Annotated in this window: 51 protein-coding genes and 1 pseudogene; 35 read left to right on the top strand and 17 right to left on the bottom strand. The window is 68.0% G+C overall.

Annotated features, from left to right (window positions below; translation table 11 throughout):
* Window positions 1–49: 49 nt before the first annotated feature.
* Genes ACLARN_RS29895 through ACLARN_RS29880 form a run of 4 tightly spaced genes read left to right on the top strand, consistent with a single transcriptional unit; the run spans window position 50 to window position 3,724 of the window.
* On the top strand, window positions 50–850 hold the full coding sequence (locus ACLARN_RS29895; protein WP_409494808.1) for a TIGR03084 family metal-binding protein: 801 nt from the start codon (window positions 50–52) through the stop codon (window positions 848–850).
* Entirely contained in the window at window positions 847–1,893 is a 1,047-nt protein-coding gene (locus ACLARN_RS29890; RefSeq protein WP_409494807.1) for a carboxymuconolactone decarboxylase family protein, read from the top strand. The genes ACLARN_RS29895 and ACLARN_RS29890 overlap by 4 nt, the downstream gene beginning before the upstream one ends.
* Complete coding sequence (locus ACLARN_RS29885; RefSeq protein ID WP_409494806.1) at window positions 1,883–3,328, top strand: DHA2 family efflux MFS transporter permease subunit; 1,446 nt, start codon at window positions 1,883–1,885, stop codon at window positions 3,326–3,328. The genes ACLARN_RS29890 and ACLARN_RS29885 overlap by 11 nt, the downstream gene beginning before the upstream one ends.
* A gap of 21 nt (window positions 3,329–3,349) precedes the next feature.
* Window positions 3,350–3,724: a TfoX/Sxy family protein gene (locus ACLARN_RS29880; RefSeq protein WP_409494805.1), complete on the top strand. Its 375-nt coding sequence runs from the start codon at window positions 3,350–3,352 to the stop codon at window positions 3,722–3,724.
* A 64-nt stretch (window positions 3,725–3,788) separates the two neighbouring features.
* Here the strand turns inward: ACLARN_RS29880 and ACLARN_RS29875 are convergent, their stop codons facing one another.
* The gene (locus ACLARN_RS29875; protein WP_409494804.1) at window positions 3,789–4,223 is read right to left on the bottom strand and encodes an SgcJ/EcaC family oxidoreductase; all 435 of its coding nucleotides are present in this window, start codon (window positions 4,221–4,223) and stop codon (window positions 3,789–3,791) included.
* Between the two features lie 32 nt (window positions 4,224–4,255).
* Window positions 4,256–5,434: an acyl-CoA dehydrogenase family protein gene (locus ACLARN_RS29870; RefSeq protein WP_409494803.1), complete on the bottom strand. Its 1,179-nt coding sequence runs from the start codon at window positions 5,432–5,434 to the stop codon at window positions 4,256–4,258.
* Between the two features lie 411 nt (window positions 5,435–5,845).
* Here ACLARN_RS29870 and ACLARN_RS29865 point away from each other — a divergent pair, with 411 nt between their 5' ends.
* The 3 genes from ACLARN_RS29865 to ACLARN_RS29855 all read left to right on the top strand — a co-directional run bounded on the left by ACLARN_RS29865 (window position 5,846) and on the right by ACLARN_RS29855 (window position 8,427).
* The gene (locus ACLARN_RS29865; RefSeq protein ID WP_409494802.1) at window positions 5,846–7,243 is read left to right on the top strand and encodes an FAD-dependent oxidoreductase; all 1,398 of its coding nucleotides are present in this window, start codon (window positions 5,846–5,848) and stop codon (window positions 7,241–7,243) included.
* Window positions 7,240–8,007, top strand: a complete 768-nt coding sequence (locus tag ACLARN_RS29860) for an NAD(P)H-dependent oxidoreductase (RefSeq protein WP_409494801.1) — start codon at window positions 7,240–7,242, stop codon at window positions 8,005–8,007. Before ACLARN_RS29865 ends, ACLARN_RS29860 begins: the two co-directional genes overlap by 4 nt.
* Before the next feature lie 114 nt (window positions 8,008–8,121).
* Window positions 8,122–8,427, top strand: a complete 306-nt coding sequence (locus ACLARN_RS29855) for a hypothetical protein (RefSeq protein ID WP_409494800.1) — start codon at window positions 8,122–8,124, stop codon at window positions 8,425–8,427.
* A 122-nt stretch (window positions 8,428–8,549) separates the two neighbouring features.
* On the opposite strand, the gene ACLARN_RS29850 is transcribed toward ACLARN_RS29855, so the two are convergent.
* Window positions 8,550–10,130 (bottom strand): fibronectin type III domain-containing protein, encoded by a 1,581-nt coding sequence (locus ACLARN_RS29850; protein ID WP_409494799.1) that lies wholly within the window; start codon window positions 10,128–10,130, stop codon window positions 8,550–8,552.
* 282 nt (window positions 10,131–10,412) lie between these two features.
* Complete coding sequence (locus ACLARN_RS29845; RefSeq protein ID WP_409494798.1) at window positions 10,413–11,090, bottom strand: winged helix-turn-helix transcriptional regulator; 678 nt, start codon at window positions 11,088–11,090, stop codon at window positions 10,413–10,415.
* A 90-nt stretch (window positions 11,091–11,180) separates the two neighbouring features.
* Between ACLARN_RS29845 and ACLARN_RS29840 the strand changes: the two genes are divergently transcribed.
* A complete protein-coding gene (locus tag ACLARN_RS29840; RefSeq protein ID WP_409494797.1) occupies window positions 11,181–12,641 on the top strand; it encodes an MFS transporter in 1,461 nt (486 codons plus the stop codon).
* A 49-nt stretch (window positions 12,642–12,690) separates the two neighbouring features.
* Window positions 12,691–13,059: a nuclear transport factor 2 family protein gene (locus ACLARN_RS29835; RefSeq protein WP_409494796.1), complete on the top strand. Its 369-nt coding sequence runs from the start codon at window positions 12,691–12,693 to the stop codon at window positions 13,057–13,059.
* Between the two features lie 88 nt (window positions 13,060–13,147).
* On the opposite strand, the gene ACLARN_RS29830 is transcribed toward ACLARN_RS29835, so the two are convergent.
* A complete protein-coding gene (locus ACLARN_RS29830; protein WP_409494795.1) occupies window positions 13,148–14,305 on the bottom strand; it encodes an epoxide hydrolase family protein in 1,158 nt (385 codons plus the stop codon).
* A gap of 264 nt (window positions 14,306–14,569) precedes the next feature.
* Between ACLARN_RS29830 and ACLARN_RS29825 the strand changes: the two genes are divergently transcribed.
* Window positions 14,570–14,872 carry a hypothetical protein gene (locus ACLARN_RS29825; protein WP_409494794.1) on the top strand — a complete coding sequence of 101 codons (303 nt, stop codon included), beginning with the start codon at window positions 14,570–14,572 and terminating at the stop codon, window positions 14,870–14,872.
* 216 nt (window positions 14,873–15,088) lie between these two features.
* Here the strand turns inward: ACLARN_RS29825 and ACLARN_RS29820 are convergent, their stop codons facing one another.
* On the bottom strand, window positions 15,089–15,739 hold the full coding sequence (locus ACLARN_RS29820) for a dihydrofolate reductase family protein (protein ID WP_409494885.1): 651 nt from the start codon (window positions 15,737–15,739) through the stop codon (window positions 15,089–15,091).
* A 240-nt stretch (window positions 15,740–15,979) separates the two neighbouring features.
* On the opposite strand from ACLARN_RS29820, the gene ACLARN_RS29815 reads away from it, so the two are divergent.
* The gene (locus ACLARN_RS29815) at window positions 15,980–16,252 is read left to right on the top strand and encodes an ArsR/SmtB family transcription factor (protein ID WP_409494793.1); all 273 of its coding nucleotides are present in this window, start codon (window positions 15,980–15,982) and stop codon (window positions 16,250–16,252) included.
* A 788-nt stretch (window positions 16,253–17,040) separates the two neighbouring features.
* Complete coding sequence (locus tag ACLARN_RS29810) at window positions 17,041–17,721, top strand: hypothetical protein (RefSeq protein WP_409494792.1); 681 nt, start codon at window positions 17,041–17,043, stop codon at window positions 17,719–17,721.
* Here ACLARN_RS29810 and ACLARN_RS29805 read toward each other — a convergent pair.
* Window positions 17,708–18,331 (bottom strand): LysE family translocator, encoded by a 624-nt coding sequence (locus ACLARN_RS29805; RefSeq protein ID WP_409494791.1) that lies wholly within the window; start codon window positions 18,329–18,331, stop codon window positions 17,708–17,710. The genes ACLARN_RS29810 and ACLARN_RS29805 overlap by 14 nt on opposite strands.
* A 226-nt stretch (window positions 18,332–18,557) precedes the next feature.
* On the opposite strand from ACLARN_RS29805, the gene ACLARN_RS29800 reads away from it, so the two are divergent.
* From ACLARN_RS29800 to ACLARN_RS29765, 8 genes are read left to right on the top strand one after another with little or no spacing between them, the layout of a single operon-like run.
* Window positions 18,558–19,439 carry a phenylalanine 4-monooxygenase gene (locus ACLARN_RS29800; RefSeq protein WP_409494790.1) on the top strand — a complete coding sequence of 294 codons (882 nt, stop codon included), beginning with the start codon at window positions 18,558–18,560 and terminating at the stop codon, window positions 19,437–19,439.
* Window positions 19,440–19,466: 27 nt separating this feature from the next.
* Window positions 19,467–20,588 carry a chorismate mutase gene (locus ACLARN_RS29795; protein WP_409494789.1) on the top strand — a complete coding sequence of 374 codons (1,122 nt, stop codon included), beginning with the start codon at window positions 19,467–19,469 and terminating at the stop codon, window positions 20,586–20,588.
* Window positions 20,585–20,929 (top strand): Dabb family protein, encoded by a 345-nt coding sequence (locus ACLARN_RS29790; RefSeq protein WP_409494788.1) that lies wholly within the window; start codon window positions 20,585–20,587, stop codon window positions 20,927–20,929. The genes ACLARN_RS29795 and ACLARN_RS29790 overlap by 4 nt, the downstream gene beginning before the upstream one ends.
* Before the next feature lie 15 nt (window positions 20,930–20,944).
* On the top strand, window positions 20,945–22,363 hold the full coding sequence (locus ACLARN_RS29785) for a phenylacetate--CoA ligase family protein (protein WP_409494787.1): 1,419 nt from the start codon (window positions 20,945–20,947) through the stop codon (window positions 22,361–22,363).
* Between the two features lies 1 nt (window position 22,364).
* Entirely contained in the window at window positions 22,365–23,339 is a 975-nt protein-coding gene (locus tag ACLARN_RS29780) for a branched-chain amino acid transaminase (protein WP_409494786.1), read from the top strand.
* Window positions 23,340–23,358: 19 nt separating this feature from the next.
* On the top strand, window positions 23,359–23,967 hold the full coding sequence (locus ACLARN_RS29775) for a prephenate dehydratase domain-containing protein (protein WP_409494785.1): 609 nt from the start codon (window positions 23,359–23,361) through the stop codon (window positions 23,965–23,967).
* A gap of 10 nt (window positions 23,968–23,977) precedes the next feature.
* Window positions 23,978–24,940, top strand: a complete 963-nt coding sequence (locus ACLARN_RS29770) for an ornithine cyclodeaminase family protein (RefSeq protein WP_409494784.1) — start codon at window positions 23,978–23,980, stop codon at window positions 24,938–24,940.
* Window positions 24,937–25,998, top strand: coding sequence for a histidinol-phosphate transaminase (locus tag ACLARN_RS29765; RefSeq protein WP_409494783.1), 1,062 nt, complete (start codon window positions 24,937–24,939; stop codon window positions 25,996–25,998). Before ACLARN_RS29770 ends, ACLARN_RS29765 begins: the two co-directional genes overlap by 4 nt.
* Window positions 25,999–26,210: 212 nt before the next feature.
* Here ACLARN_RS29765 and ACLARN_RS29760 read toward each other — a convergent pair whose 3' ends face one another.
* On the bottom strand, window positions 26,211–26,630 hold the full coding sequence (locus tag ACLARN_RS29760) for a DUF2000 domain-containing protein (protein ID WP_409494782.1): 420 nt from the start codon (window positions 26,628–26,630) through the stop codon (window positions 26,211–26,213).
* 305 nt (window positions 26,631–26,935) lie between these two features.
* Here ACLARN_RS29760 and ACLARN_RS29755 point away from each other — a divergent pair, with 305 nt between their 5' ends.
* Entirely contained in the window at window positions 26,936–27,373 is a 438-nt protein-coding gene (locus tag ACLARN_RS29755; protein WP_409494781.1) for a histone-like nucleoid-structuring protein Lsr2, read from the top strand.
* Here ACLARN_RS29755 and ACLARN_RS29750 read toward each other — a convergent pair.
* From ACLARN_RS29750 to ACLARN_RS29740, 3 genes are all read right to left on the bottom strand, one after another.
* The gene (locus ACLARN_RS29750; protein ID WP_409494780.1) at window positions 27,364–28,236 is read right to left on the bottom strand and encodes a hypothetical protein; all 873 of its coding nucleotides are present in this window, start codon (window positions 28,234–28,236) and stop codon (window positions 27,364–27,366) included. The genes ACLARN_RS29755 and ACLARN_RS29750 overlap by 10 nt on opposite strands.
* 178 nt (window positions 28,237–28,414) lie before the next feature.
* Window positions 28,415–29,155: a hypothetical protein gene (locus tag ACLARN_RS29745; RefSeq protein ID WP_409494779.1), complete on the bottom strand. Its 741-nt coding sequence runs from the start codon at window positions 29,153–29,155 to the stop codon at window positions 28,415–28,417.
* 607 nt (window positions 29,156–29,762) lie between these two features.
* A complete protein-coding gene (locus tag ACLARN_RS29740; protein WP_409494778.1) occupies window positions 29,763–30,734 on the bottom strand; it encodes a helix-turn-helix transcriptional regulator in 972 nt (323 codons plus the stop codon).
* A 76-nt stretch (window positions 30,735–30,810) separates the two neighbouring features.
* On the opposite strand from ACLARN_RS29740, the gene ACLARN_RS29735 reads away from it, so the two are divergent.
* Window positions 30,811–31,149: a YybH family protein gene (locus tag ACLARN_RS29735; protein ID WP_409494884.1), complete on the top strand. Its 339-nt coding sequence runs from the start codon at window positions 30,811–30,813 to the stop codon at window positions 31,147–31,149.
* 167 nt (window positions 31,150–31,316) lie between these two features.
* On the top strand, window positions 31,317–31,805 hold the full coding sequence (locus ACLARN_RS29730; RefSeq protein ID WP_409494777.1) for a DUF488 family protein: 489 nt from the start codon (window positions 31,317–31,319) through the stop codon (window positions 31,803–31,805).
* A gap of 55 nt (window positions 31,806–31,860) precedes the next feature.
* On the opposite strand, the gene ACLARN_RS29725 is transcribed toward ACLARN_RS29730, so the two are convergent.
* Both ACLARN_RS29725 and ACLARN_RS29720 read right to left on the bottom strand, forming a co-directional pair.
* Window positions 31,861–32,778 (bottom strand): hypothetical protein, encoded by a 918-nt coding sequence (locus tag ACLARN_RS29725; protein WP_409494776.1) that lies wholly within the window; start codon window positions 32,776–32,778, stop codon window positions 31,861–31,863.
* 166 nt (window positions 32,779–32,944) lie between these two features.
* On the bottom strand, window positions 32,945–34,342 hold the full coding sequence (locus ACLARN_RS29720; protein ID WP_409494883.1) for an amino acid permease: 1,398 nt from the start codon (window positions 34,340–34,342) through the stop codon (window positions 32,945–32,947).
* 129 nt (window positions 34,343–34,471) lie between these two features.
* Here ACLARN_RS29720 and ACLARN_RS29715 point away from each other — a divergent pair, with 129 nt between their 5' ends.
* On the top strand, window positions 34,472–35,083 hold the full coding sequence (locus tag ACLARN_RS29715) for a sigma-70 family RNA polymerase sigma factor (protein ID WP_409494775.1): 612 nt from the start codon (window positions 34,472–34,474) through the stop codon (window positions 35,081–35,083).
* A 9-nt stretch (window positions 35,084–35,092) separates the two neighbouring features.
* On the opposite strand, the gene ACLARN_RS29710 is transcribed toward ACLARN_RS29715, so the two are convergent.
* Window positions 35,093–37,522: an ATP-binding protein gene (locus ACLARN_RS29710; RefSeq protein ID WP_409494774.1), complete on the bottom strand. Its 2,430-nt coding sequence runs from the start codon at window positions 37,520–37,522 to the stop codon at window positions 35,093–35,095.
* Between the two features lie 52 nt (window positions 37,523–37,574).
* Complete coding sequence (locus ACLARN_RS29705) at window positions 37,575–40,874, bottom strand: right-handed parallel beta-helix repeat-containing protein (RefSeq protein WP_409494773.1); 3,300 nt, start codon at window positions 40,872–40,874, stop codon at window positions 37,575–37,577.
* Window positions 40,875–41,006: 132 nt separating this feature from the next.
* On the opposite strand from ACLARN_RS29705, the gene ACLARN_RS29700 reads away from it, so the two are divergent.
* The gene (locus ACLARN_RS29700; protein WP_409494772.1) at window positions 41,007–42,143 is read left to right on the top strand and encodes a S8 family serine peptidase; all 1,137 of its coding nucleotides are present in this window, start codon (window positions 41,007–41,009) and stop codon (window positions 42,141–42,143) included.
* Window positions 42,144–42,426: 283 nt separating this feature from the next.
* On the opposite strand, the gene eccCa is transcribed toward ACLARN_RS29700, so the two are convergent.
* A complete protein-coding gene (gene eccCa / locus ACLARN_RS29695; RefSeq protein WP_409494771.1) occupies window positions 42,427–46,401 on the bottom strand; it encodes a type VII secretion protein EccCa in 3,975 nt (1,324 codons plus the stop codon).
* Between the two features lie 122 nt (window positions 46,402–46,523).
* Between eccCa and eccD the strand changes: the two genes are divergently transcribed.
* The 10 genes from eccD to ACLARN_RS29645 all read left to right on the top strand — a co-directional run bounded on the left by eccD (window position 46,524) and on the right by ACLARN_RS29645 (window position 56,613).
* The gene (gene eccD / locus ACLARN_RS29690) at window positions 46,524–47,897 is read left to right on the top strand and encodes a type VII secretion integral membrane protein EccD (protein ID WP_409494770.1); all 1,374 of its coding nucleotides are present in this window, start codon (window positions 46,524–46,526) and stop codon (window positions 47,895–47,897) included.
* Between the two features lie 2 nt (window positions 47,898–47,899).
* Complete coding sequence (gene eccB, locus ACLARN_RS29685) at window positions 47,900–49,306, top strand: type VII secretion protein EccB (protein WP_409494769.1); 1,407 nt, start codon at window positions 47,900–47,902, stop codon at window positions 49,304–49,306.
* 104 nt (window positions 49,307–49,410) lie between these two features.
* On the top strand, window positions 49,411–49,752 hold the full coding sequence (locus ACLARN_RS29680; RefSeq protein WP_409494768.1) for a WXG100 family type VII secretion target: 342 nt from the start codon (window positions 49,411–49,413) through the stop codon (window positions 49,750–49,752).
* A 34-nt stretch (window positions 49,753–49,786) separates the two neighbouring features.
* On the top strand, window positions 49,787–50,086 hold the full coding sequence (locus tag ACLARN_RS29675) for a WXG100 family type VII secretion target (RefSeq protein ID WP_409494767.1): 300 nt from the start codon (window positions 49,787–49,789) through the stop codon (window positions 50,084–50,086).
* 33 nt (window positions 50,087–50,119) lie between these two features.
* Window positions 50,120–50,590: a hypothetical protein gene (locus ACLARN_RS29670; protein ID WP_409494766.1), complete on the top strand. Its 471-nt coding sequence runs from the start codon at window positions 50,120–50,122 to the stop codon at window positions 50,588–50,590.
* Window positions 50,591–50,683: 93 nt separating this feature from the next.
* Window positions 50,684–52,750, top strand: a complete 2,067-nt coding sequence (locus tag ACLARN_RS29665; RefSeq protein WP_409494765.1) for a hypothetical protein — start codon at window positions 50,684–50,686, stop codon at window positions 52,748–52,750.
* Window positions 52,725–53,099: a YbaB/EbfC family nucleoid-associated protein gene (locus ACLARN_RS29660; protein ID WP_409494764.1), complete on the top strand. Its 375-nt coding sequence runs from the start codon at window positions 52,725–52,727 to the stop codon at window positions 53,097–53,099. The genes ACLARN_RS29665 and ACLARN_RS29660 overlap by 26 nt, the downstream gene beginning before the upstream one ends.
* A complete protein-coding gene (locus tag ACLARN_RS29655; RefSeq protein ID WP_409494763.1) occupies window positions 53,092–55,119 on the top strand; it encodes a hypothetical protein in 2,028 nt (675 codons plus the stop codon). Before ACLARN_RS29660 ends, ACLARN_RS29655 begins: the two co-directional genes overlap by 8 nt.
* 12 nt (window positions 55,120–55,131) lie before the next feature.
* Window positions 55,132–55,452, top strand: coding sequence for a hypothetical protein (locus tag ACLARN_RS29650; protein ID WP_409494762.1), 321 nt, complete (start codon window positions 55,132–55,134; stop codon window positions 55,450–55,452).
* 66 nt (window positions 55,453–55,518) lie between these two features.
* Complete coding sequence (locus tag ACLARN_RS29645; protein ID WP_409494761.1) at window positions 55,519–56,613, top strand: hypothetical protein; 1,095 nt, start codon at window positions 55,519–55,521, stop codon at window positions 56,611–56,613.
* Window positions 56,614–57,070: 457 nt separating this feature from the next.
* Here ACLARN_RS29645 and ACLARN_RS29640 read toward each other — a convergent pair.
* A pseudogene (locus ACLARN_RS29640) lies at window positions 57,071–57,193 on the bottom strand (IS630 family transposase); the annotation flags it as partial.

Below are 57,193 nucleotides of genomic sequence, written 5' to 3'. Positions count from 1 at the left end.
TACGAATTCGAATGCAAGTCTTTGGCGATTCGCGGGAAAGGTGACCGGCGTGGCCGATTTACGGGAAGTCATATCCGACCTGGACGCCGACGGTGATGAGCTCGACGCGATGCTCGCGACTCTCACGCCAGAGCAGTGGGCCACGCCCACACCGGCGTCGGGGTGGACGATCGCGCATCAGGTGGCGCATCTCGCCGCGACATTCCGGATGGCGGGTCTGGCCGCGGCCGATCCCGAGGCGTTCAAGAACCTCGCCGGCAGGCTCGGGCCGGATTTCGACGCGAATGTCCACGCCGCACTGTCGGAGTTCCTGTCCGATCCTCCCGCCGTACTGTTCGACCGCTGGAAGTCCGAACGGATCGCGGCCTCGAAATCGCTGGCCGCCGTCGATCCCGCCGGTTTCGTTCCGTGGCTGGTGAATCCGTTGCCCCCGGCCATTCTCGCGAGTGCCGGAATGATGGAGATGTTCGCGCACGGCCAGGACATCGCGGACGCGCTCGGCGTGCGCCGGACCCGGACGGAGCGCATCGGCCATCTGGTCGCGTTCGCGGTGCGGACCTGGGACTTCGGTTATCTGGCCAGGGGGCTCAAGGCGCCCGCCGAGCAGTTCCGGTTCGATCTGGTGTCGCCGGCGGGTTCGTCCTGGGGCTTCGGGCCGGAGGACGCCAGTCAGCGCGTCGAGGGCCCAGCGGAGGATTTCTGCCTGCTGGTCACCCGGCGCCGCCATCACGCCGATCTTGCCCTGGTGGCCACCGGCGAGCACGCGACACGGTGGCTGGAGATCGCCCAGGCCTATCGCGGGCCCGCGGGTGAAGGCCGCGAGGCGGGGCAGTTCAGCCAGGGATCATGACCTCCAGGCTGCTGCGAACCGCGTTGCGCCGATCGCTCAGGCAGATCCGGTATGTGACTCCGGTCGGGTCGCGGCATGCGACGGGGTTGGTGGCGCAGGTATACCGCCAGGTCGAGCGCGACTTCGGCATGCTGGCACCACCGATCGCGCTGCATGCCGCCGCCCCGCTGTCGCTCGCCGGTAGCTGGGTGATGTTACGGGAGACGCTGGTCGCGCCCGGGTCGGTCGATCGCCGGACCAGGGAACGCGTCGCCACCGCGGTGTCGCTGTCGAACAACTGCCCGTACTGCGTGACGGTGCATGGCGCGACGGTGCGTGGGATCAACGGTGAATCCTCGGCAGACCTGTCGGCGGAACCGCTGACCGATCCGGCGATCGCGGACATCGTCGGCTGGGCGCCGCTATCCGGGTCGACGGGCGCTCGACCGTTCCCCGCCGAGCACACCGCGGAACTGGTCGGGGTCGCGGTGTGCTTCCACTACCTGAACCGCATGGTGAACGTGTTCCTCGACGATTCGCCGCTGCCGGACGAGATCCCGGCGGCGGCTCGCGGCGCGGCGGACGCGTTCTTCAGCAGGTTCTTGGGTGCGGTGGCGGCCAAGTCAGCCGAGCCGGGCACCTCGCTCGCGCTGTTGCCGCCGGAGCCGCTGCCGTCGGACCTGCGGTGGTCGGCGGGCAACACCGTCATCGCGTCCGCGTTCGCCCGCGCCGCCGCGGCGATCGACGCCGCGGCCCTGGACAGTGTCCCCGAGGGGGTCGTCGCACTGGTCGATTCCCGTCTGTCCACATGGGACGGTCAGCCGACCGGGCCGAGCCGGGCCTGGGCCGAGGAGGCGATCATCGGGTTGCCCGCGTCCGAACGCGCGGCCGGGCGCCTCGCCCTGTTGACCGCGATGGCCTCCTATCAGGTCGACGACGCGGTCGTGGCGGAGTTCCAGCGCGTCCATCGGGAGGACAAGACCCTGATCGAAGTAGCGTCGTGGGCGAGTATGGCGGCGGCGCGAAGGATCGGCGTACTGAAAACCGGCCAGGATGCACGGTGACCTGACGCGAGCCGGTACGCGGCCCAATCCCTGGCTCGCGCTCGGCGTGTTGTGCCTCGCCAACTTCCTGATCCTGCTCGACACGACGATCGTGAACACCGCGGCGCCGGTGATCATGCGCGTGCTCGAGGCCGGAATCGATGAGATCCTGTGGATTCTCAATGGGTATCTGCTGGCCTTCGCGGCGCTGCTGATCGTCTTCGGCCACCTCGGCGACCTGCTCGGCCCGCGCGCGGTCTTCCTCGCCGGGCTGGCCGGATTCACCGTCACATCTGTCCTGTGTGGACTGTCCGGGACGCCGGAGCTGCTGATCGTCTTCCGCGTCCTTCAGGGGGTCAGCGCGGCGGCGCTGGTACCCCAGGCGCTCGTGTTGATCTCGGGGATCTTCCCGGCACGACGTCGTGGCGCCGCGTTCGGGGTCTTCACCGCGGTGGCGGGGCTGGCGTCGGTGAGCGGGCCGACGCTCGGCGGTCTGCTCGTCACCGAGTTCGGCTGGCAATCGATCTTCTTCCTCAACCTGCCGGTCGGCCTGATCGCGATCGTCGCGACCCTGCGGCTGGTGCCCGACCTGCGCACCGGCCGCGGGCACCGGTTCGACCTGGTCGGCGTGCTGCTGGCCACCACCGGGCTGACCGCGCTGGTGTTCGGGCTGATCGAAGGGGAGCCGCACGACTGGGGCACGGTGGCGGGACCGGTCACCATTCCGGCGATCTTCCTCGCGTCGGCGGCGTTGCTCGTGGCGTTCGTGCTGTGGGAGCGGCGCCGTCCGGAACCGCTGTTGCCGCTCGCCTTGTTCCGGAACCGGAACTTCGGCATCGCCACCACGATCACGCTGATCACGTCGTTCGCGCTTTACGGTCTGCTGCTGGTGTTCGTGCTCGAGACGCAACTGCTGCTCGGCATGAGCCCCGTCGCGTCCGGTCTGAGCGCCCTGCCCTGGACGCTGGCGCTGAGCGCGGTCGCTCCGGTCGCCGGCAGGCTGACCGACCGGATAGGTGGCAAGTTCCTGCTCGTTTCCGGACTCGCGCTGTTCGCGCTCGGCGTGCTCGGAGTCGGGGTTCTGCCGGACTCCTCCTCGACCGCCGCGACGTTCATCCTCCCGCTGATCGCGGTCGGGGTCGGTCAAGGGCTGACCCTGGCGCCCGCGACCACCGAAGCCATGCGCGATATCGCGCCCGGGGATTCCGGTGCCGCGTCCGGGGTAGTGAACACGGTCCGGCAAGTCGGTGGCGCGCTCGGGGCGGCCGTGGTCGGCGCGATTCTGCAGAACCGAGTTACCTCGGAACTGCTTTCCGCCGCTCGCACGGCCCTCGTCGTGCTGGCCGGTGTACTCGTGGCCGGCGCGGCGCTCGGGGCGACCATGTCGGGAAGGGCGGCATCGACGCGCTCGGGCGGTTCCGGTACAAGTGATGACACGCGCCAGGTCATCGAATGACACCCATAGGAGGGTATTTCAATGCCAGGTAAGGGTGAGAAGTGGCTGAAGCCCACACCGGAGATGATCGACCTGTTCGACGAGGTGTTGCCGCCGGATCCCCATGTGGCGAGGCAGAAGATGTTCGGTTTCCCGGCCGCGTTCGTCAACGGCAACATGTTCGCCTGGATCCACCAGAATCACATAACAGTGCGCTTGCCGCAGAAAGACCGGGAAGAGCTCGTCGCCGAGGAGAAGGCCACGCCGGTCGATCCGACGGGGAAACGGATGCGCGAATACGTATCCCTCGGCGACAAGCCGGTCGTGGATCAGGACGAGGTCGTCGAGCTGGTGCACCAGGCGTTCGCCTATGTCTCGTCGCTTCCGCCCAAGGTGAAGAAGCCGAAGAAGAAGTAGACGTGAATGCGCCCGAACGCCGCCCTTCGACTGGACGTTCGGGCGCAAGACCAGCGTGGCGCGGTCAGCTCACCGAAGTGCTTCCGGGTGCCGGAAGGCTGGTGGTGGCCGGGCTGTTCTGGTAGGCGGCGAGCTTCCACTCGCCGCTCTGCTTCACCACGAACCAAGCCGCGCGGATGGCCTGCGAGTCGGAGACCTCCGACTCGCCGGGGGCGAGTACGCCACCCTGGGTCAGCAGCAGGCCGGCCTCACTCGAGAAGAACCGGATATCGACCGGCTTGCCGGTCACCTGGGTGCCCTTGTACGGGCCGGCGAACGCGTTCTTGAGATAGGTACGGATCTCCTCGCGGCCCTTTTTGTAAAGGCCCGGCAGGATCATCGTGCCGTCCTCGGTGAAGACGTCGGCAAAGGCATCGGCATCGTTGTACGCCCATGCCGAGATTACTTTTTGCGTGAGTGCGGCGACCGCCGCCTGCTCTGCCTTGTTCGTGGAGTCCACGGTTTCCTCTTCCCTGTTCAGGATTTCCGCGTTCAGAAGTACAGCGTGTTGGGCTCGAGGCCGCAGAGCACGCGGCCGTACAGTTCCGTGTTGGTGTCGGGGTGCATGAGCGCGTGCAGGTTGACGGCCTGCACGTCACGGTGAATTCGCTGAATGAGTACGTCCGTGTAAATCGACGACCCGCCACTCGCGGTGCTGAAGATGTCCACCGCCTCCTTGACCAGCGCGCAAACCGCACCCATGTCCGCGCGCGCCTGCGCACGCTCCTCCAGCTTCCACGTGGTGTCTTCCACACTCTTGGTGTCCACCAGGGAGGTCAGGCGGTTCGCGTGGAACTCGGCGGCATCCAGTTTCAACGAGGCGCTCGCGACCTGTAGGTGAGTCAGCGGTGCCTCCCGCTGGCTCTCGTACGCGGTATAGGTGATCTTCCGGTTGGGCAGGCGTTTGAGAAAGAACTCCTTGGCGGCGTTGCCCATGCCGAGGACGCTGCCGACCGACGAGGCGGACGCGACCGGGAGCAGCGGGGCCCGGTAGATCGGGGTGTCGGCGTTCCGGGTGCTCGCGTACTGGCCCTGCAGCATGGCGGGCAGCGGCAGCACACGTTCCTGTGGAACGAACACCTCTTTCGCCACCGTGCTGACACTTCCGGTGCCCTTGAGACCCGACGTATGCCAGTCGTCGACGATCAGCAGATCCGACATCGGCACCAGAGCCATGATCGGATAGGGCTCTCCCTCGCCGCCGACCAGTACGGCGATGACCTCCTGCCAGTGGGCGTGATGGGCACCGCTGATGAAGCCCCACTTACCGTTGATCACCACGCCACCGTCCGCGGGGGCGGCCATCGCGGTCGGACTGAGCGTGCCGCAGACGCGTACGTCGGGCGTCGAGAACACCTCGTCCTGTACCTCGTCCGGGAACTGGGACGCCATCCAGGTGGGAATCCAGTACACCGCCGCCGTCCATGCGGTGGATCCGTCCGCCATGCCCATTTCGGCCGCGACGTCGAGGAGTGTCGCGGTGTCCGCCTCGAATCCGCCGTACCGTTTCGGTGTTCGCAATTTGAAGACGCCGGCGTCCGCGAGGGCGTCGATTGTGTCATCGTGGAGCCGCCGGTTTTCCTCTGCCCAAGCGGCCTTGTCTCGGAGATTCGGACGCAGCTCGGAAATACGCCGCACCAGTTGCTCCCGAGTGGGAATTTCGGTGGACAAGACTGAAACCTCCTCGTGAAGGATCTTCAGCAACGTAGGACGCTCGCCGCGTGAAGGCTTGGACGGGTTTGACGCCGTCCTGTCAAACGCATTCACTGCCGTCAGTCCGCCCCGGTGACATGACGGTTTCACCGTGGATGGGCCGTCGCATCTTCGAGTGTGCCGCGTTACCAGCGGCGTTTGCCCCTGTGCGCGACAAGAGGTGCGTGACCAGCCTCGGCTCTGCTACGGTGGCTGGTTGCCCGATTCGGGTCGTGCCGCAATAAAGGATCATTTCCAGAACCTCGGCTACCGCGTCGCAATAGTGATACTCACCGGAATTGTCGATGTCGGCAGCATTCTCAAAGATGCAGTGCCGTTCTCCCGCTGACAGCATTGCCTGAGCTGATCACGAGAAAGGGGGTCTGCGCCGTGAGTAACGTGACCAGAAAACGTGCGATCGTACTGGGCGGCAGTATCGGCGGAACGCTGGCCGCGCGGGTGCTCTCCGAATTCTATCGCGAGGTGGTGGTCGTCGATCGCGACGAGATCGCCGGCGTCTACGAGGCACGCAAGGGGACCCCGCATACCCGGCACGCGCACGGCCTGCACGCGCGGGGCCAGCTGATCATCGAGGAGTTGTTCCCCGGCTTCACCGACGGGTTGCGCGCCCATGGCGTGCCGACCGGCGACCTCGGCGAGATGCGCTGGTTCTTCAACGCGCGGAAACTGCGGCCCGCGCGCACCGGATTGATCTCGGTGACGGCGCCGCGTCCCTTCCTGGAGGGTTACCTGCGCGCTCGCGTCGCCGAACTGCCGAACGTCAGGCTTCTCCAGAAGCACGACATTCTCGGCCTGGTGGCCACGCCGGATCGGGACCGCGTGATCGGGGCACGGGTTCGGTCGCGCGCCGAGGGCGCCGAGGAGGAGGCCATGGAGGCCGACCTCGTCGTGGACGCGACCGGGCGTGGCTCGCGCACTCCCGCCTGGCTGGAGGAACTCGGCTACGGGCGCCCGCGTGAAGACAAGGTCAAGGTCGGCCTCGCCTATACGACCCGGCACTACCGGACGCGGCCGGAGTGGTTCGATGGCGTGCAATCGATCAACCCGGTCGCCTCACCCGCTCATCCGAGGGGCGCGTTCTTCGGGCAGATCGGGGAGGACAAGTGCATCCTTTCGCTTACCGGCATCCTGGGTGATCACCCCCCGACAGAACCGGACGCGTTCCTCGAATTCGTCCGCTCGCTGCCGGTGCCGGACATCTACGACGCGGTCCGCGACGACGCGGGACTGGACGCGCCGGTCAGCTTCGGCTTCCCGGCCAGCGTCCGGCGGCGTTACGAGAAACTGTCCAGGTTCCCGGACGGCCTGCTGCTCATCGGCGACGCGCTGTGCAGCTTCAATCCGGTCTACGGCCAGGGTATGAGCGTCGCGTCCATCGAGGCGCTGACCCTGCGCGAGCACCTGCGGGAGGGCACGGTGCGGCCCGGACCGTACCTGTCCGACATGGCCAAGGTCATCAGTGTGCCCTGGGACATCTCGGCGGGAGGTGACCTCGACTTCCCCGAGGTGGAGGGCCGCCGCACGCTCAAGGTACGGATGGGTAACGCGTACATGGCCCGTCTCCAGTACGCCGCGACCAAGGACGCCAAGGTCACCGACGCCTTCATGCGTGTGGCGGGCTTGATGGACCCGCCGGAAGCCCTGATGCGGCCGGCCATGGTGACGCGCGTTCTGAAGCACGGTCTCGGCAGGCCGGCGCCGGGCCCGTCCCGATCCGCCGCACCCAAGCCCCTTGCTCCGCTCCACGATCGGGAGGAACTGTCATGAAGGTCCTGTGGGTCGTCGCTCATCCCGAGCAGCGGTCGCTGAACAGCGCACTGCGCGAGGAGGGCGTCCACGCGCTGACCGAGGCGGGGCACTCAGTCCAGGTTTCCGACCTGTACGCGATGAAGTGGAAGGCGGTCGTCGACCGCGACGACTTCACCGACGGGCTGGACGAACGGTTCGTCGTGCCCAACGCGCTGGTCGCCGCGTACAACGCGGGCACGGCGGCGCCGGACATCCTCGCCGAGCAGGAGAAGATCGCATGGGCGGACACCCTGGTCGTGCAGTTTCCGTTGTGGTGGCAGGGAATGCCCGCCATCCTCAAGGGCTGGTTCGACCGGGTGTTCGCCATGGGCTTCGTCATGGACACCCGGCCGCACCCTGGGGCGACGCCGCGGTATGGGCAGGGCGAACTGGAGGGCAAGCGAGCCCTCGCGGTGGTGACGACGGGACACGGCGCGGAGTCGTACGGGCCACGCGGCATCAACGGGCCTATCGACCAGATCCTTTTCCCGTTGCTTCACGGAACGCTGTGGTACGCGGGCATGTCCGTCCTGCCACCGGTCGTGGTGCACCGTGCCGGGTGGATGCCCGAGGAGAAGTACCCGGCCGCCGCGGCACTGGTGCGCGAGCGCGTGTTGGCGATCGAGGAGACCGCGCCGTTGCCGTTCCGGTACCAGAACCACGGCGACTACGACGACGATCTGGTGCTGCGTCCGGAAATCGACGCGGATGCGGGCGGACTGGGAGTCCACTACCTCGGCTGATCGCGCGAACCATGCTCGATGCGGTATAAAAGTCAGCGTCGTTGACGAACGTCGACGACGCTGTTTCCCTATCTGCGTATTTCCGACCCGAATTCCGCCGGTGAAGGAGAAGTCGTGGCCAAGGCTCAGTTCGTCCGTTATCAGACTCGTGACGACGCCGCCGATGAGAACAGACGTCTGATCGAAGCGATTTTCGAGGAACTCAATCGCGATGATCCCGGCGGGCTGCGCAATGCGACCTTCCAGCTCGAGGACGGCGTGAACTTTGTGCACGTCGCCGTTGTCGACGAGGGCTCCGAAACGCTGGCGAAGTCCCCGGCATTCGGGAAGTTCGTCGAAGGACTGGGTGACCGGGCCGTCGCCCCGCCCGCTCGGGAAGAGGCGACGCTCATCGGGTCTTATCGTTTCTTGGGCGACTAACGAGCGGGTGGCCGGCCGCGTTTCCTCTTCCGCCGAAGTCCGTGAAGGCCTCCTTGAGGGACCCAGAGTCCCTCAAGGAGGCCTTTACGGACTCGCCAACCGGCGCAACCTCGGGATCTTTGTTATTGCCCGGTCACGACATTGGACGGGACGGACTGGGGTCCCGCGCCCGAGGCGTTGATGGCGTTCACCGTGAACCGATGCTTGCCCGCGTAGGGCAGGGTCATGGTGAGGCTCCTGGCGGACGCGGGCTGGGTCGCGGACACGGTTCTGTCGATCACGGCGCCGTTCGCGTCGAGCCGCTCTGCGGTCACGCGGTACCCGCTGATCGGGGACGTGCCGTCCGCGCCGGGCGGCGCCCAGTGTGCGGTCGCGGTGATGGCTCCGCCCGCCGCGCCGCCGACGGCGGTCCGGATCTGCGCGGCGCTCGGTGCGGGCGCGGCGATCGATACACCCCGCGCCGCGGGCGGTCCGACACCTGAGGCGTTGACCGCGGCGACGGCGACGGCTTTCGCGTGCCAGGGCACCAGGGCCGGGAACGTGTACGACCTCGCCGTCGCCGGGACGGTCACGATCGGCCCGGTGCCAGTGCGCAGGTCCAGCAGCCCGACCGAGTAGCCCGCGATGGCCGATGTTCCGCCCATGGCGGGAAGGTCCCAGGTGATCGTCGTGGATTTCGCCGACTCGTCAGCGGTGACGTTGACGTTGAGCGGCGCGGACGGCGTTGGTACCGCGCCGACCCGGATCGCGATGGGGCCGCCGGTGATGCGCCGCGCGTCATTGAACGCGTCGTCTTCCGTGCTCACCCCGGCCAGATACGTCCGCCCGGCTTGCAGGATCACCGGCGCGTCACAACCGGGGCCGGACCTCGGCGCGAGCACGGGACCATGGGCCGTCATCTCCACCCAAGCGATGTTGAGCGGGAAGAACGGACGGAATGGGTTGATGTGTAAGGGTTCCACGCTCAACGGGACCGCACCCGTGGCGGTCGGGGTGTATTTCCACCACACGCTCGTGTGCTGGCGTGGCTTGGCCGTGGTCGGCGAGCAGTTCGGGTAGTCGAGGAGCAGTGGGCCGTCCGGAGTCGCATACGTGGTGTCGACGATCTCGGTGTGCGGCAGGGACGTGACGGGTTTGGCGTTGGCGAGCGCGTCGTTCGCGGGCACCGTGCCGGTGGTGGGGGAGGCGTACATCCGCACCGTCGCGTCGTGGCAGGTGCTCTCCGGCGGCAGGCACTTCGACATCTCCGCCGGGTCGGCGAAGTAGGCCACGAGCGACAGCGGGCGGTCCGGGGCGGCGTCGACCGGCGCGCTGCCGCAGCCGGCGACCGCGCCGGTGACCGTGTCGACCCAGGCGACTCCCGACTTGAAGATCCGCACTCCGCCGGTGCCGGGGTGTGACTCCGCCACCGGGGCCGCGATCATCTTGCCGACGCCGCTGGGCGGAAGGGTGAACCATTGCGGGTTGTGCAACCCGATCCCGCCGTTGCACTGCTTGCTCACCGCGTCGTTGACCGCCGGGGTGCCCGGCCCGCCACTGCCGTTGCCGGGCTCCACGCCCGCCACCATGAAGAACGGCAGCGACTTGATGGGTACGCCCGGAGCCGCGACCGCGGCGGTCGACGGCGAGGCGGTGACCAGTGCTCCGGCGATCACCAACGCCGCCACGAACCCCAGTCGTCGGCATAATCGTATCAATACCATCGAGGACTCCTCGCATGATTTGTTATTTCATCGACTCCCAAAGGGCATGCCAGAATCGCCGCATCGGTTCCAGGCCCCCGACTGAAACGGTATGCGCGGCTGATGTGGGGTGGGCAAGAGTCGCCCGACTCCCGTTTTGGAATTCCCCCTCAAGATGGACAGGGGTAGTGTACGGGTGATTCACCGGGCACGGAGGAATGTTTTCGGAATTGTCATAACGTGCCACGTTATGTGAGGAATTATTGGCAGAGTCGCCTGGGTATGCGAAAAACGTTCCGCGGGTCAGGCCGGAGCGGTGGCCGCTTGAGTGTCGGCGCCGAACAAATCGACGAATCGTTCGAATTCGGCGATCGACCCTTCGACCGTGAACAGACCGGACGCGATGGCTTCGGTGGCACTGATATCGCGGCTCAACAGAAGCTTCAGGCCGTCGAGTGCGTCGGTGCGCATCACCAGATCGGCGTCCGGGAGCGGGCCGTCGCCCGCGGTGAGCGCTCCGTCGTTCACGATCGCGTGCACGATCACCTCGGCGACTTGCAGCTGATGACGCGCGTTCGCGCCGCGGGCCGCGTCCTCCTTGAACGTCGCGCGGAGTGCGAGGACCTCCCCGTCGATGGTCACGATGTCCTCCGGCTTCGGATCGCCGAGCGACTTCGCGCCCCAGCGGCCGAGGTGGAGTACTACCTCCTCGAGCTCGCTGCCGTATGCGGTGAGTTCGTAAGCCACCGCGGCCGAGGGGCGCGGCATGGTGCGCCGGTGGACAACGCCGGCCGCCTCGAGTTCCTTGAGCCGTGCGGACAGCACGTTCGTCGGGATCCTGGGCAGACCGGTCCGCAGGTCGGTGAAGCGTTTCGGACCCAGGACCAGGTCACGGACGATCAGGAGCGCCCAGCGCTCTCCGATGATCTCCAGAGCCTGAGCGAGGCCACAATACTGTCCGTAACTTCGCAATCTGCTCATAGGCATCATCGTACGCCAGGTGCTTGACAGAGTGCACTACGCTTGCTTTTAACAAGTCACTGATGCATCGAAGCAAGTCGGGAGACGATTGTGACGCAGGTCGAGCCAGGCCGTCGCCGCTGGCAAGCGCTGGCCATGCTCTGCGCGGCGAACTTCATGGTGATCTTGGACGGCACCATCGTGTTCGTGGCGATGCCCTCGATCGGGAGGGAACTCGCACTGACCACGGGCACCGCGCAGTGGGTGATGACCGCTTACGGCCTGGTTTTCGGCGGTCTGCTGCTTCTGTGCGGCCGGGCCGCGGACCTGCTGGGGCGCAGGCGGCTGTTCATGGTCGGCTCGCTGATCTTCGTGATCGCCTCCCTTCTCTGCGGGCTCGCGTGGGCGCCTTGGGTGCTGATCGCCGCCAGGGCGCTGCAGGGCCTCTCCGCGGCGATCATGAGCCCGGCGGCGCTGTCGTTGGTCATGACCACGTTCACGAAGCCCGCCGAGCGCAACAAGGCGCTGGCGATCTGGGGCGCCGTCGGTGGTTTGGGCGGCACGGCGGCCTCGCTGGTCGGCGGCCCGCTGACCGATCTGTTCGGCTGGGAGTGGATCTTCTTCATCAATGTTCCGATCGGTATCGCGCTGGTCGCGTTGAGCCCGGTCCTCGTCGCGGAGAGCCGGGACGAGTCGAGCCGCCGCACTGTCGACGTCGCCGGCGCGGTAACGATCACGGTCGCGCTGGGGCTCGCGGTCTACGCGATCGTGAAAGGGCCCGAGGCGGGCTGGGCGAGCGGGCAGACCCTGGGGCTGCTCGCCGGCGCGATCGCGCTCATCGCGGTGTTCGTGGTGATCGAGTCGCGCACTCTCACTCCGATGATCCCGCTGCGGGTCTTCCGCTCGCGGAGCCTGCTCGCCGGGAACCTCACCTTGCTGACCATCGGTATTTGCGCGTACGGCATGGTCTTCACTCTCACCGCGTACGCGCAGGGGGTGCTGAACTATTCGGCCGTCCAGTTCGGCCTGATGACCGCGGTGATGGCGGGGACGGCCGCGGCGTCGTCCTTCATCGCCGAGGCTGTGGCCAACCGAAGAGGCCCGCGCCCGATCGCCATCGTCAGCCTGGTGTTCGTCGGCGTGGGCCTGGTACTGCTGAGCATGGTGTCCGCCGACGGGTCGTACTGGAACGACATCTTCTGGGGCTTGTTGATCTTCGGCCCGGGTCTCGGCGCCGGTTTCGTGGCGGGCACGATCGCATCCTTCGGTGGTGTGGAGGAGCGCGACGCGGGCCTTGCCGCCGGTCTGATCAATACCTCCTGGCAGATCGGTGGCTCGCTGGGTATCGCGATCCTGACCTCGGTCAGCCTCGCCCGGTCGGCTGGGTTCGCGGCGGAGTCCGGACAGCAGCCGAACACACCGGCTGCCCTGACCGAGGGATTCCAGTCCGCGTTCCTTGTCGCCGTCATCTTCGCTGTGGTGGGCTTGGTCGTCGTCACACTGTTGCTGCGCAAGCCGCGGCAAACCACCCTCGACGCGTCCGTTACCGCGCCCGCGGCAGCCAGCGACTGACCTCTCCATGGCATCCCGGTTTCCCGTAAAACACAAGGAGAATGAACGCATGACCCAGAACCCAGCCGAGATCGCCGTAGCCTTCGTCGAGGCCTTCGCACGGAAGGACATCGACACTCTGTCCGGTTACTTCGCGGCGGATGTCGTTTTCGAGAGCCCGAAGGTCCAGCTCGCTGGAGCCGAGGCCGTCACAGAGGCCATGGGACAGTTCGCGCAGGCGGTACTCAGCATCGACATCATCGCGGCCTTCGGCGACGATGAACACGCGATCGTCATGTACGACATGAAAACCGGCCCGTTCGGCACCCTGCGGGCGGCCGACCACTTCGTGATCAAGGACGGCAAGATCGTCTCGGATCAATTGGTGTTCGACACCCACGAGCTGCGCAAGTTCGAAGCGGCGCAGGCGGCCCAGTAACGCGGGATCGGCTCGCCAGAGGAACGTGATCGTGACGAAAGCAAAGGGCCGGGGGTGCCGGCAGGCACCCCCCGCGCTTTGCTTTGTGTCAGTTCTTCCGAATCGTCCGGCCGAACTCCCGTATGTCGTCCACGAACAGGTCGGGCTCTTCCATGGCGGCGAAATGACCGCCGCGGTCGTACTCCTTCCAGTGCACGATCGTCGGGAAGTCCCGGTCGGCGAACCGGCGAACGGGCCGGAACAGCGCCTTCGGGAACACCGCGACGCCAAGAGGCGCTTTGATCGGCTGGTGTCTCCCCGTGGCGACCGAGATCGGAAGCATGTCGACGGTCTCGTAGTACAGCTGGGCCGACGAACCGCCCGTCCCGGTCAGCCAGTAGACCATGACGTCGGTCAGGAAATGATCCCGGGCGACAGCGTCCTCCGGGACGACTTTGGAGTCTGTCCAGTCCTTGAATTTCTCCACGATCCAGGCGAGCTGGCCGACCGGCGAGTCGTTCAAGCTGTAGGCGATGGTGTGTGGCCGGGTAGCCTGGAGCTTCATCGACCCCGACAGCGTCGAGCGGAATCGCTCCGTCCATGCCAGCCGAGCCTGATCCTCCTCGCTGAGCCCGGTCAGTTCGCCGGGATCGCCACTGGGCGTTGTCACCAGGAGGTTGAGGTGCACCCCCGCGACATGATCCGGGTCGACAAGGCCGAGCACGAGCGATACGGCGGAGCCGAAGTCCGCTCCCTGCGGCACATACCAGTCGTAGCCGAGCTGTCGCATGAGCTCCGCCCATGCCGTCGCGACCCGCGGAATCGTCCAGCCGGCTTCCGCGGGACCGGAAAAGCCGTAACCTGGCATCGACGGGATGACGACATGGAAAGCATCGGCCGGGTCGCCGCCGTGGCTCCGCGGGTCGGTCAGCGGACCGATGACGTGGAGGAACTCGGCCACCGACCCAGGCCAGCCGTGAGTGATCAGCAGTGGTAGGGCATCGGGTTCGGGCGAACGGACGTGCAGGAAGTGCACGTTCGCCCCGTCGATTGTCGTCGTGTACTGGGGGAACGAGTTCAACCGCGCCTCTTCGGCGCGCCAGTCGTAGCTCGTACGCCAGTACTCGACCAACTCGCGCAGGTAATCCGTCGGGACTCCGCGCTCCCAGCCCACCTCAGGCAGACCTTCCGGCCAGCGAGTGTTGGCGAGCCGTGCGTGCAAGTCATCCAGGTCGTGTTGGGGAATGTCAACGCGGAAGGGCTGCATGCCTACTCCTGATTGAGGTGATCGGAACCTTAGGGGTCGGCGCCTTCATGATCCGCCTATCACAACGTATGAATGTCAGGCACCGGAATCGTGCCCTGACGGTTTCACCCAGCTGCGTACCACGCATCTTCGGATGTGCCATTGTCCTCCGGCACGCCGCACTTTCGAACAAGGGGCGAGTGTGCGAGGAGACGCACGATAGTGTGCGGACGATTCGGGTGCCTTCCTGTGCATCTTATGTGAACCAACCTGATGGAGGTTGCTATGGGTAACGCTGTAATGCGCTATCAGACCAAGCCTGAGGCCGCGGATCAGAACGAGCAGTTGGTGGCGAAGGTGTTCGCCGAGTTGGCGGAGAAAAAGCCGGCAGGTTTGCGATACGCGTCATTCCGACTCGCCGACGGAGTTACTTTCGTGCATATCGTGTCGACCGAGGGCGATGGCGATCCCTTGTCTGATATCGCTGCGTTCAAGGAATTTCGGCGCAACTTCAACGACCGGGTCGTCGGGGAGCCGGAGCGCAGTTCGGGTGAGCTGGTCGGTTCGTACGAATTCCTGACCCATTAGCTCTGACGTCTCCGTGGCCACACGGCCACGGAGACGTCTCTCCGGCTGGCGAACCATGTTTCTTTCGTTGTCCAGGCGGTTCAATGGCGGCCAGTTGGGGCGGCACACCCCTCATCCGACGCCACGTCCCGAAACCGGACACCCCCGCCAGGTACATGAAGGCCCCCTTCCTTGCGCTAGGCGCAAGGAAGGGGGCCTTCATGTACTTGGCGGGGGTCAGGCGCGACGTTCGTAGGTGGCGATGATGACGTTGCCCACCGTGCGGGACGAAGTCAGCTCGAAGTCGGCCGGGATCGCGCCGTCCACGAAGAGGCGCTTGCCGGATCCCACGACCACCGGGAAGATGAGCAGCCGATATTCGTCGACCAGGCCGTGCCGCATGAGCGTATGGGTCAGGTTGCCGGAGCCGGACACCCAGATCGGTCCCCCCGCTCCCTCTTTGAGTTCTCTGACAGCGGAGGCCGCGTCACCGTTGAGAACGGTGGTGTTCACCCACGCAGCGGAATCTACGGTGCGTGAAGTGACGTACTTGTCCATCGCCTCCAGGCGCTTGTTGATCGGGTGATCTCCGGTTGTCGGCCAGTATGCGTAGAAGATGTCGTAGGTCTTTCGCCCCAGCAACAGTGCGTCGTCGTCGGCCGTCCACGCGAAGAAGGTGTCGCTGAGCAGATCACCCGCGTGTTTGGCGGTCCAGCCGCCTCGCTCGAAATCGCCTTCGCGGTCTTCGTCTGGAGTTCCCGGCCCTTGGACCACGCCATCCAGCGACACGAACTGTTGCACGATCACTTTCCGCACGATGTCTCCCTTCGTCTCGAATACAGACCTGCCAACGAGGGAAAAGTCATCGCGTCGGCACAAAATCGGCACGTTCAAAGATGCGGGTCGGGTTCGAGAAGAGACACTATTCAAGTGATGCTGGATACTTTCATTCGGGACCGCTCCAGTGCGGACTTAATCGAGGGGGTCGAACTTCGCGGCTCCGAATTTCCAGTGCCACCCGCACCCCAAGGCTCAGACAATGTCGGGTAGGTGCGGTGCCCGAGCGGCGTTGGGGCGTCTTCCTCACCCCCTGTATTGAACCGTGGAGAAGAGCGACTGGGCGGTTCAATGGAACACGATCAGCTGAGCTTGATCTTCGGAGCCCTCGCCGATCCCACCAGGCGGGCAATCCTGGCCCGCCTGTCCGAGGGCGAGGCCACCGTCACTGGACTGGCCGAACCGTTCGATGTCAGCCTCCAGGCGATTTCCAAACACCTCAAGGTGCTCGAACGCGCGGGGCTGATCGTGCGCGGCCGCGACGCCCAGTGGCGGCCCTGCCGGCTCGAAGCGACCCCGCTGGCTGAGGCCGCCGACTGGTTGGACCACTACCGCCAGATCTAGCGCGTCCGCTCGACGACTCGACGGGCCCGCCCGCGAACCCGGCCTGGCCCGTAATGGCGAAACACGGCGCGGAGGCCAGAAATCGTATCGCCGGGATACTGTCGCAGCGGTAGTCGCATCTGGATGGCGGCCCGAGTGGGAAGAAGCGAAGAAGCGCTGTCAAGCTGCGGTGCGTTCCTGTCCTACGCCTTCTTGAGAAGAAGTTACGGCGGGCAGCGGGAAACGTATTTGCTTTCACCCGTTTGGACGCAGTACGCCGCGAACTCGACATGGCAGACTCGGCACCGCGGGGGAGGGATACGAGCAACAATATCCGCCTTCTGGCCGCATATTGATTCCATTATATCGGCACCTGCGGGAAAGGTGGATATATCGGTAGCTGAATTAACACGGGTGAAAAGTTGGTCGACGCGGGCGGAACTCCCGCATGAACGTCAACTGGGGCTATGGGGTCTGCGTACTCGCTGAACAGCTGAGTCGTGGTTGCCGCGGGTGAGAACCCGTCTGTGGAGTTCGGTCGGGCCGATGAATGTCCCGACCAGTGCGAATGATGAGTATTCCGGGCAGCGGGGCACGGAAAGCCGATCGATCGGTGATGGCCTTCGCTGCGCCGGTCCTCTGGTCTTCCTCAATCGGTCGATTCCCAGTCCGTGGATGGGGCCACCTGCCGCCAGTAGTGTCGAAATGCCTGGCCGGTGGGTCCGAAATGCCGCCGGGTACGAGATGAAATGTCTACCCAGTCGTCCAGGGGGATACGGCAAGTGGCCGAGGGTTCGTATGCTGCGTCATTGCTTCCGATCGCCGTTCACGCACGGGCGAAGGTGCTCGTCGTGGGCGGCCCCGACGACCTCGCGGCGAGTCTGGACGGCGTCCAGTCGGTCGGCGGCTTGGAGGTCGCCGGCGCGGTGCTCCCCGGTGACGGGGTGTCCGGCGTGGTCGACGCCCTGAGCCCGGACCTGGCGATCATGCATTGCGACTCCGACGGCGTGGAGGCGCTCCAAGCGCTGAAACGGATGCGCGGCCGACATCAGTGCGACGTCCTGATGGTCGTGGACCGGCCCCGCGCGGACGTCGTACTCGACGCGGTCCGGCTCGGCGTGTTCGCCTGCCTGGTCGCGCCGGTCGAGCCGCACGCGTTGCGCGTCCTGCTGGAGAGCTGGCTGTATCGGTGGCACCTGGCCGAGTCCAAGGCCCCGCGCGAGGCGGACGTACTGCCCGGCCCCGTGACCCGCGCCGTCGGCAGAAAGGCCGTTGGCACGACGTTGGACCTGGTCGCGAAGGTGTTACGGGAGCGGCACGTGCCGCTGTCGGCGTCCGAGGTCGGCGCCCTGTGTCACCTGTCGGCGGTCGCGACCCGGCGCTACCTCAACCAGTTGGTCGACCAGGGCGAGGCCGTGATGACCGTGGAGTACGGCAAAACCGGCCGCCCCCGGCACCTCTACCGCTGGACGCTCCTCATGCCTGGCTGAACGCCAGGCCCACACCGAAGCTCACCAGCACGCCACCCATCGCCCCGTCGACCGTGCGCCGCACGGCGGGCCGCCGCAGCACGTCGCCGAGCTTGGCGAACACCAACGCGTACGCGGCCATGCAGGAGAAGCTGACGACGGCCGTCACCGCGACCAGCACCCCCGGCGTCCACCACGGTTCGCCGGGGCCGGTGAACTGCGGCAGCAGCGCGGACATGAACAAAGCCGTTTTCGGATTGAGCGCGTTGGTGAACAGGCCGTCGCGGTAGGACGAGGCGACGCTCGCGGGAGCGGCGACGTCCTGCTCGGCCTGGGTCTGCCCCGAACGCAGCGCGCTGATCAAGGAGCGGACGCCGATATAGCACAGGTAGATCGCGCCGATCCATTTCAGCACGGTGAACGCGATGACCGAGGTCGCGAGCAGTGCGGCTATTCCGGCGATCGACGCGATACCCCAGCCGACCTGGCCGGTACTGCATCCGGCGGCGGTGGCCAACGCCGCCCGGCGGCCGCGCCCCATCGAGTTCTTGATGACCACCGCCGTGTCCGGACCGGGAATCAAAGTCGCCAGCAATGCCACGCCGGCGAATGCCGCAATCGTCGTGAACATGCGTCAACGATAGCCTAACCCGCGCGGGCGCGTCCGGCGGCGGTTGGGAAACTTGGGAAACTTTCCCAAGTGCGCCACCCCGGTGATTCGCACCGGGCGGCGTTGACGATAAATGTAAGCGGCGCATACGTTTGCCGAGTCCTCGATTTCCGGGAACCCCGCACCGCGAATTCCGGCAGGCTCGTGTGTCCGGGTTCCCCCGAGTGAAACCACCGGGTTGTGAAAAATGGATGATCCCGCCCTGTACGCGCCGATGACCTATGACGAGTCGGGATACCCGCGTTACGCGTTCCCGGCCGGCCACCCGGCCCACGGCGACGAGGAATACACGGACCGGCGCAACCGCATCGCCTTCCTCGGTGCGGAACACGTTCTCGGCACGCCCGCTCCGGATATCGATTATCACGAGCACGACAACGAGACGTGGCGCACCATCCAGCGTTCGCTCGCCGAGCGGCACACGGAGTACGCGGCGTCCGACGTGGTGGAATGGGCCGCCGCGCTCGACCTGCCCACCGACCACGTCCCGCAGTTGGAAGAGGTCAACGACAGGTTGCGCCGCCTGACCGGGTATTCGCTGACACCCGCGGTCGGGTTCGTGCCGATCGAGCAGTTCTACGGAGTGCTCGCCGACGAGAAGTTCTATGCCGCGCAGTTCATCCGGCACCATTCGCAGCCGTTCTTCTCACCAGAGGCGGATGTGGTGCACGAATTGATCGGCCACTCGCCCGCACTGGGCAACGCCAAGGTCGCCGAGCTTTACCGGTTGGCCGGTGAGGCGGTGCGGCGGGTCGAGAGCCCGCGCACGATCGAGCTGATCTCGCGGGTCTTCTGGTTCACGCTGGAGTACGGCGTGGTCGAGCAGAACGGCCGCCACCGCGCGTACGGCGCCGGCCTGCTGTCCTCGTTCGGGGAGCTGGAGAACTTCCGCAAGGCCGACATCCGCCCGCTGGACGTGACCGGGATGGTGACCACCGAGTACGACATCACCGCCTATCAGGAGGTGCTGTTCGCGGCACGGTCCATCGACCACGTGCACGACTTCTTCGCCGATTTCCTGCTGACCGTGGACGACGAGGCCCCCGATCGCATCGGGGTGTCGTTCTGACCGCTCTACCTTGACTGGGGTTCGGATATGACCACACAGCAGGACCACGCGCCGGTGACACCGGCGCGCAGCCGAATAGACGATCTCGACGCGAAGCTCATCGCGCTGATCGCCGAGCGCAAGCGGATCTCGGCCGGGATCCAGCGGGACCGGATCGCGACCGGCGGCGTGCGCACGGACACCGCGCGGGAACTGGAGATCTTCCGCCGCTACCGCACCGCGTTCGGCACCGCCGGATCGGCGCTGGGCTCGACGGTGCTGGAGATCTGCCGGGGCAGGCTCGGCGCGGAGCGCGATCAGGCCGCCCTCGAGCGGGCGAAGGAACCGGACACCCGGCCGTTGCGGCTGGGAGCGTTCACGTTCGCCAACTGCGGCGCGGTGCGCTGGGGGCTCGGGGACCGGCCGCTGGAGACCGGTTCGCCGGAGGCGATGGCGGCGGCGCTGCTGGCGGGTGAGGTGGACGTCGCGCCGATCAGCCTCGTCGAGTACCTGCGCAACCACGACCGGCTGCTGGCGCTGCCGGATCTGGCGATCGGCAGTGACGGTGAGGTGCTGTCGTGTCAGCTCTTCACCCGCGGACCGCTCGCGGACCTGGAGGGCGGGCGCGTCGCGCTCGGCTCGACCAGCCGCACGGCGGCGCTGCTCGCGACGATCCTGCTCACCGAATCGGTCGGGGTGACCGCCGAGTACCGCGTGGAGCCGCCCGTACTGGCGGACATGCTGCGCGGTGCCGACGCCGCGGTGCTGATCGGCGACGCGGCGCTGGTCGAGACGCTGCATCCGCGTCCGGGACTGCGCGTGCACGACCTTGGCACGCTGTGGCGGGACTGGACGGGCTTGCCGATGGTGTTCGCGGTGTGGGCGGTTCGCCGTTCCACAGCCGCGCGCCGTCCGGCGGACGTGTCCGCCGCCCACGCCACGCTGCTGGAGGCCGCGCGCCAAGGCGTCCGTCAGCTTGACGCGGTGGCGGAATCGTTGGCTGGCAGCGGTTTGTTCACCCGCGAGGAAATGTCGCGCTACCTCGCGACCCTCGACCACACCCTGGGCGAACGGCATCTCGCGGGCATCCGGCACTTCGCGAAACTCGCGGCGCGGCACGGAGCCGTGCCCGAGGGCGCCGACATCACCTTCTTCGGAGGAGCCGCATGATTCGGCACATCGTGCTGTTCAAGCTCAAGGACGGCGTGACTCGGGACGATCCGCGCGTGCCCGTCGCCGAGTCCATGGCGCGCCGGGTCGGTGACGAGGTGCCCGACCTGCGCTACTGGTACGCGGGCCGGAACTTCTCGGACCGGCCGGTCGCCTACGACTTCGTGGTGATCGGGCTGGTGGAGGACGAGGCCGCGCTGGACCGGTACATGACGCACCCGTTCCACCAGGACGCCATCGCGGTCTGGCGGGAGATCAGCGACTGGGTGATCGCGGACGTCGTCGAGCGGGACGCGACGGTCGTGGCCCACGACGTCAACGACGCTGCCGCCGTGCGCTGATCACGAGGGAGAGGCATGTTCACGATCTTCAACGAGGAACTGGCCGAGGTCGCCCGGCGGTTGCGTGACGACCACCGCGACTTCGTCGCCGGACGGTGGGACGCAGCCAGGCTGGAGGCGCACCGGGTCACTGAGCTCAAGTCCACTGTGGACTATGTGCGAGCGAATTCGCCTTTCTACGGCAGGCAGTTGGCCGACGTGCGTACCGAGGACATCACGTCGTCGGCCGGTGCGGCGTGGCACGCGGTGCCGTTCACGACGAAAGACGACCTGCGCGCGGCCCAGCACGACATCCTGTCCCGGCCGTTGTCCAAGGCGTGGATCTTCTACGAGACGACAGGCACCACCGGGGCGTCGACGCCGTGTCCGCGTGACAACGTGGACAGTCTGGCCAACAACACGGCGCTGACCGTCCACTACGACACGATCTTCCGGCGGTACGGCGACGATCAGGTGATCGGCGTGTCCGGGCCGACCGAATTGCACGCGTTCGGCGACACGTTCGGCGATGTATGCCGGAATCTGGGCCTTGCCGTGGCGAAGATGTGGCCGCATTCGCCGATGGTCGGTTTCGACCGGGCCGTCGCGGTGTTGCGCGACCTGGGGATCACGGGGCTGTTCTGCACACCGGGCATGGCGTTGTCGCTGGCGAAGCGGCTGCACGCGGCCGGACTCGACCCGCGCCGGGATCTGCGGGTGCGGGTCCTGATGCTGACCGGCGAGCTGGCGTCGCCGGAATTGCTGGCCAACATAGGCGAGCTGTGGGGCGCACGGGCGTACAACGCGCTGTACGCCTCACAGGAGGCGTCGGTGCTGGGTGCGGCGGGTGAGGACGGCGGGCTGTACACGGCACCGCTAATCAACCACTACGAGGTCATCGATCCGGCCACGGGAGAGCCTGCCGCCGCTACCGGGGACGTGACCCTCGGGGAGCTCGTCGTCACCTCGCTGTACCAGGGCGCGAAGCCACTGGTGCGTTACCGCACGGGCGACTTGGTGCGCCTCACGCGCGGCGACGCCGGTGCGACGCTGCCGTCCGACCGGCTGGAGGTGCTGGGCCGCACGCGGGACGAACTGGTCATCGGCGGGCGGCGGATCAGTGGCTACGACCTGGAGAACCTGCTGCTCGGCCACGTGCGAGGTTACCTGGACTACCAGGTGGTGCTCGACTGCGACGAGTCCGGCGCGGACCGGCTGTCGCTGCGCCTGGAGGCTGCCGCGGACGAGCCGCCGCGCGTCGATCCGGCGATCGCCGACCACTGCCGGGACGTGCTGGGTGTCGAGGTGAGCGTGGGTCACGACCGGTTCGGCAGCATCACCGGCACGGGCGCGATGGTGAGCTGGAAGGCCGCCCGCGTGGTGGACAACCGCTCCGGCGCGGACACCGACGGGGAGACGGCCGCCGCGGCGTCCCTCGCGTCCGCGAGGACCTGACGTGACCGCGGAAGTGTCGGACGGGTCGCGGACCGAGGCGCGGCCCGCGACGACGGCGTGGGCGTACCACCTGGACGGCTTCGTCCCGGTCGCCGAGGCCACGGTCCCGGTCACCACACAGGGCCTGCACTACGGCACGGGCGTGTTCGAAGGCATCAGGGCGCATGTGGTGCCAGGACGGCCGGAGCTCGCGGTGTTCCGCCTGCGTGACCACCTGGAGCGGTTCACGCGATCGTGCCGCCTGCTGCGTATCGACCTGCCGCACGACGTGGACGAGCTGATGGCACTGGTCGTTGAACTGTTGTCCCGCAACGGGTCGGCGAGCGATACCTACATCAGGCCATTGGCGTACAAGTACCGCCTGCTGCCCGGGACGCGGCCGGGGGTGTCCTTGCGCGGCAACTCCGACGCGTTGTCGGTCATCGCGTTCGCTTTGGGCGACTACTCGCCGACGGCGGGCATACGCTGCTCGATCAGCTCGTGGACGCGGCCGACCGGCCGGTCGCTCCCGGTGCGCGCCAAGGCGACCGGGGCCTACCTGAACAACGCGCTGGCCGTGGACGAAGCGCGGGCGGCGGGTTACGACGACGCGATCCTCCTCAACGAGCGCGGCGGCGTGGCGGAGGCGAGCACGGCCAACGTGTTCGTCGTGCGCGGCGAAGAGCTGCTCACCCCACCACCCGACGCCGACATCCTCGAAGGCATCACCCGCGACACCGTGCGGGTGCTCGCGGCGGAACTCGGCTTCGGCTATGCGGAACGGCCGCTGCAACCGGCCGACCTCCTGGTGGCGGACGAGGTTTTCCTCACCGGCACGGGCCTGGGTGTCACGCCCGTCGTCGAGATCGCCGGCCGGGGCGTCGGCGACGGCGAACCCGGCCCCGTCACAACCGGACTTCGGCGCCGCTACCACGACCTGGTGCGGGGCTCGGACGATCGGCACGAGCACTGGATCACCCGCGTGCGCGTGCCCTGAACTGAATTGGGAGAGCGACATGTCTGTGGCAGAACCGGTGCTGTTGGCCGAACCTCGCCTGGCTGTCCTGTCGGGCGGCGACGTGCCCGTGAAGGCCGTCGGCACGCTGGGCCCGGCGGGGACGAGCAGCGAACAGGCGGCGCGCCACGTGTGGCGCACCTTCGCCGCCGACGGCCCGCCGGAGATCAAGCTGTTCGGCACCTACGAGGAAGCCGCGGACGCGTTGCGGTCCGGCGACGTGAGCCACGTCGTCGTGGCCAGTGCGTATTCCGGCGTCAACGACTACTACATGGACACCAGGCTGGCGCTGGCCAGCGCGTTCATCCGGGACACGCCCCTGTACGGCCTGGCGCGCCGCCGGGACCGGGAGGTGCTGACGGACCGGCCGCGGGTCGCCACGCATCCCGCGCCGCTGGCGCTGATCACGCAATTGCTGCCGGAGCGGTTCACCGGCCACGAGGCGGTCAAGGTGCACTCCACCAGCGCCGCCGCGATCGCCGTCCGCGACGGTTTGGTGGACCTTGCCCTCACGACGCAGCCGGCGGTGGCGGCGCACGACTTGGAGTTCGTCTCGCGCACCCGCACGATCCGGATGCTGTGGTCGGTGTTCGTCGCCGCCCGGGACTGAACGGAGAAACATGCTCTTCCTCGACGAACACGACGTCCACCGGCTGTACCCGGTGGACGCGGCGATCGACCTGATGGCGGAGGCGATGCGCCGCTACAGCGCGGGGCAGGTGAGCCAGCCGCTGCGCACGATCCTGCGCCCACCGACCGAAACGGGGCTGCTGGGCACCATGCCGTGCCACGTGGCGGGCGACGGCCACGCCGGGTTCGGCCTCAAGGCGATGGTCCTCAAACCGGAGAACCCCGCGCGCGGACTGGATCTGCACATCGGCGTGGTGATGGTGTTCGACCCGGACACCGGGCGGCCGCTGGCCGTGATGGACGCGGGCGCGATCACCGCCACCCGCACGGCGGCCGTGTCGGCGGTGGCCACCGACGTGCTGGCACCGCCCGACGCGGGCGACCTCGCCGTGCTCGGCTCGGGTGTGCAGGGGCGCAGCCATCTGCGGGCGCTCGCCGTGGTGCGCAAGCTGCGGCGGGTGCGGGTGTGGTCGCGGACCCGCGCGCACGCCGAGGACTACCGCACGTGGGCCGAGGGCCTCGGCATCGACGTGGAGGTCGCGCCGGACGTGCGGTCGGCGCTCGCGGGGGCGGACCTGGTGTGCACGACCACCGCTGCCCGCGAACCGATCGTCGAGGCGGACTGGGTGGCGCCCGGCGCGCACCTCAACGTGGTGGGCGGGTCGTTCGCCGACGCGCGCGAGCTGTCGTCGGAGACCGTGGCCGGGGCGGCGGTGTTCGTGGACAGCCGGGAATCGGCGGCGGCCGAGTCCGGTGACCTGCGTGCCCCGCTGGCCGAGGGCCTGATCGGGCCGGACCACGTGCGGGCCGAACTCGGCGAGGTCCTGCTCGGGCGGCATCCCGGCCGGAGCGGTCCGGACGAGACCACGCTCTACAAGTCGCTCGGTTTGGCCGTACAGGACACCATGTCGGGCTTCTACGTGGCCCGCGCCGCGCTGGAGGAGACGTCATGACCCCGGTTCCCCGCGCGGCACTGGACGAGGTGCCGCTGTACGTGCCGAAACCGCCGGTGGCGCGGGCGGAGGGCGTGTCGCATCGGTTGTTCCTCAACGAGAACCCGTACGCGCCACTGCCGTCGGTGCTGGCGGAGATCTCGCGGGCGGCGCTGACCGCGCACCACTATCCGGAGATCGTGCCGGGCGAACTGGTGGCGGCACTCGCCGCACGGCTGGGCGTGCCGGAGAGCGACGTGGTGACCGGCCCGGGTTCGGTGGGGATCTACCAGCAGGTGGCGCAGGCGATCCTGGAACCGGGTGACGACGTCGTGTACGCGTGGCCGTCGTTCGAGGCGTTCCCGATCGTGGCCCGGATCGCCGGGGCGCGGCCGGTGCCGGTGCCGCTGCGGGACGGTGTGCACGATCTGGCGGCGATCGCCGACCGCGTCACGCCGCGCACGCGGGCCGTGTTCCTCTGCGATCCCAACAATCCGACCGGCACCTCCGTCGACGCGGACGGGTTGTCGGCGTTCCTGTCCGCCGTGCCCGAGTCGGTGCTGGTGGTGCTGGACGAGGCGTACCGCGAGTACAGCACGTCGGCGGTGGACGGCGTCGAGCTGTACCGCAGGCACCCGAACGTGGTGGCGCTGCGGACATTCTCGAAGGCGTACGGCTTGGCGGGACTGCGCGTGGGTTACGGCGTGGCGCAGCCGTCGATCAGCGCGGCCCTGCGCAAATGCGCCGTTCCGTGCGGGGTCGGCGGGATCGGGGTCCGCGCGGCGCTGGCGTCCCTCGCGGCGGAGCCGGAGTTGTCGGAGCGGGTGGCCGCCGTCAAGGCGGACCGGGACGCTTTGCGCGCGGCACTGGTGGAACGCGGTGTGCCGGTGCCGCCCAGCGACACGAACTTCCTGTGGCTGCCACTGGGATCACGGGCGGACGAGGTGGCCGCGGTACTGGAGCGGGCCGGTCTGCTGACCCGCCTGTATCCCGGCGTCGGCATCCGCCTGACGGTCGGGACGGCGGAGGCCAACGCCGCCGTCGTCGCCGTGCTGGAGACGGTTTTCGCCGCGGCCTGAAGAAGCTGCCCGCGAGTGGTCGTGAGTGGCTTCGTCAGGGAGCGGACCGGTATTTGCCTACCTGCCCCGGATCGGCCCGAGGCCACCTGCCCGCCATTCACGACCCCCACGCCCACAGTGGCGGGTAGTGAAGGACTCTTTCCCTACCTTCAGGGTAGGTAAGGAGGCCTTCACGGCCAGGTGAACGTGTGCATGCGGCGGTCACCCGCTAGTCAGCGGTACAGAGCGAAGCTGCCCACGAGTTTGTCCACCGCTTTGCGTGGGCCCGCGACGGCGACCCCCACGTAGGGCAGTTCGGCCGTGCCACTTTCGGACATGCGTGAGGTGTACTCGTCGTAGGTGCGTGAGGTCTGCGCCGTGCGCGTGAAATCGACGACGAACACCGACGGCACCGCCGCCGCCCGCACCACGAGCGAGGCCAGCGTTTCCGTGTCGCCCTTGAGGATCGGCACGGGGATGCTGGTGATGCCCCGGTGCACGAACCCGTCGGCGTCCTTGACGTCGTCGCCGAGCACACCGTCCACGTGCCTGCCGACGGTGAGGGAGAGGATGGCCGCCGTGTTGAGCGCCAAGCCGACAGGCAGCTCCCCATCGACAACGATCACACATTTTTCGGGTGCGTCAACCGCCATGATTCCACTCTACCAATGGGGATCTTGACCGATTTCGAGGCCTCATCAAACCGAGCCGGCGGGGGATCGGAGGTGCTGGCCGAGGTCCGCTCCCGCGTCGGGCCGCAGGCGCGAGATGCCGTCGTAGACCGTCCGGCGGCCAGGGCTTCGCGCGCGGCGGCGTCGTGGATTCGTCCACTGTGGACGGAAGTCTCCTGTCGGGCGGCTAAAAGAGATGGCGCTCCAGCAGATCGCGAACGCGAGTTACGCTCACCAGTGGATGTCGAGGTGGCGGAACGGCCACGCGACCTGATGAAAGGCGCTACATGGCTCAGAAAGTCGTCATCCAGATCGTGGACGACCTCGACGGCGGGACAGCGACCCAGACGGTCCCGTTCGCGCTCGACGGCGTCTCGTACGAGATCGATCTTTCGGACGGGAACGCCAAGGCGTTGCGTGAAGAACTCGTGCGCTATATCGAGGCGGGCAAGCGGGTCGGCGGACGCCGGGTCAAGGTCGCGGTCGGACAAGCGACGGTGCTCGATGTCGTAGACGGGGTGAAGAAGCCGACCGATCGCGAGCGCAATCAGCGCGTGCGCGCCTGGGCGGGTGAGAACGGTTACGCGATCGCTGAACGCGGCCGGATCCCGAATGAGATCTACGAGGCGTTCGACGCCGCGGAATCAGCTGCCGCCGAAAGCGAAATCCGGCAGCCGGATGAACTCCCGGCAGCCGGATTTCGCTTTCCCCCGGATCAGGGGTGATAGATCTCCTTGACGGTGGCGATCCGGTCGTCGCCGTTCACGCTGATCTGAGCGAGCACCGGGTTGCCGTACTTCAGTTGCTGGATCAGCTGCTCCTGACCACACGGCTGGTCGCCGTAGCCCTGGTCGTCGATGGTGACCGATTCGCCCGGGCACAGGGTGGCCGCGCTGAACACCTCGCCGCCCTTCTGCAAGGGAAGCCGGTAGGTCTTGCTGTCGACCGGTGCGGACTGGCCGCCCTTCTGGTGGGTGATCAGCTGGAAGCGGACCATTCGCACACTGGCGTCGTATCCGGTGAACTGCACCGACTGGGTGGAGTTCGGGAACTTGCGGACCTGCCCCTCGGGCGCCTTCCCGGTGCCGCCCGAGGGCCGGGTCTCCAGTTGCAGGGAGTCGTTGGGCACGCCACAGACCACCGCGCCCTGTGCGCCGGCGGAGTCCGCTTGACGGGCGCAGGTCCACCTCCCCTGGACGTCGAGCACCCGCTCGCCGGGGCCTTCCGCCTGCGGCAGTTTCTGGAAGTACTCGGTGATCACGTTGTAGGCCTCGGTACAGCCCGGCGTGGTGCCGTCGGTGGCGGCCACCGCGATCAGATCCATCTTCTGCCGCCCGGGTGCGCCGACCTGCCCGCCGTGTTCGCTGCAGTTGACGTCGCCATTCGAGGCGGCGCCGGTACCTCCGGCGGCGGCCCCCTGTCCGCCGCCGTCCGGCACCTGCTCGATGGCCGCGGTCTCCGCCGCGTTCCGTATTGGAGAACTGTTTCCCGCGACACCATTTCCGCCGCACGCGGAAAGGAGTGCGGTGGCGGCGACCGCCCCGCCCACGATCGCCATTTTGATTGTCTTCTTCGTGGTGAATTCCATTTCAGCGCCCCTCTCGCGTCATTTATCGAAGCTTTGTCCAGCAAGACGCAAGAAGTGGAATCGGGTTGCCCCAGGGTGCTGTCATGGCGAAGAGTTGCCCGAAGGTTCGCACCGCCCTGTCCCCACGGGCAGGATCTCGGCGGGCCGCGCAACCCTGGTGTGGTGGCAGGGGGAGTGGTTACGGAATGACCCGGTTCCGCAGGTTGTTCGGGTACGGGCCTTCGCCGTGGATGTTCAGCTCGTTGCCCACCTCGAAACTGTAGTACGGGTGCGAGTTGAAGTAGCTGTCCAGATTGGTGCCGCCGAAGCAGATCAGATCCGCGCCACCACCCGAATTGGGGCCGTTGCACAGGCTCAGCGTCGGATATCGGAACGAGTCCACCGGCCGGAAACCGGCGCCGCCGGGGCCGGGGAAGGGCAGGTGCCCGATCAGTCCGCCGGGGTCACCCGGCCAGTTCGACTCGACGGGCTGCCGCCGCCCGTCGGCGAACAGCACACCTTGTACGTTCCGTCCGGGCGGCTCGGTTTCCAGCACGGTGCCCGCGACGAGGGCGCCGAGGCTGAACCCGACGATGTACACCTTGGTGTCGAGGTCGCAGCCATAGGTGACGTAGAGGTTGTAGAGCGCGGTCCTGAGGTTGGCGACGCCCGCGTCGACGTCGGCGTACAGATTGACGTCCCCCGCGCCGTTCGGGTACGGGATGCGCACCGGGTTGGCGCCACCGGGCGCGAGCGCCGGGTCCAGAAGTTTCTGCGCCCCGCCGTCCTGGTACCCGGGCACGACGAACATGACCGGTCCGCACGCGCCGTCCGGCCTGGCGGCGGACGCCTGCGCCGCCCCGGAACCGGCGATCGCGGTGGCCAGGGTGACGACGGACAGAACGGCGGTCGCGAGCAAGCGCGCTCCGACTCTTTTCATCGGTTTTCTCCCCACTGTCGAATTCCCGGCTGAACGCTAATGAGCACCGATGAAATATCGATGAAACGCCAGGCCCCGCTTGGGGTAAGGCAACTGTTTACGGTTGGCACACCGGCCAATCGACGCCGCGGTGGTTCGTACCTTGCCGGAGGCGTCTGACACGGCGGCCACACTCACGAGACCCGGCCCAGCTGTCACCGACGCCCGTCGCCTGAAGTACATGAAGGCCCCCTTCCTTGCGCTAGGCGCAGGGTCCCGGCAAAGTCGCAGAGCTGCTGGTCAGCGCTGCTCTTGGTAATCCGGGCTTGATATCGCTAGTGCCCGCAAGGGTCGAGCGGGGAGGATTCCGGACGTTGAACGTCCGGAATCCTCCCCGCTCAAGGGGGCTCCGCAACCGGTGTGCCCGCTGACGGTGAAGGAATGGGGACACTCAACGTCCCAATTCCTTCATCGTCAGCCTCATGCAGGCGGCGAATAGCCGACTGACCTGCAAGATCTCGACTTTGCCGGGACCCTGGCGCTAGGCGCAAGGAAGGGGGCCTTCACGTACTTGGGCCTTCACGCGCGGCGCGGTGGCTGGTGGTGTTGGCCTCACCGTCCTTACCGTTCAGGAGGATCCGTAGGCGGTGGCGACCGCGGCGGCGCGGTCGCGCAGGGAGGTGCGTAACCAGGGCGGGGCAAGGGCTTCCGCGTTGGTGGCGAGCTGCCACAGTGCCCACTCGGCGTGCCTTGAGTCCTGGAAGGTCACCTCCAGCCGCAGCCAGCCGTCCGCGTCGGTTTCTTCGGCGAGGACGGCCACCGCGGTGCCCACCAGGTCCTCCCGCCGCGCCGGGGTCACCCGTACCTGTACGGCGACCTGGTCGCCGCCTGCCCGGAACCGCGTGCTGCGTTCCTGCCAGGCCCGGTCCAGGTTGACCAGGTCGGCTCGTTCGGCGGGTTCGGGGAGTTCCTCGGCGGCCGACACCCGGGACAGCCGGTAGGTGCGGTCCTCGCCGGACCTCGTGGCCAGCAGGTAGCCCTGTTCGCGGACGGTGACCAGGCCGATCGGATCCACCGTGCGCCAGTGCGGTTTCCCGCCCGCGGCCGCGTAGTGGATGCGTAGCTTGTGCCCGGCGAACACCGCGCGCCGGATCTCGGCCACGATCGCGTCGGGTACCTCTTCGGCGGCCACTCGGCGGGCGAGGAGGTCGGTCTCCGGGTCGATGAGCAAACGCTGGGCCGCGCCCGCCGCGGTGTCCCGATGGCCTTCGGGTAGCGCGTCGATCACCTTGAGCATGGCGGAAGCGAGCGCCGAGCCGAGGCCGAACACCTGCGCGCCGCGCCGTGATCCGGCGACCAGCAGGGCGAGCGCCTCGTCGTGGTTCAGCCCGGTGAGTTCGGTCTGGAAACCGGGCAGCAACGCGAAACCGCCGTGCCTGCCGCGTTCGGCGTAGACCGGGACCCCCGCCGCGGACAGCGCCTCGATGTCCCGCAGCACGGTGCGGGTGGACACCTCCAGCTCGCGGGCCAGCGTGGCCGCGGACAGCCTGCCGCGGTGGCGCAGCAGCAACACCAGCGAGACCAACCGGTCGGCGCGCATACGAAAACTCTAGCGGAATACACGACACAGGATGTCGTGATTCGCTGAGAGGCTCCTTCACATGACAAGCAAGACCGTGGCCACTGAGCCGAACGACCTGGGCAAGTTTTTCATCGAGCGTGGCAACGCGGGCGATGTCGAGGGGCTGGTGGCGTTGTACGAGCCGGACGCCGTGCTGGCGTTCCCACCGGGCTCCCTCGCGACCGGACACGCGGAGATCCGCAAAGTGTACGAGCAGTTCATGGCGGCCGCGCCGGTACTCGAACCGGGCAGGCAGCATCCGGCCCTGGTGAGCGGCGACCTGGCGCTCACGGTGGTCACGCTGACCACGGGCGAGCTGACCGTCGAGATCGCCCGTCGCCAGCCGGACGGGTCGTGGCTCTGGGTGCTGGACCAGCCGATGCTCGTGCCTTAGTGGTCACCATCGGAAGTCCTCCGGGGGTCTCGACGGCCCAGCTTCCCGCTGGACGCACGGCCGCAAGGCCCGAGTACGACACCGGTACGAGGACCTCGCGGCCGCACGCCCAGCGGAAACCTGGATCCGCCGAATACCCCCGAAGGACTTCCGATGGCAACCACTTAGTGGACCGGCGGTTCGCGACTATCGGCGTCTACGGCTTCACCGCCGGGGCCTTCATGGAGAGGCTCGTCGGCGAGGGCGTGGGGTTGCTGCTCGACCTCCGCCAGCGCCGCGGCGTCCGGGGTCCTGACTACGCCTGGGCGAACTCGGTGCGGCTCCAGGGCGCGCTCGCCGCGGCGGACATCGGGTATCGGCACGTGAAGGAGCTCGCGCCGACGACCGAGTTGCGACGGCTCCAGTATCGCGAGGACGACCGTCAGGGCGTGGGCAAGCGCAACCGTGTCGCGCTCGCGCCCGAGTACACCGAGCGCTACACCCGGGAGATCCTCGACCCGTTCGACCTCGGCGTGCTCGTGGCGGAGCTTCCCGGCGACTCGGTGACCGTGCTCCTCTGCGTCGAACGCGATCCGGAGGCGTGCCACCGTTCACTCGTGGCCGCTCGCGTCCGTGCCGAACACGGTTTGCCGGTCGCGGATCTCCGCCCCTGCTGAATTCGGACCGCACCCGCCCGTTCTTCCTGGCGGGTGCGGTCCGTGGGCATTCCCGTCAGGTCGAGCAGTTCTTGGCCGAACCCGTGTTCACCTTGGCGCCGGTGAACTCTTCGAGTATCGCGATGTTTTCCGGGGCATAGTTCTTGGCGACGATCTTGTCCACGTCCGGGCTGCCGAGTTTGCTCGCGTAAGGGGCGGATTGATCGAGCCAGTACGCCGCACGGAGGAACTCGACGAGTACCAGTTCGCGTAGTTCGGGCTGAGCTTTGGCCTTGGCCCAATAGTCGGGGTGTTTGGCTTTGGCGACGCGCAGATAGAGCAGAAGGTAGCGAATGTTGGTGGCGGCGATGTCCCTGGAGTTGCTGGCTCCCACGCCTTGAATGTACTCGGCGACGACCGTCGCCGCCGGCAATCCCATGAGCCCGGCGTTGAGTTCCGCCATGACCCCTTGCATGCGATACGACCCTTGCTGCTGGTCCCGCAGGTAGATGCCGTCCATCGAGTCGGTGAGCTTGTCCGTGATCAGCGGCAGGATCTCGCGCCGGGGGAATCCGCCGTGGAGCGGGACCTTCATCGCCTTGCGGGAATTGTTGATCCACGCGGACATGTACACGTCCCAAGAGGTTCTCGACGGATCAAGGTCCCACATGTGGGTCTCTTCGTGGATCGCCACCATCAGGGATTCGGCGAGCGCGTTGAAGCTGGTCTTGTTGACGAACTGGCTGAAATACTTGTCCTTCGCTTGAGCGATCGCGAGGCCTTCGCCGCTGGGCCATCGTCGCTTGTACACGGCCTGGATCGTCTGCAACCACTTCGAAGACTGGAAACCGGCTTTGATGTCACTGACATCGGCCTTCGGCTGCACGGGCTCTTCGTAGCAGAAGGGGGCGCGTACGCCGGTCGGACCGGCGTCTTGGGCCGCGGCGGTCGCCGGAATCGAGGTGAGGGACAGAGCGAGGCATACGGTCAGCACGGAAATGGGATATTTTCGACGCATAAGGACCTCGGTTCACGGTAGGGATTTTCCGTGGGTCAGGACGGCAGTGTCCCCTACTCCTCACCGCTACTTCAATGATCTCGGTCCGACTGCGGCTGTACAGGCTAGGAATTATGGCGGCGAACGGGCGAGCCGGTGATCCTCAGGTTCGCGCCAATCGGGACCTGCGCATGCCGTAGCCGAAGTAGATCAGCAGACCGAGCGCCATCCAGCCGCCGAAGACGACCCAGGTGGCGCCGTCGAGGCTGAGCATCATGTAGCCGCAGCACAGCACGCCGAGGATCGGCGTGACGGGGGAGAACGGCACGCGGAACGAGCGTGGCGCCTCCGGTTCCCGCCGCCGCAACAGCAGGACGGCGACGTTCACCAGCCCGAAGGCGAAGAGCGTGCCGATGCTGGTGGCGTCGGCGAGCCTCCCGAGCGGGATGAACGCGGCCAGCGTCGCGACGAAACCGGAGACCACCAGGGTGTTGATCCTCGGTGTGCCGGTCTTGGGGTCCACTTTGGACAGCGAGGCCGGAACCAGGCCGTCGCGGGACATCGAGAACAGGATGCGTGTCTGTCCGTAGAGGACGGTCAGCACGACGCTGGAGATCGCGACGATCGCGCCGACGGCGAGCAGCGCGGCCCACAGCGGGTTGCCGGAGACGGCGCCGAGCACGTGCGAGAGCGCGGCTTCCAGCTCGACGAACTGCTGCCACGGCAGCGCGCCGACCGCGGCCACGGCGACGAGGCAGTACAGCACGGTGACGATGGCGAGCGAGAGCAGGATCGCCCTCGGCAGGTCGCGCTGCGGGTTCTTCGCCTCCTCGCCCGCCGTCGACGCCGCGTCGAAGCCGATGTAGGAGAAGAACAGTTTGGCGCCGCCGGCGCTGAGCCCGGCGAGACCGAGCGGCAGGAACGGCGTGAAGTTCGCGGCCCGCACGGCGGAGAACGCGATCGCGCAGAACAGCACCAGCGTGCCGATCTTGATCACGACCATGATCGTGTTGGCCCGCGCGCTCTCCTTCGCGCCGGACAGCAGCAGGACCATGGCGAGCAGTACGACGACGATGGCCGGGACGTTGACGATCCCGCCCGAGCCCGGCGGCTGGCTCAGCGCGTCCGGGATGGCGACCCCGAGGGTCAGCCGCAGCAGCTCGTTGACGTACTGCCCCCATCCGACGGCCACCGACGCCACGGAGACGCCGTATTCGAGCACCAGGCACCAGCCGCAGACCCACGCGACCAGCTCGCCGAGGGTGGCGTAGGTGTACGAATAGGACGAACCAGACAACGGGATCATACCGGCGAGTTCGGCGTAGGAGAGCGCGGAGAACAGCGCGGTGATACCGGCGAGCACGAACGACAGCACGACCGCGGGACCCGCGACGGGCACCGCTTCGCCGAGTACGACGAAGATCCCGCTGCCCAGCGTCGCGCCGATGCTCAGCGTGGTCAGCTGCCCGAGGGTGAGGGTGCGCTTCAGCGTGCCGTGATCACTCTCGGCGATCAGGTCGGCGACCGGTTTCCGCCGCACCGCCGCGGCTCGCAGATTCATGCCGACGACCGTATCTGCCGCCTTCGGCGCGCCGAACAGGCCCGGCGGGCCGAGGACCGGAAGAACGCCCGGTGACCAGTTCTGCCGGTCCTTCCGCATGGTCGCCACCGGCCTCGGACGGTGGAATAAGTGCCAGAGAGTCGTCAAGGCATGGAGGTCAGCAGCGTGGCACGCCACCGCAGCACTCAGGTGACCGCGTTGGCCGACCGGGCGCCATCGTCGGCCGACGGCAACGCGTTCCTCGCGGCGTTGCACGCCGAGCACCGGGAGCCGTTGCTGCGCTTCACCCGCCGTCTGCTCCCCGTCGACCCGCACCGGGCCGAGGACGTGGTGCAGGAATGCCTGTTCCGTGCCTGGCGGAACAGCGAAACCCTTTCCGCCAAAGGGACTTCGGTGCGCGGATGGCTGTTCACCGTCGCCCGCAATCTCATCGTCGACTGGGCCCGCCGGGACAACGCCAGGCCGGTGCTGTTCGGCGACGACGACTTCGATCTGCTGCCAGGGCGGGTCGACTTCGCCGACGAGGTCGTCGAACGGTGTGTCATCGAGGAGGGGCTGGCCCAGCTCACTCCGATGCAGCGCGAAGCACTCGAACACGTCTACCGGCTGGACCGCACCCGCCAGCGCGCGGCGGTGAGCATCGGCGTGCCGGTCGGCACGGTCAAGTCGCGGGTGCACCACGCGAAGATCGCCATGACCGAGGTGCTGGCCTGCCACGGGGTCACCGCGGCGGGGTGGTGATCGGCGGGATCAGGCCGATCCGGGGACGGCGACCCCGAGCAGGGTGGCGAGCTTGCCGGCCGTGCTCCGCGCGACCGGGGTCTCGTACCGGGCGCATTCGGCCAGCGCGCGGACCCGGTGCTGGCGGGCCTCCTCCGGCCGGTCGCCGAGATCGGACAGCTCCGCCAGCCGGACCATGATCGCGATCTTGTCCTCCGACCAGCGTGACTCGGCCAGCGCGGACAGCAGTTGTTCCTCGGCCTCCCGATGCCTGCCCGCCTGCGACAGCACCCGCCCGCGCAGTTCCTGTGCCCGCGCGACCGCGAAGAGCGCGCCGTGCCTGCGGACCAGTGACTCTGCCTCGTCCAGCAGGTCCAGCGCGGTCGCCACGTCGCCGGTCGCCGCCACACTGCCGGCGAGCCGGATCAGCACCATCGACAGCAGTTCGTCGTTGCCCGGCGCGGTGGCCGAACCCCGGTAGTAGGCCTCGCTCAGCCGCTGCGCGGCCACGGCTTCGTCGAACTCGCCGAGAGAGTGCAGCATGCTGCCCAGCATGGACTGCGCCAGGTAGCGGCCGTTCGGGTAGTCGGCCCGCTCGAACAGTTCCACTGCCTGCCGGATGCGCCGCGTGGCCTCTTCCGGCGAGCCGAGCCTGCGGGTGATGGCCGCCCCGTAGTACAACGACCAGGCTTCCACGACGCTGTCACCGGCCTCGCGCGCCGCCGCCAGCGCGCGTTTCTGAGCTTCCAGCGCTTCACGAGGCTGACCGCAGAGCGCGTAATGCGCCCAGGCCACGTAGTTCAGCTGTTCGGCCGTCGACCGGGCGTCGCCGAGCGCCTGAGCCGCCGCCGCGCCCGCGCCGAACACTTCGCGCCACAGGTCGCCGGTGCCGCGCAGATCCGAGTACCAGTGCATCGCCTGTGCCAGGTCGAGTACCTGACGGTGGTCACCGCGTGCCACCGCGGCCCGCAGCGCGCCACGCCAATGGTTCTGCTCCCGTACCAGCCACCGCGCCGCGGCTTCCCGGTCGCGCACCGGATCGGGCCCGTCGATCTCGACCGTCACCTCCGGCCGGTCGTGGTCGAAGAACTGGGCCGCCTTCGTCGCCACCGTGAGCAGCCAGTTCCGCACCCGGAGCCCGGCTTCCCGCACCTGCTCGGCCTGTTCGGCGGTCTCGAGGCGCTCCATGGCGTAAACGCGCAAGAGGTCGTGGGTGGTGTAGCGGCCGGGTGTGCCGCTGTAGCCGAGAAGACTGCCCTCGGCCAGTTTCTCCAGCGCCGCTTCGACTTCGTCCACCGGCTGGCCGGAGGCGACCGCGGCGAGTTCGACGGAGGTGTCCGCACCGGGCACCAGCGCCAGCCGCCGGAAGATCCCGGCGACCGAAGGTGCCAGGTGCCGGTAGGAGATTTCGAACGCGGCGCGGACCTGGAGGTCGCCCGCGGTGAGCACGGACAGCCGCCGCCGCTCGTTCTCCAGCTGGTCGGCGAGATGCGCGATCGTCCACTGGACCCGGCTGGCCAGGCGGTTGCCCGCGATGAGCAAGGCGAGCGGCACCCCACCGCAGAGCTTCGCCAGCCGCCGCGCCGCCTCCGGTTCCGCCGCCAGCCGTCGCCTGCCGACGACGAGGCCGAGCAACTCCACCGCGTCGTCGTCGGGCAGCAGGCCCAGCGAGATCCGGTGCCTCGCGTCCAGTCCGGCCAAGGTGTTCCGGCTCGTCACCAGCACCATGGAACCGGGGCTGGTGGCCAAGAGCGGCCGGACCTGGGCTTCGTTGGCGGCGTTGTCGAGGACCAGCAGGACCTCGCGGTCGTGCAGGAGCGAGCGGTAGAGGGCGAGCCGGTCTTCGTGATCGTTCGGGAGCTGGCGTTCGTCCACCCCGAACCCGCGCAGCAGCCGGTGCACGGCCCGCTCCGGGGTGAGCGGTTCGAGATCCATGCCGCGCAGATCGAGGAACAGGCAGCCGTTGCCGAAGCGGTGGGCGAGCCGGTGCCCGGCGTCCACGGCGAGCGCGGTCTTGCCCGCGCCCGGCAGCCCGTGGATCACCGCGATCTGCAACCGGGACGACGAAGCGGAGGTGTCCGCGACGCCGTCCAGCACGCGTTGCTCGGCGTCGCGCCCGGTCAGCTCGGTGAGGCTGGGCGGAAGCGCGGCGACGACGAGTTTGGGCAGCTCGGCGGGGACGACCTTGTCCTGGACGGGTTTGTCCTTGCTGTCGGCGGTTCCCGTCGCCCGGCGGCCCGCGCGGGCGAGGCCCGCGAAGTCCTCGGCCTCCGCGCCGGTCAGGCCGAGCCCACCGACCAGCAGTTCCGCGGTGCGCCGCTGCGGGCTGCGGACCCGCCCGCGTTCCATGTCGCTGATGCTGCGGACACTGATCCCGGTCCGCTCGGCGAGGTCTTCCTGTGTCATCGGGATACGCAGCCGATAGAAGCGGAGGAAGTCACCGAACGCGGTCGTACCCACGCGGCCATCCTGCCACGGCGGGCCGTCATCGCGGAGAGTGGACGGGCGACACTCAGAGGAGATCCGCCGGGGTCAGCAACCGCAGATCCGCGACGGTGGGGGTCCCCGTCGTGCTGAGCCGTCCGGCCTGGCGGGTCATCATGTTCTCCATCACCTGACGGGCGTAGCGCGCGTTGCCGAACGCTTCATCGCGCACCACGCCCGCGAAATGCTTGCGCAGCGCGATGACGGTCTCCGGGGCGCACTCGTAGCCGTTCGTGGTGGCCATCCGGTGCACGATGGTGACCAGGTCGTCGGTGGTGTAGTTCTCGAACTCGATGTGCCGGGAGAACCGGGAGGCGAGGCCGGTGTTCGAGGCGAGGAACGCCCGCATCTCCGCGGAGTAGCCCGCGACGATCACCACCGTGTCGTCCCGGTGGTCTTCCATCAGTTTCACCAGGGTGTCGACGGCCTCCTGGCCGAAGTCACCGCCCGTCGCGCCTTCGGGAGTCAGCGCGTACGCCTCGTCGATGAACAGCACGCCACCGCGTGCGGAGTCGAACGCCTCCCTGGTCAGATGCGCGGTGTGCCCGACATACCGCCCGACCAGGTCGGCGCGCGCGACCTCGACGAGATGGCCTTTGCGCAGCACCCCCAGCGCGGCGAGCAGTTCGCCGTAGAGCCTCGCCACCGTGGTCTTACCGGTACCCGGCGCGCCGGCGAACACCAGATGGTTGCTGATCGCGGGGACCGGCAGCCCGGCCTGCCGCCGGGCCCGCGCGGTGGAGATCAGGTTCACCAGGTCGTTGATCGCGTCCTTGACCCCTGCCAGGCCGATCATCGACTCCAGCTTCGTCCGCAACGTGGTCAGCGCGCCGTCATCGCCGTCCTGCGCGCTGTTCGCCATTCCACCGGGTACATCGGCGGGAAGCAGGAGTGAAAGGCTCTGGTCGTCGGCCTCGGGTTCGCTCGCGAGGCGGAACGCCTGCAGGTCCACCATCTCCTCGAACACCTTGCGCGCGGTCCGCCCATTGCCGAAGTCGTCGCCGCGTTCCATCTGTCCGAAGTGGACGGACAGGGTGTTCCTGGTGTCCTCGGGCACCTGGTACTGGTGGGCCGTGCACATCCGCTCGGTGATGGTCACCAGTTCGTCGGTGCTGTAGTTCTCGAACTCGATGGTGCGGGTGAACCGGGACGCCAGCCCGGGGTTGGACTGCAGGAACGAACTCATCTCCTGCGAGTAGCCCGCGGCGACCACCACGAGGTCGTCCCGGTGGTCTTCCATCAGTTTGACCAGGGTGTCGATCGCCTCCCGGCCGAAATCCGGTCCGCTTCCCTTGCTCTGCGCGGACAGCGTGTACGCCTCGTCGATGAACAGCACGCCGCCCAGCGCCTTGGTGAAGGTCTCGGTCGTCTTGATCGCCGTGCCGCCGACGATCTGGGCGACCAGATCGGCCCTGGCCACTTCGACCAGGTGACCGTCGCGCAGCACGCCCAGTTCGGCGAGGATGCTGCCGTAGAGCCGGGCGACCGTGGTCTTGCCGGTACCCGGCGGCCCGGCGAAGATCAGATGCCTGCTGGTCGGCGGCGCGACCAGACCGGCCTGCGCCCGCCTCCTTGCCATCTTGTTCAGGTTCACCAGCGTCTTCACCTGGTGCTTGACGCCGCTGAGGCCGACGAGTGCCTCCAGTTTCGCCAGCGGGGCGCCTTCGTCCTCAGTGGACTGTCGGGCCGGGTCGCCGTCCACGCCGGTCTCGGCGATTTCCACCGTGCTCGCCGTGCTGCCGTCGACGTCGGGGGCGCCGTTGGCGTTGCTGGTCAGGTTCTCCACCGACAGCCGGGCGTTGGGCACGGTGACGCGCAGGCCGCCGCCGGTGTTGTCGGAAGTGGTGCAGTCCACCAGGCTCACCGCGTCGGACGACTCGATCCGCACGCCGTCACGGCGATTCCCGCTGACCTCGTCGGCGGTCAGCTTCGCCCGCGCGCCGGAGCCGACCCAGACGCCGTGTCCCTTCGAACGCCGGACCATGGACCGGGACAGCATCAACTCCCCGCCGTCACGCACCGAGACGCCGTCTTCGCCCGCTTCGACGATCTCGCAGTCCCGCAAGGATCCGACACCGCCCGGTCCGATCAGGACACCGGACTGGCCGGGATTGAACACCCGGAGGGTGCTGACGGAAGGGCTTCCCCCTTCGGAGACACTGAGCCCGGACTGACCGGCGTCCCGTACCTCGGAGTCCTCCAGCCGTCCGCGGCCGTTGCCGGTGACCTCGAAACCGTTGCCACGACAGCCGTTCAGCGTCGCCCGGCGCAGGAGCGGGTTGGCCGCCGCCTCCACCAGGACGCCGTGGCCGGTGACGTCATGGATCTCCAGCCGGTCGAACTCGGCGGTCGCGCCGTCGGTGACCAGCAGGCCCACCGACGAACCACCGCGCACGGCCGTGCGGTTGAACGACGGGCCGCTCGCCTCGTCGACGTGGATGCCCGCACCGGTCGCGTCCGCGACCTCGCAGTCCTCGAAGGTGCCGCGAGATCGTCCGGTGACGCGCATCCCGACGCCGCCGGTCTTGGCCGTGCGGCATCGGCGCAGCACCGGGTCGGCGCCGTCGGCGACGGTGATCCCGTCGCCGGTGGTGTTCGTGACCCGGCACTCTTCGAGCACCGGTGACGAGTGGGTGCTGACGAAGACGCCGCTCGCGGTGTCCCGGATGGTCGTGTCGAGCACCTTCGTCGCACTGTCCTCTTCGAGCGCGATCCCCGGCCTGCCGGTGGCGGAGATGTCGCAGTGCTGGACGGTGCCCTGTGCCTGTCCGTTCGCGCAGACGCCGTTGCCCTTGGCGTGCCTCAGGGTGCAGTCCCGCACCACCGGGTTGCCGCGTTCGGCGATCACCACGGCGGAGGTCTGCACGTGCTCGACGACGCAGTCTTCGATCGTGCTGGGAGCGGGCGAGGTGACCACGATCCCCGCGCCGCCGGGATTGGTCACCCGGCAGCCGCGCATCGCGAGCGAGCCCGAATTGCGGGCCAGCACGGCGGTCCAGGCGGCTCCGATGATCTCGCAGTCCTCCACCGCGGCCTGACCGCGCGCCACGTCGACCGCGGGCAGTTCCTCGTTCAGCCCGCGCAGCACCAGACCGGTGAGTTTCACCGCCTCGGCCGCGAGCTGTACCGCGCTGCCCTGCCGCGACACGATCTCGACGCTGCCGCGCGCGTCGCTGGCCGCGATGGTGACCACCTTCGTCACCACCAGCGATTCGTCATAGCGGCCGGGAAGCACGGAGATCACCGTGCCGTTGCGCGCGTCCAGCAGCGCGGCCGAAATGGTGCGATACCCCTGATCGCGGTCCACCGTGAGCACGTGCCGTGACACGAGCGCTCCCCTCGTCGTTCGGTGACTAGCCACCAAGGACAACGCAGTGGGTGCCGGATTGGGTTCACCGCCCGCCGGAACTGCCGGTCCTTCTTCATGGCCGCGCCCGGCGGCGGATGATGGACTGGGACGATGAGGCGACAGCTGGCGGTGGCGTGCGCGACACTCACCCTTCTGGCGAACGGTGGCCTCGCGGCCGCGCAGGACAAGGAGCTACCCCAGATCCCACAGGCGTTGAAGCCAGGCCAGGCCTGTACCGCCTCGTCGGGCAAGAAGGTCCCTTCACCGCCGTGGCAGCTTCCTTATCTCGGCGTGGACCGGCTCTGGCCGCTCACCACCGGCGAGGGCGTCACGGTCGCCGTGGTGGACACCGGGGTCGACGCGGCGGCGCTGCGGGTCGAGGTCGCCGGTGACGGGGGAACGGACTGCGTCGGGCACGGCACGGTCGTCGCGAGCCTGATCGCCGCTCCCGCCGGGGAAGACGGCAAGATCGCCGGACTCGCGCCCGGCGCCCGCGTGCTCGCGGTGCGCGGTACGGACAAACCCGGTGCCGCGACGGCGGCGAGTATCGCGGCCGCGCTCGATAGGGCGGTCGCGGCGGGCGCCCGGATCATCTGCGTGGCGGTGGCCGTCACCGAGGCCGACCCGGCGCTGCGGCAGGCCGTCGATCGAGCGGTGGCGGCGGGCGCGCTCGTCGTGGCCGCGGCGGGCCTGGACTTCACGTCGGCGCGCGACGTCCCGCCGGGCCCGTACTACCCGGCGGCGTTCCCCGGCGTGCTCCCGGTGACCGCCATCGGACCGGACGGGAAACCCGGCGGAAAGGCCACCCCGGTACCCGGATCCGTTGCCGCACCGGGAAACCTGGTCGTGGGCACCGGACCCGGCGGCGGCCAGGTCGTCGGCGCCGGACCCGCGTTCGCCGCGGCACACGTCGCGGCCGCCGCGGCGCTGATCCGGTCCTACCGGCCGGAGACGACGGCGGCCGACCTCGCCCGGCGCCTGCGGGACACCGCGTATCCGCAGGCAGGGGTCAGCGTGATCGACCCGCTCGCGGCGATGACGTCGGTCGCCGCGCCGGGTGGCGGCCCCGCGACCGCACCGCGCGAACCGGTCGCGGTGGCGCCGATCCCGGATCTCGAGCCCACTCGCCAAGCCGCCCTGCTGCTGGCGGCCGGTGTCGCGCTGGTGGCCGCCCTGCTGGGCGCGGCCGCGGTCGTCGTGCCGCGGGGACGGCGTCGCGGATGGCGGGCCGGCTCCCGTGAATCTTGAGCCTGAGGGTGTGATCAGACGGCGAACTCGCGTGATCAGGTGGAGATCACGCGTGATTGAGCGGAGATCTCGCGTGATCTCCGTCCAATCACGTGAGATCTCCGTCCAATCACGGGTAAGTCCCGCGGGATCACGCGGCACTAGGTGCACGGAAAGTCCCCTTCAGCGCTTGATGTCGGGGCCCCGGGCCTCGACGAGACCCGGGGCTCCGACTCGGCGGCCGGGGTAGCCGCCGCGAGCCTTTCGCCACCATGGGGGGAGGGGCCGGTGGCGAAAGGCGAGATCATCGCGTGGTGAGCGCCGCTTCGTGCTGCGACAGGGCGGTCTGCACGACGGTCGTCCCGCGCCGGGTGACGTACTGCGCCCGGCCGGGGATCAGCACCCGCGGCCTGACTTCGCCGAACACCATGCCTTCCGAAAGCGGGCAGGACAACAGCATCACCGGGGTGTTGACCTCCACGAGACGCCGCATCAAGGGGTCGTTGGCGCCTCGCCCGATCCCGTTGGCACCGCGGGCGACGATCAGGTGCAGGCCCAGCGCGTTGCCTTGGGCGAGTGGATCGAACAGCTGCTGGAACAGCGCGTTCGACGACGACGCCACCATGTCGTAGTCGTCGATCACCACGAACACCTGCGGTCCGGTCCACCAGTCACGCAGACGCAGGCGGGCAGGCGTGATGTCGGGGCCGGGGACGCGGGTCTGGACGGCCCGCGCGACGCCGTCGATCATTTCGTGCACCGAGTCGCCGGACACCGCGTAGCCCAGCTGGTAGTCCTGCGGCACGGCGTCGTACAGGCCGCGGCGGTAGTCCACCGTGATGATCCGGGCCTCCTGCGGGCTGTACCGCCGGGTGATGCCGTCGATCACGAGCCGGAGCACGTTCGTCTTCCCGGACTCCACGTCCCCGACGACCATCAGGTGCGGGTTGTCCTCGAAGTCGTGCCACAGCGGTTCGAGCCGCTGGTCGTCCAGTCCGAGTGCCAGCCGCACGTCCGCGTCCGGCGCGGGCAGTTCGGCGTGGTCCAGTACCGGGGGCAGCATCCGGACCGGGGGAGCCACCGGACCGGACCAGGCCGCGGCGACCCGCTCGACCAGCGTTTCGACGTGCTCGGCGACGTCGCCCTCCGCGCCGTCGATCGACGGCAGGGAGGTGAGGAAGTGCAGTTCCTTGTCGGTGAGACCACGGCCGGGGATCTTCGGGACGGTCGCCGCGGCGCGCATGTTGATCACCGAATCGACCGGGTCGCCGAGCCGCAGTTCGAGCTGGGTGCCGACCAGGTCGCGGACGGCGCTGATGATCTCGCTCCAGCGGCTCGACGCCAGCATCAGGTGGATGCCGTAGTTGAGGCCGCGCGAAGCCAGCTCGACGAACGTCGGGAGCAGGTCCATGAAGTCCTGCCGGATGGTGGACCAGCCGTCCACCACGAGGAAAACGTCACCGTGCCGTTGGTCGGCGAACTCGCCGGCCGCCCGTTTGCGCCGGTAGGTGGCCATCGAGTCGATGTCGTTGTCGGTGAAGAACCGCTCCCGGCGCGTCAGGAGCGAGGTGACCTCGCCGATCGTGCGCTGGATGCGTTCGACGTCCAGCCGTCCGGTCACGCCGCCGACGTGGGGGAGTTTCCGCAGGCTCGCCAGCGTTCCACCACCGAAGTCGAGGCAGTAGAACTGGACCTCGGCCGGTGTGTGGGTGACCGCCAGCGCGGCGATCAAGGTGCGCAGGGCCGTGCTCTTGCCGCTTTGCGGCGCGCCGACGATGGCGATGTGCCCGTCGCTGCCCGCCAGGTCCACCAGCAGCGGGTCCCTCGCCTGTTCGAACGGTTTGTCGATCAGGCCGATCGGCACGCTCAGGGTGCCGCGACCGGGCCACCCCTCGGCGCTGAGACCGCGCTCGGCGGTTTCCACCAGCGGCGGCAGCAGCTCGTCCAGTGAGCCGGGCGCGTCCAGCGGCGGAAGCCAGACCTGGTGCGCGGCAGGGCCTTTGTCGCGCAGCCGGTCGACGGCCAGCTCCAGCAGGCTCGGCACCGAACCCTCGGGCTCGGGTTCGGGTACCGGCTCCGGTTCGGGCACCGGTTCGGCGCGGACGACGACCTTCGACGTGAACGGTACGACCTGTTGTGCCACCACCGCCTGCTTCACGTTCCGGCGCACCACCCGGTGCGGACCGGAGACGTAGGCCGCCTTGAACCGGTCCAGCGCCGCGGTGCCGCTCTTGAGGAAACCGTTGCCCGGATCGGACGGCAGCTGGTAGGCGTCCGGGACACCGAGTACGCCACGGCTTTCCATCGCCGAAAAGGTACGCAGGCCGATCCGGTAGGACAGATGCGATTCCAGCTGGTGGATCCGGCTTTCGTCCAAGCGCTGCGAGGCGAGCAGCAGATGCACACCCAGCGACCTGCCGAGCCTGCCGATCATGATGAACAGGTCCATGAAGTCGCGGTGTGCCGAAAGCAGCTCACTGAACTCGTCGACCACCAGGAAGAGCGTGGGCAGCGGAGCGAGGGGGGTCCCGTTCGCCCGTGCCCGTTCGTAGTCCAGCGCGGAGCTGTAGTTGCCCGCCTTGCGCAGAAGTTCCTGGCGCCGCACCAGTTCCCCGTTGAGCGCCTCGCGCATCCGGCCGACCAGCGCGGCCTCGTCGGCGAGGTTGGTGATCACCGCGGAGGTGTGCGGCAGCCCGTCGAGACCGAGGAAGGTCGCGCCACCCTTGAAGTCCACCAGGACGAAGTTCAGGACCTCCGAGGAATGGGTGAGCGCGAGCGCCAGCACCAGCGTGCGCAGCAGCTCCGACTTCCCGGAACCGGTCGCGCCGATCAGCATGCCGTGCGGGCCCATCCCCGACTGGGCGGATTCCTTGATGTCGAGATCGACCGGCGACCCGGTCGGGCCGATGCCGAGCGGCACCCGGAGCCTGCCGCCGGGCCGTTTCGCCGCCCAGCCCGCCGCCACGTCGTGGGTCTGGATGTCGTGGATGCCCAGCATGGTCGTCAGGTCGAAGTTGGCGGTCATCGGTTCGGCCGACCGCTGCCGGGCGCCGACCCGGTACGGCGCCAGCCGCATCGCCAGCGCGGTCGCGGTGTTGACGCCGATCCCGTCGGGCTCCCCGAGGTCGCCGGCGACCTCCTTGTTCTGCTGATCGACCGTGATCAGCTTCAGCATCCCGTCTTCGAGCCGCAGCCGCAGTGTCTCCGGATCGTTTCCTTCCGGCAGCCCCGAGGACAGGTCCACGACCGTCGTGTTGCGGTAGCCGTCACCGGCCAGCCGCGATGTGGGCGGCACCGTGGCGCCGTCCACGAACACCATTACGCACGGTTCGTGGCTGTCCGGCAGCGCGTCCGGATCGAATCCCGGCCTGGTCGCGAATTCGTCGCTCAGCGCGTTTTCCAGCTCCGCCGTGGATTCCACCACAAGCCGGGTCTCGCCCGCGCCGTCGGTCTCGTTGGGATGGAGGTTGTGCGGCAGCCATTTCACCCAGTCCCACGCCGCCCGCCGTTCGGGCGAGGTGAGGATGAGGATCCGCAGTTCCGCGGGGGAGTGGAAGACCGCGAGATGGGCGATCATCGAGCGGGCCAGTGCCCGGATGCGCTCGATGTCCGTGTCTTCGGCCACCCGCAGCAGGATCCGGGCGAACGACGGCAGGAACACCGCGACCGGCTGGCCCGCCACGGTTCCGTACGCGTGGATGAAGCGGCGCAGCGCGTGCGCGGACAGCGGCTCCAGATCGTCCACCGGTTTGGTGGACAGCGGATTCAGCCGCCACGCCAGGCGTTGCGGGCCCCGTCCGATGCGGATCTCGCCGAAGTCCTCGTCCTGCGCGTCCCGTTCCCACATCCTCGACGTGCCGGGCAGGGACCACAGCGAATGCGGGTCGGGGTGCCGCCAGATCAGGGCTTCTCGTTGGCTCGTGACGACTTCGCGGACCTTGCGGCGGGATTGCGCCAGGTAGCGGAGGTAGTCGCGGCGGGAATCGTTGAGTTTCTGTTTGCGTTCGCCCGCGCTGCGGCCGAGCTGGCCGACCAGCATGGCCATCGACGACACCGTCATCAGCCCGGCGGCCAGGTAGCTGAACGCGCCGTTCTCACCCGGCCGGACGAACAGCAGCACGGTCGCCGTCGATGACAGCGCCATCGGCAGGTACATCATGACCGCGCCGGCACTGCGCTGGACTTCGGGCAGGGTCGGCGGTTCTTGGATACTCAGCTCGCCTTCGGGCATTTCCGGCCCTGGCCGTCGCGGCCCCTTGCGGAATGTGATTACACTCAAGCCCGGATTCCTTCCCTCTCGGACGCGCTGTGGTGGCAGCTCCACTAGAGGTGACGAAATCCGACCACGCGATGGTTCACTCACGACACCGCGCGTTGGTCGCCGAAACGAAGGCTTGTGCCATGGCGACCGCTTCAGGGCTGTGCAAACTCCGTGTCCGTGCTCCAGACGCCTGCTTCGAGCTGGCGGTGCCCATGGACATCCCCTTGATCGACCTGATGCCGACGATCCTCGGACACGCGGGCAAGGATCTGGCCGAAGAGGGGGTGGACCACGACGGCTGGGGTCTCCAGCGGCTCGGGGATCCCCCGCTGGATCAGGAATCCACCATCGAATCGCTGAAGTTGCGCGACGGCGAAACGCTGCACCTGCGGCCACGTCGCGAACAACTCCCGACCGTCCACTTCGACGACATCATCGACGGCCTGTCCACCGAGGCGCGGGCCCGTCCGGACTCCTGGAGCGCGGGGGCGACGCGCTGGACGATGCTCGGCACGGCACTGACGGTCGTCGCGCTCGGGTTCGTGCTGCTGGTGTCCGCCCCGGCGACCTGGCCGACCCTGGTGGCCGCCGGTGCCGCGGCGCTCTTCCTGCTGGTCTGCTCGGCCACCGCGGCCCGGGCGCTCGGCGACGCCACGTCGGCGCTCGCACTGGCGCTGGCCGCGGTCCCGTTCGTCGGGCTGGCCGGGTCGATCGTCCCCAGTGGACCGGAGGGCACCGTGCTGACCGGTGCCCGGCTGCTGGCCGCGTGCGTGGCGGGCGCGGGGGCGGCCGCGCTCGGCCTCGCCGCCGTCGCGGGCGCCGCACCGGTGTTCATCTCGGTCGCGACACTGGGCTTGTTGTGCGCCATCGGCGGGCTGGTGCTGATGCTCGGCGGGGCCAGCGCGGCCGTTTCGGCGACGATCATCGCCGTGATCGCGGTGCTGCTCGGCGCGTTCGTGCCGAGGATCGCCTTCCGGCTGTCCGGGCTCCGGCTGCCGGGATTGCCCACCACGGCACAGGAATTGCAGGAGGAACTCGACCCGCACCCGGGTGACGAGGTCGTCGTCAAGGGCCGGATCGCGGACTCCTTCGTCACGGCGTTGTTCGCCGCGATCGGCCTGGCCTGTCTCGTCTCGCTCGAATTCGTGGTGCACGACCGGTCGTGGCAGGCCACCACGTTCGTCGTCGTGCTCAGCGTGCTGCTGCTGGTGCACGGTCGCGCGCTGGGCAGTGTGTGGCAACGCCTCTCGGTGATCGTGCCGGGGGTGTACGGCCTGCTGCGGCTGTTGCTCGCGGTACAGCAGGACACGGCCAATCCACTGCCGATGGTGGCCGGGTTGTTCGTGGTGGCCGCCGTGCTGATCGTGGCGCGATGGACGCTGCCAGGGCGCAGGCTGGTGCCGCAGTGGGGCAGGCTCGCGGACATCGTGGAGAGCCTCGCGGCGCTGTCGTTGCTGCCGCTGGCGTTGTGGCTGATCGGCGTGTTCGCCTTCATGCGTGGTCTCGGAGGCTGACCGTGAACGCGAAAACCGATCAGGTACAGGCACACAAGTTCATGCTGGGCCGGCTGTCGTCGGCGTTGCTGCGCGTCGATCCGGACGCGCCGGAAAGCCCGCTGCACCGGACCTACCGGGGCAGCATCATCGGCGTGTTGATCGCCATTCTCGCTTGCCTCGGCCTGCTGGTGTTCGGCCTCGTTTCACCGGGCGGGAACAAGTCGTGGCGGGTGGAAGGCGCGCTGGTCGTCGCCGATTCCTCCGGGGCGCGGTTCCTTTACGCGGGCGGCAAGTTGCTGCCGGTGCTGAACTTCGCCTCGGCCAAACTGGTCGCCGGGAACCAGCTCGTGGTGAAGCACGTCGCCGAGGCGTCGCTGAAGGACGTGCCCCGTGGTGACCCGCTGGGCATCATCGGCGCGCCCGACGGCCTGCCCTCGCTCGCCTCCGACCCGTGGGAGGTGTGCGCCCTCACCGGCCGCGATCAGTCCGGACCGACCATGATGCGCGTGGGCGGCGGGACCTCGAAGCCGCTCGGTGACGACGCGGCGGTCGTGGTCGTCGCCCCGGACGGCGCGACGTTCCTTCTGTGGCGCGGCAAACGCCATCGAGTGGCGTCGGACCGGAACGCGCTCGACGCGCTCGACGGGGTGCTCCAGCCGGTGAAGGCGCCGGCCTCGTTGCTGGACGCGTTGCCCGCCGGACCGGATTTCGGGCCGCCGTCGATTCCCGGCATCGGCACCGAGGGACCCGGTCTCGGCACGACGGGTTCACGCGTCGGCAGGGTGTACACGGTGTCCGGCGAGCCATCGCAGCATTACGTGCTCACGAAGTCGGGGTTCACCCCGGTCTCCGAACTCGACGCGCGACTGCTGCTCGTCGACCCGGAGGTCCGCCGCGCCGCCTACGACGGCGGCGACGTCGCGGTGGGGCAGCTGCCCGGCCGCGTGGTCAGCGAGCATCTGTCCTCGGCGGAGCCACCGCCGCCGATGAAACCGCCGCGGGCCACGACACTCCATAGTGGACAGGGCTTGTGCGCTCTCGTCACCCCGGACGGCGACACACCGCGTACGCAGGTGGCGGTGGCCGACGGGCTGACCGCGGCCGGGCGGCCACCGTTCGTCCAACCGGGTATTTCCGCGCCGTGCGCGCGGGTCGACCGGATCGCGGTCCGGCCCGGTTCCGGTGCGCTGGTCAAGGCGACCGCCGCGTCGGGACGGGCGGGGGACGCGCTCTTCCTGGTGACCGATTCGGGCGTGAAGTATCCCGTGCCGCCCGCCGGAGCCAAGGCACTGGACCTGGGTGGATCCAGGGCGAACGGGCTCCCGGTGGCTCTGCTGAACCTGTTGCCGACCGGGTCCGCGCTGGACCCGGGGCTGCTCCGTGACGGGGGCGCGGTGCTGCCCGCGGCCACCGCCTGCGGTTCCTGACCAGAGGAACCACACGACAACTTCTGCCGGTGGTTCCGCATGGTCTCCCGCACCCGGTGTTGGTGTCCTTGTCCTGGAGCGTCATCACGAGGAAGGAGCCGGACATGTCGAATTTCCAGAAGAGCGACAGCGGGATGAAGGGCGGTATCACCGCCATCGAGGCCTGCGAAACCGAGTGCAAGACGATCCACGGTGGGGTCGCGGCGGTCCGCGCCGACCTGCAGAAGGACTGGCAGGGCGCGGCGTCCCAGACCTTCCTGACCCAGCTCGACACCTGGGAAGGGGAATACCTCCAGGTTCTCCGTCTGCTGACGGAGATCAAGGAGATGGTCAACGCGAGCGACATCCAGATGAACAACTCCGAAGAGGACATCAACCTCAGTGCCCTGACGTCGTTCGGCGACGGCGGTGGCGTCGGCGGCGGCATCTACAAAGCACTGACCTGATCGCACCGACCCCATTCTTGGAGAGGAAACAACCATGAGCGCATCACACGACGGTTTCGCGGTCAGCGGAAACCTTCCGCACCTGGCCGAGCGGATGGTCGGGCTGAGCAAGGCGATCGACAACGCGCTGATCGATCTGGAGAAGTCCATCAAGCCGATGACCGACAGTTGGATCGGCCAAGGTGCCACCAACTACACGGAATTGCAGCGCAAGTGGCACGCCACGACCAGCGCCATGGAAGGCCGCTTCACCAAGGGCCACCAGACGCTTTCCCTGTCCTACGACAACTATCAGCGCACGGACAAGAACATCGGCGCGAAGTTCCAGCTCTGATTCCGGTCCGCTCTTGGTGAAAGGAGAAGCGGCGTGGCGGAGAAGCCGGAAAGCGGCGACATCAAGATCACGGTCAGCTTTCTGCAGGACTTCCAGAAGAACGTTCTCGGGCCGATGGTCACCGGGCTGGAGACGAACCCGCATGTCGCGGAGCTGGCCCTCACTGTGGGTGGCGGTGCCGGGAAACGACGGCTGATGGCGGGCGTCGAGACGTGGGAGCCCGCCAAGTTGCTGATGGACGCCTACGAACTCGCCGGCAAGGGCACCGGGCCCACGCTGTACACCCAGGTCAAGCTGATCCAGGATCAGCTCATCGCGCTGAACAGGAACATCACCTACGTGGTGGGGGTGGCGGTGCGGGGCGAGGACGAGAACATCAAGTTGTCCACCGAACTGGACATGAGTCAGCTCGGTGAGATCCTCGCGTTCAAACCCGGTGGCGGCACCACCGGCGGGGGAAACAACACCGGTGGGGGCAACAACACCGGTACCGGCGGGAGTTGAGTCGCGATGACCGCGTTCGTTCCCGGCGGAACGAACAGGACGTGGGAAGATGTCCTCAACATCTTCGACTGCACATCCGGTTCGCCCCAGTCCATGAAGATTCCTCCCCGCGACGACATCCTGAAGCTCCAATGGCTCAAGTGGGATGTCTGGGCGAGCCTTTACGGTGTCGGTCACAAGCTGCCCGAGGGCTGGAAGTTCGAGGCTGTCACCTATACGAGCACGATGCAGTACTTCGCGGTGGCCAGTCCCAACGACGAAGCGCTCACGAAGCCCGTCGAGACCTTCTGTGGCAACATGGCAGCCCTCTTCACTTCCATGGTGGGTACGCCCAACAACAACCCGGTGGCACAGCCGTGGACGTTCACCAGGGCGTACGACGCGTTGAACGGGACGAAGACCCTGCTCACCGAGCAGGCCACGGCGCTGGGCAAAGTGCGCGACAAGGTGGGGAAGAAGGGCGACGACTTCCAGGGGACCGGCGCCGGGGCCTTTTGGGAGGTTCTGGACAATTTGATGTTCCGGTGCACCGACCTCGGAAATCAGCTGGGGGACCGTCCCGCGGGACTGAAGAACTTCAGGGCTCCGACGGACGACGCCGCCACTGTCGGCATCAACGAAGCGGAACTCGTTCTGCGGTGGGCGTTCGACGCTCTCACGCAAGCCTATGAAAAATGGCGGTCCGTCACCGAAACGACCACGCATGACATCAGTCTTTTCGGTCCGGTCACGGCGGCCTGTCACGATTTTTCCACGCCGTCGGGCGCGTTGGCGGCGATCTGGACCAGTCCCCGGTTCACCCAGGATCTGAAGGACAACAAGGCCGAGGACGACAAGACAACCGTATTCGAGCATTACCCGCGGTGCGACTTCCTCAACGCGGACGCCAGGAACCCGGTGTTCTGGGACGGGATCGTGGCCGCGGCCAAGGAGTTGTGGACGAAGCACATCACGAAGTTCCTGGATCCCGCAGCCCTGTCCGTTCTCACCGAGCTTCCCCAGGTCTACGGCAAAACGAAGCTGCTCCTGCCGACGATCCTCGAACCGCATCGGCCCAACCTCCACAAGAAGCCGCCGCCCACCGGGGGAAAGGACGGGCCGAAGCCGCCGCCCACGCCGCCTCCTCCGCCGCCCCCGCCCGGGCCGCCGAAGACGAAGGTGCCGCCGCCTCCCGGAGGCAAGGAAGGGCCCCCGAACAACAAGGACACCAAAGACAACAAGGGGAACGGCGGAAAGGTCCCGCCGTTCGACAAGAACAACCCGCTCAATCCCAACAACCCCAACAACCCCAACAACCCGTTCAAGCCGCCGCCCAAGCCACCACCCGGCCTGCCGAGCCCGGAGACGCAGCTGAAGGTGCCGATCGGCTCCTCGGTCGGCCTGGACGGCGTGGTCCGCGGCCCGGACAACAAACCGGTTCTCGACGCCTTCGGGCGGCAGATCGTCGTGCCGCGTGGGTCCACGGTGAGCCCGAACGGCGAAATTCTCAGCCCGAAAGGTGAGAAGCTCGCCGAGAAGGACCGCCTGTCCCGGCCGGAGCCGACCAATCAGGACACCAAACAGCAGAGCGAGCTGGATCAGTATCTGAAGTCTTTGCGCGGCAACAACGCTCCGTCGATGCCGACCTTGCTGAACAACACCCACTCGCCGCCGCTGTCGCTGTCCTCCAGCGGTCCGCAGACCCTCCACAGTGGATCTTCGGGTCCGGTGTCCCATCTGGGCTCGGCCGGCTCCGTCGGCTCGACCGGGGTGAACGGTGGCGGCAGGCCCGAGACCACCGCCACGCCGCCGCCGGAGAAACCGGTGACGACCGAGGGTGGTCCTTCGCTGATCAAGAATCAGCAAGGGAACGGGGGCTCGCAGAACGGGATGGGCGGTGTGCCGTTCTATCCGCCCACCGCCGGTGGCCCCGGCGGCGGGGCGGGCGGAGACCAGAACAAGGGCGAGCGCGACCGGACCACCTGGCTGGCCGAAGACGAGGAGACCTGGGGTACCGACCCGAAGCTCCCGCCGTCGGTGCTGGGTGCCCGCAAACGCGGCAGACGGGTCGCGGGAAGCGGCGCCGGTGGTTCACGCAATTACGGACAGGGAGGAAACGATGGCCGACTGGCTGGAGGATCAACTTCACCAGGCTATGGTCACGCTGAAGGATCAGCGTGACCGGATCGAGTCGGCGAAGGCCGACCTCGCCTCGCGGACGACTTCGGCGACCTCCGCGGACCGTCTGGTCACCGTGACCGTGGACGCCAAGAACTCCTTGGTGGGCATGAAGTTCCACACCACGATGTACCGCTCCATGCCGCCCGAACAACTGTCCAAGACGCTGATCGAGACGTTCGAGCGCGCCCGGCGGGAAATGGCGGACACGGTCGTCGAGGTCTTCGGCCCGCTCATGGATCAGCGCGCCGATCTCCGTGCGGCCATGACGGGCACCACCGAAGTCGACAAGGCGTTCGCGCCGCTCTGGAACGAGGCGCCATCGGACGTCTTCGGCGGACGACGTGACTAGCTCCCTGATCCTGGGCGGGCCGGACACGAGGACCTGGCTCTGGGAGCAGGCACTCAACATCTTCAGTGTCGAGCCCCATTGCCCGATCGTGCCGTCGCGCGAGGAGGTCATCAAGCAGACCTGGCTGAAGTGGGAGACCCGTACCCATCTTCGCGGGCCGAGCAATCACGTGCCGACGAATTTGATCCACGCCGAGGGAATGACGTTCTTCACGTCGTGGTACGGCGTCGCCGACGCGACCAAAGAGCTCGACGACGTGGCGGCGAAGTACTTCGGCAACGCCAACAACATCGTGGATTCCCTGTACAACGACCTCAACGCCGTCGGCAACCAGCGCAGCTTCGAAACGGCGGCGACCACGCTGGAGGGTGTCGCGACCTGGCTGACCGCGCAGGTCGCCCCGCTGGAGACCGAGCGGAACAAGACCGGCCATCGCGGCGACGACTTCCAGGGCACCGGCGCGAGTGCTTTTTGGACGGTGCTGGACAAACTCGCCTTCAAATGCCGGGACCTCGTGGAACAGATGAGCCACGAACGCACTTCGTGGACCGCGCTCCGTGATGCGAAGGGACTGCTGAAGCACGGCGTGACCATGCTGTACGACGGTCGCGCGTTTTGGCAGGGGGACAACAGTTTCACCTACGACACCGGGCTGGGGTTCGCGGTCACCGGGCCCGGGTCGCAGCTTTGCTCGCCGACCGGCGTGGTACGCGCGATCTGGCAGTCGCCGGAGCTGGTGGCGGATTTCGGCAGCCACTTTCCCCCCAAGTACACCAGGGAGAAGGACGGATGGCCGGTGAGCGACCTCCTCGGTGGAGCCGTGACCGAAACCGCTCCGCGTGAGAAGCTGGAAAATGCGGCCAAGTGGGTCTGGCGTCAACACCTGACCTTTTTGGACAGCTGGGGAGCCAGCACGGTGGGGTTGCTGGCGGCGACTTACCAGCTGGCGACCGCGAAACTGCCGACGATCAAGGATCCCGCCTACGTCAACCTCGCCCCCGGTGGTTCCGGAGGCTCCGGTGGCTCCGGTGGCTCCGGAGGTGGTTCCGGAGGCGACGGGACCGGTCCTGGCGGAGGAAACGGTTCGGGCGGCGACAAAGGACCGATCACCACCACCGTATCCACGCCACCGCCGCCACCCCCGCCTCCTCGGATCATCAGGACCGACACGAACGTCAAGAACGGTCCTGGCGGGTTCTTTCCGCCGCCGATCACCCAGATCGGTGGCGGTGGGCCGAACACCACCCTGAAAGTGCCCACCGGTTCGTACGTCGGCCGGGACGGCACCGTCATCGGCCCCAACGGGAAACCCGTGCTGGGTTCCGACGGCAGGCCGATCATCGTCCCGCCCGGCTCTCGGGTGAACGCGAACGGCGAGATCGTCGGCCCGAGGAACGGCGCGAACCTCGAGCAGAAGGATCGCCTGCGCAAGGCTTACCCGACCCCGGAGACGCGGACCGGCGTCAACGAGACGGCGCTGGAACGGCACCTCAATTCGTTGCGGCGCAGCACACCTCCGCCGCTCCCGGCACTCCGCGCACCCGATGCGCCACCCTTGACGATGTCGAAGTTCGACCCGCAGGCGAACTTCCACAGTGGACCGGGTTCCCTCGGCGGCGGCCGGGTCGGTGTTTCGCCGCCCACCACGTCGATGGGCGGGAACCCGGTGACTCCGCCCGCCACGGTCCCGAATCCAGCTGACAGTCCTAAAGGGACTCTAGGTGGTCCTAAAGGGACAACGGGCAGCGGTGTGCCGTTCTATCCGCCGTCGGCGGGTGGTGCCGGTGCCGGTGGAGCGGGACAGGACAAAGGCGAACGCGAGCGGGCCACCTGGCTCGCCGAGGACGAGGAGACCTGGGGCACCGATCCCACGGTGGCTCCCGGCGTGCTGGGCAGGCGAAGGCGCCGGACCCGACGGCCGGGTGGCGCCCAGGTGCGCGTCAACCAGGACGGCGAACCCTCGACGAGACACAGCATCAACCCGGCGGCCGGTCAGGGCACGGGCACCACGACAGGATGAGGACGGGAGACGATGTCGAACTTCAGCGCCGACCCGAGGGCCATGGAGATCATCGGCGAGGGGTACCAGTCGATCGCGGCCAAAATGGACCTGATCTGTGAACTCGGCGCGGATCGGCTCGCCCTGCTGCTCGAAGCCTGCGGTGACGACGAGATGGGCGCCGAGATCAAGGAGAACCTCTTCGGCCCGGCGCAGAAGGTCGAAGAAGCCTTCACTTCGATCAAAGAGGTCGTCCGGAACCAGACCAACGTGACGAAGGGCATGGCGCTCAACCTTCGCAACGTGGAGACCGAGAACATCGCGAACGTGCGCGGCGGCACCAAGCGCCCGTGATCGACTCCGGCGGCCGAACGGGTCCTGCCGGCAAGAACCTGAGTCAGTAGAGGAAGCGGGAACACCATGTCCACGGACGCAGAACAGTCCACCGGAGTCGCGGTCGCCGCCGCGGCGGAGGTCACGCCTGCCGCCCCGGAAGCGAAGGCGGACAACGAAACCACACCGGCCGCCGCCAAGACCGTCGCGGCGGGTGCCGTGCCGCCGGTCGTGGACGCGGGCGCCGCCGTCGAATCGTCGACACCGGGCCGCTTGCCCAAACCGGTGATCGTCGCGGCGGCGGTCGCCGGTGTCGTGCTGGTCGCCTTGCCGTTGGCGCTCAGCGGTTTGCTGGGCGACGACCAGCCCGGCGAGGGGCCGAACGCCGCCGGCTACGCGCGGGATCTGCCGCCGGGTGGCGGATTCGTGCCGGGGCTCGCCGCCCCGCCCGCGGACAACAACGCCGGAGGCCTGCCCGTCGGCGCGCTGCCCGGCCAGCCGGTCGAAGGCCTGCCGGTGGGCCAGAACGGCGTTCCGGCGGGGATTCCCGCGGCACCGCCCGCCGCCGGGAACCCGGCGGGCCCGGGACCGCAGGGCGGTGGCGGCCCGGCGCCGGTGCAGCAACAGAACAAACCCCAGCCGCAAGGTCCGCCCGCCCCGCCCGCCGCCAAGTCGGTGGTCTACGAGGGTATGGCGGGCAAGGGCTGCGGTGGGGGCACCCAGTTCATCGGCGCCGGGGCGTACAGCGACGGCAAGTCAGGCTGGGTGAACCACGGCAACGGCGGCTGCGGCAGCTCGTTCGTCTCCATCCCGATGTCCGGCGACGCGAACAAGGACGACCCCAGCGCGTACGGCGTGTGGACGTTCAACACCGGCCCGGTGACCACCGGATCGTGCGCGGTCTCGGTGTTCATCCCGAGCGGCGACATCACCGTGGCGGGCGGCAGCCCGTCGGTCTACCGCGTCTTCGACCGGTTCGCGGTCGAGAAGGCCACGCCAGTCGGGACGTTCCAGATCAACCAGGTCGGCAACCGCGGCCGATGGGTGAACGTCGGCACCTTCCGGGCGAACGGCGCGAAACTCGCCGTGCAGCTGCTCAACCGGGGTCGCGACTGGTCCGGCTCGACCAAGACCTACGCGCACCACGCCGCAGCGATGGTGAAAGCCAAGTGCCAGGCGTGATCCCGGCCTCCAGCCGAGGGCAGGAGATCTGCGGTCCGGCGGTCCGTGAAGGATTCCCTGAGGGACCTATTAGATGCGGTATGTCCGTATCGCCAAGGTCATGAAGGCCTCCTTGCTTACCCTCAGAGTCAATGCCAGGAACTTAAGGTTGATGGCGTGGGCGTATTTCTGACGTGTTTTACCCTGGTCGGACAGGCACTCAGGAGGGCGGCGGCAGAACCTGGACGGGTCGCCCGCGGGGAGTGGACATGGCCTCGCGGTCGGCTCGGTTGTCTCTCGTGTGTCAAGGCCTCTTTCCTTGCGCCAGGCGCAAGGAAAGAGGCCTTGACACACGAGAAAACTCGGATAAACGATGGCAAATCAGAAAATTCGGCTTAAGGTACGTCCTTTGTGGACAGTCAAGGGAAGGATTCCTTCGCGGGGCTACCCTTCACGCGATCTTCACGGAATCACTCCTCTAGTGTCGCGCGTCTGATGTTCGTTGACGGGTGGCGTGGGGCAGGATTTCGTCGGCGGTCTTGGTCCAGGTGAACGGGTGGCAGCGGTTGTTCCAGCCGTCGATGAAGGCGCGGATCGCGGT

It is taken from the genome of Amycolatopsis sp. cmx-11-12 (assembly GCF_046269425.1).
GTDB lineage: Bacteria > Actinomycetota > Actinomycetes > Mycobacteriales > Pseudonocardiaceae > Amycolatopsis.
This window is presented reverse-complemented; position numbering and strand designations above follow the sequence as displayed.

What these genes read in the sequence shown, in the direction of transcription:
- ACLARN_RS29890 (WP_409494807.1), top strand. Translation starts at nt 847, where the DNA reads ATGACCTCCAGGCTGCTGCGAACCGCGTTGCGCCGATCGCTCAGGCAG.
- ACLARN_RS29885 (WP_409494806.1), top strand. Translation starts at nt 1,883, where the DNA reads ATGCACGGTGACCTGACGCGAGCCGGTACGCGGCCCAATCCCTGGCTC.
- ACLARN_RS29880 (WP_409494805.1), top strand. Translation starts at nt 3,350, where the DNA reads ATGCCAGGTAAGGGTGAGAAGTGGCTGAAGCCCACACCGGAGATGATC.
- ACLARN_RS29860 (WP_409494801.1), top strand. Translation starts at nt 7,240, where the DNA reads ATGAAGGTCCTGTGGGTCGTCGCTCATCCCGAGCAGCGGTCGCTGAAC.
- ACLARN_RS29850 (WP_409494799.1), bottom strand. Translation starts at nt 10,130, where the DNA reads ATGGTATTGATACGATTATGCCGACGACTGGGGTTCGTGGCGGCGTTG.
- ACLARN_RS29845 (WP_409494798.1), bottom strand. Translation starts at nt 11,090, where the DNA reads ATGAGCAGATTGCGAAGTTACGGACAGTATTGTGGCCTCGCTCAGGCT.
- ACLARN_RS29835 (WP_409494796.1), top strand. Translation starts at nt 12,691, where the DNA reads ATGACCCAGAACCCAGCCGAGATCGCCGTAGCCTTCGTCGAGGCCTTC.
- ACLARN_RS29830 (WP_409494795.1), bottom strand. Translation starts at nt 14,305, where the DNA reads ATGCAGCCCTTCCGCGTTGACATTCCCCAACACGACCTGGATGACTTG.
- ACLARN_RS29825 (WP_409494794.1), top strand. Translation starts at nt 14,570, where the DNA reads ATGGGTAACGCTGTAATGCGCTATCAGACCAAGCCTGAGGCCGCGGAT.
- ACLARN_RS29815 (WP_409494793.1), top strand. Translation starts at nt 15,980, where the DNA reads ATGGAACACGATCAGCTGAGCTTGATCTTCGGAGCCCTCGCCGATCCC.
- ACLARN_RS29805 (WP_409494791.1), bottom strand. Translation starts at nt 18,331, where the DNA reads ATGTTCACGACGATTGCGGCATTCGCCGGCGTGGCATTGCTGGCGACT.
- ACLARN_RS29800 (WP_409494790.1), top strand. Translation starts at nt 18,558, where the DNA reads ATGGATGATCCCGCCCTGTACGCGCCGATGACCTATGACGAGTCGGGA.
- ACLARN_RS29795 (WP_409494789.1), top strand. Translation starts at nt 19,467, where the DNA reads ATGACCACACAGCAGGACCACGCGCCGGTGACACCGGCGCGCAGCCGA.
- ACLARN_RS29790 (WP_409494788.1), top strand. Translation starts at nt 20,585, where the DNA reads ATGATTCGGCACATCGTGCTGTTCAAGCTCAAGGACGGCGTGACTCGG.
- ACLARN_RS29785 (WP_409494787.1), top strand. Translation starts at nt 20,945, where the DNA reads ATGTTCACGATCTTCAACGAGGAACTGGCCGAGGTCGCCCGGCGGTTG.
- ACLARN_RS29775 (WP_409494785.1), top strand. Translation starts at nt 23,359, where the DNA reads ATGTCTGTGGCAGAACCGGTGCTGTTGGCCGAACCTCGCCTGGCTGTC.
- ACLARN_RS29770 (WP_409494784.1), top strand. Translation starts at nt 23,978, where the DNA reads ATGCTCTTCCTCGACGAACACGACGTCCACCGGCTGTACCCGGTGGAC.
- ACLARN_RS29765 (WP_409494783.1), top strand. Translation starts at nt 24,937, where the DNA reads ATGACCCCGGTTCCCCGCGCGGCACTGGACGAGGTGCCGCTGTACGTG.
- ACLARN_RS29760 (WP_409494782.1), bottom strand. Translation starts at nt 26,630, where the DNA reads ATGGCGGTTGACGCACCCGAAAAATGTGTGATCGTTGTCGATGGGGAG.
- ACLARN_RS29755 (WP_409494781.1), top strand. Translation starts at nt 26,936, where the DNA reads ATGGCTCAGAAAGTCGTCATCCAGATCGTGGACGACCTCGACGGCGGG.
- ACLARN_RS29750 (WP_409494780.1), bottom strand. Translation starts at nt 28,236, where the DNA reads ATGGAATTCACCACGAAGAAGACAATCAAAATGGCGATCGTGGGCGGG.
- ACLARN_RS29745 (WP_409494779.1), bottom strand. Translation starts at nt 29,155, where the DNA reads ATGAAAAGAGTCGGAGCGCGCTTGCTCGCGACCGCCGTTCTGTCCGTC.
- ACLARN_RS29740 (WP_409494778.1), bottom strand. Translation starts at nt 30,734, where the DNA reads ATGCGCGCCGACCGGTTGGTCTCGCTGGTGTTGCTGCTGCGCCACCGC.
- ACLARN_RS29720 (WP_409494883.1), bottom strand. Translation starts at nt 34,342, where the DNA reads ATGAATCTGCGAGCCGCGGCGGTGCGGCGGAAACCGGTCGCCGACCTG.
- ACLARN_RS29700 (WP_409494772.1), top strand. Translation starts at nt 41,007, where the DNA reads ATGAGGCGACAGCTGGCGGTGGCGTGCGCGACACTCACCCTTCTGGCG.
- eccD (WP_409494770.1), top strand. Translation starts at nt 46,524, where the DNA reads ATGGCGACCGCTTCAGGGCTGTGCAAACTCCGTGTCCGTGCTCCAGAC.
- ACLARN_RS29680 (WP_409494768.1), top strand. Translation starts at nt 49,411, where the DNA reads ATGTCGAATTTCCAGAAGAGCGACAGCGGGATGAAGGGCGGTATCACC.
- ACLARN_RS29675 (WP_409494767.1), top strand. Translation starts at nt 49,787, where the DNA reads ATGAGCGCATCACACGACGGTTTCGCGGTCAGCGGAAACCTTCCGCAC.
- ACLARN_RS29665 (WP_409494765.1), top strand. Translation starts at nt 50,684, where the DNA reads ATGAAGATTCCTCCCCGCGACGACATCCTGAAGCTCCAATGGCTCAAG.
- ACLARN_RS29660 (WP_409494764.1), top strand. Translation starts at nt 52,725, where the DNA reads ATGGTCACGCTGAAGGATCAGCGTGACCGGATCGAGTCGGCGAAGGCC.
- ACLARN_RS29650 (WP_409494762.1), top strand. Translation starts at nt 55,132, where the DNA reads ATGTCGAACTTCAGCGCCGACCCGAGGGCCATGGAGATCATCGGCGAG.
- ACLARN_RS29645 (WP_409494761.1), top strand. Translation starts at nt 55,519, where the DNA reads ATGTCCACGGACGCAGAACAGTCCACCGGAGTCGCGGTCGCCGCCGCG.